At 57.6% G+C, this 56,944-nt stretch carries 55 protein-coding genes, 3 tRNA genes and 1 riboswitch (1 of these 59 cut by a window edge); of the genes, 16 read left to right on the plus strand and 42 right to left on the minus strand.

What is annotated here, in order from left to right; translation table 11 throughout:
- Positions 1-114 precede the first annotated feature (114 nt).
- The 9 genes from H6B15_RS07210 to H6B15_RS07250 all read right to left on the minus strand — a co-directional run bounded on the left by H6B15_RS07210 (position 115) and on the right by H6B15_RS07250 (position 9,044).
- Complete coding sequence (locus tag H6B15_RS07210) at positions 115-1,065, minus strand: hypothetical protein (RefSeq protein WP_204647325.1); 951 nt, start codon at positions 1,063-1,065, stop codon at positions 115-117.
- Between the two features lie 49 nt (positions 1,066-1,114).
- Positions 1,115-3,487, minus strand: coding sequence for an endonuclease MutS2 (locus H6B15_RS07215; protein WP_204647326.1), 2,373 nt, complete (start codon positions 3,485-3,487; stop codon positions 1,115-1,117).
- Between the two features lie 29 nt (positions 3,488-3,516).
- Entirely contained in the window at positions 3,517-4,260 is a 744-nt protein-coding gene (gene recO / locus H6B15_RS07220) for a DNA repair protein RecO (protein ID WP_204647327.1), read from the minus strand.
- A 225-nt stretch (positions 4,261-4,485) separates the two neighbouring features.
- Complete coding sequence (gene era, locus H6B15_RS07225) at positions 4,486-5,409, minus strand: GTPase Era (RefSeq protein ID WP_204647328.1); 924 nt, start codon at positions 5,407-5,409, stop codon at positions 4,486-4,488.
- Entirely contained in the window at positions 5,390-5,899 is a 510-nt protein-coding gene (locus H6B15_RS07230; protein WP_204647329.1) for a diacylglycerol kinase family protein, read from the minus strand. Before H6B15_RS07230 ends, era begins: the two co-directional genes overlap by 20 nt.
- Positions 5,896-6,405, minus strand: a complete 510-nt coding sequence (gene ybeY / locus H6B15_RS07235; protein ID WP_204647330.1) for an rRNA maturation RNase YbeY — start codon at positions 6,403-6,405, stop codon at positions 5,896-5,898. The genes H6B15_RS07230 and ybeY overlap by 4 nt, the downstream gene beginning before the upstream one ends.
- Positions 6,406-6,469: 64 nt before the next feature.
- The gene (locus H6B15_RS07240) at positions 6,470-7,432 is read right to left on the minus strand and encodes a PhoH family protein (RefSeq protein WP_204647331.1); all 963 of its coding nucleotides are present in this window, start codon (positions 7,430-7,432) and stop codon (positions 6,470-6,472) included.
- Between the two features lie 110 nt (positions 7,433-7,542).
- A complete protein-coding gene (locus H6B15_RS07245; protein WP_204647332.1) occupies positions 7,543-8,736 on the minus strand; it encodes a sporulation protein YqfD in 1,194 nt (397 codons plus the stop codon).
- Positions 8,733-9,044: a YabP/YqfC family sporulation protein gene (locus H6B15_RS07250; RefSeq protein ID WP_204647333.1), complete on the minus strand. Its 312-nt coding sequence runs from the start codon at positions 9,042-9,044 to the stop codon at positions 8,733-8,735. Before H6B15_RS07250 ends, H6B15_RS07245 begins: the two co-directional genes overlap by 4 nt.
- Positions 9,045-9,109: 65 nt before the next feature.
- Between H6B15_RS07250 and H6B15_RS07255 the strand changes: the two genes are divergently transcribed.
- From H6B15_RS07255 to H6B15_RS07270, 4 genes are all read left to right on the plus strand, one after another.
- Positions 9,110-10,135 (plus strand): hypothetical protein, encoded by a 1,026-nt coding sequence (locus H6B15_RS07255; RefSeq protein ID WP_204647334.1) that lies wholly within the window; start codon positions 9,110-9,112, stop codon positions 10,133-10,135.
- Positions 10,136-10,161: 26 nt separating this feature from the next.
- Positions 10,162-10,383 (plus strand): hypothetical protein, encoded by a 222-nt coding sequence (locus tag H6B15_RS07260; protein WP_204647335.1) that lies wholly within the window; start codon positions 10,162-10,164, stop codon positions 10,381-10,383.
- A 178-nt stretch (positions 10,384-10,561) separates the two neighbouring features.
- Positions 10,562-11,287, plus strand: a complete 726-nt coding sequence (locus tag H6B15_RS07265) for a hypothetical protein (protein WP_345941957.1) — start codon at positions 10,562-10,564, stop codon at positions 11,285-11,287.
- Positions 11,288-11,389: 102 nt separating this feature from the next.
- Positions 11,390-11,465: transfer RNA gene (locus tag H6B15_RS07270), tRNA-Thr, on the plus strand.
- A gap of 140 nt (positions 11,466-11,605) precedes the next feature.
- Here H6B15_RS07270 and ligA read toward each other — a convergent pair.
- Complete coding sequence (gene ligA, locus H6B15_RS07275; RefSeq protein WP_204647337.1) at positions 11,606-13,609, minus strand: NAD-dependent DNA ligase LigA; 2,004 nt, start codon at positions 13,607-13,609, stop codon at positions 11,606-11,608.
- Between the two features lie 163 nt (positions 13,610-13,772).
- On the opposite strand from ligA, the gene H6B15_RS07280 reads away from it, so the two are divergent.
- Positions 13,773-13,848 (plus strand) — tRNA-Ala (locus H6B15_RS07280).
- 92 nt (positions 13,849-13,940) lie between these two features.
- On the opposite strand, the gene H6B15_RS07285 is transcribed toward H6B15_RS07280, so the two are convergent.
- From H6B15_RS07285 to H6B15_RS07300, 4 genes are all read right to left on the minus strand, one after another.
- Positions 13,941-14,882: a glycosyltransferase family A protein gene (locus tag H6B15_RS07285; protein WP_204647338.1), complete on the minus strand. Its 942-nt coding sequence runs from the start codon at positions 14,880-14,882 to the stop codon at positions 13,941-13,943.
- Positions 14,883-15,247: 365 nt separating this feature from the next.
- Positions 15,248-17,017 carry an ABC transporter ATP-binding protein gene (locus tag H6B15_RS07290; protein WP_204647339.1) on the minus strand — a complete coding sequence of 590 codons (1,770 nt, stop codon included), beginning with the start codon at positions 17,015-17,017 and terminating at the stop codon, positions 15,248-15,250.
- A 19-nt stretch (positions 17,018-17,036) separates the two neighbouring features.
- Positions 17,037-18,731 carry an ABC transporter ATP-binding protein gene (locus tag H6B15_RS07295; RefSeq protein WP_243424322.1) on the minus strand — a complete coding sequence of 565 codons (1,695 nt, stop codon included), beginning with the start codon at positions 18,729-18,731 and terminating at the stop codon, positions 17,037-17,039.
- Between the two features lie 229 nt (positions 18,732-18,960).
- Positions 18,961-19,587: a sugar O-acetyltransferase gene (locus tag H6B15_RS07300; protein ID WP_204647341.1), complete on the minus strand. Its 627-nt coding sequence runs from the start codon at positions 19,585-19,587 to the stop codon at positions 18,961-18,963.
- A gap of 191 nt (positions 19,588-19,778) precedes the next feature.
- Here H6B15_RS07300 and H6B15_RS07305 point away from each other — a divergent pair, with 191 nt between their 5' ends.
- The 4 genes from H6B15_RS07305 to H6B15_RS07320 are packed head-to-tail and all read left to right on the plus strand — an operon-like array spanning position 19,779 to position 23,813.
- Positions 19,779-20,666: a carbohydrate ABC transporter permease gene (locus H6B15_RS07305; RefSeq protein WP_204647342.1), complete on the plus strand. Its 888-nt coding sequence runs from the start codon at positions 19,779-19,781 to the stop codon at positions 20,664-20,666.
- The gene (locus H6B15_RS07310) at positions 20,663-21,517 is read left to right on the plus strand and encodes a carbohydrate ABC transporter permease (protein ID WP_204647343.1); all 855 of its coding nucleotides are present in this window, start codon (positions 20,663-20,665) and stop codon (positions 21,515-21,517) included. Before H6B15_RS07305 ends, H6B15_RS07310 begins: the two co-directional genes overlap by 4 nt.
- Positions 21,514-22,779, plus strand: a complete 1,266-nt coding sequence (locus tag H6B15_RS07315) for a biotin/lipoyl-binding protein (protein ID WP_204647344.1) — start codon at positions 21,514-21,516, stop codon at positions 22,777-22,779. Before H6B15_RS07310 ends, H6B15_RS07315 begins: the two co-directional genes overlap by 4 nt.
- On the plus strand, positions 22,776-23,813 hold the full coding sequence (locus H6B15_RS07320; RefSeq protein WP_204647345.1) for a hypothetical protein: 1,038 nt from the start codon (positions 22,776-22,778) through the stop codon (positions 23,811-23,813). Before H6B15_RS07315 ends, H6B15_RS07320 begins: the two co-directional genes overlap by 4 nt.
- 39 nt (positions 23,814-23,852) lie before the next feature.
- Here H6B15_RS07320 and H6B15_RS07325 read toward each other — a convergent pair whose 3' ends face one another.
- The 4 genes from H6B15_RS07325 to H6B15_RS07340 all read right to left on the minus strand — a co-directional run bounded on the left by H6B15_RS07325 (position 23,853) and on the right by H6B15_RS07340 (position 28,332).
- Positions 23,853-26,075, minus strand: a complete 2,223-nt coding sequence (locus H6B15_RS07325) for an extracellular solute-binding protein (protein WP_204647346.1) — start codon at positions 26,073-26,075, stop codon at positions 23,853-23,855.
- A 98-nt stretch (positions 26,076-26,173) separates the two neighbouring features.
- Positions 26,174-27,397: a sensor histidine kinase gene (locus H6B15_RS07330; protein ID WP_204647347.1), complete on the minus strand. Its 1,224-nt coding sequence runs from the start codon at positions 27,395-27,397 to the stop codon at positions 26,174-26,176.
- A gap of 23 nt (positions 27,398-27,420) precedes the next feature.
- A complete protein-coding gene (locus H6B15_RS07335) occupies positions 27,421-28,089 on the minus strand; it encodes a response regulator transcription factor (protein ID WP_204647348.1) in 669 nt (222 codons plus the stop codon).
- A 167-nt stretch (positions 28,090-28,256) separates the two neighbouring features.
- Positions 28,257-28,332: transfer RNA gene (locus H6B15_RS07340), tRNA-Ala, on the minus strand.
- A gap of 148 nt (positions 28,333-28,480) precedes the next feature.
- Between H6B15_RS07340 and yunB the strand changes: the two genes are divergently transcribed.
- Positions 28,481-29,119: a sporulation protein YunB gene (yunB, locus tag H6B15_RS07345; RefSeq protein ID WP_204647349.1), complete on the plus strand. Its 639-nt coding sequence runs from the start codon at positions 28,481-28,483 to the stop codon at positions 29,117-29,119.
- Here the strand turns inward: yunB and H6B15_RS07350 are convergent.
- From H6B15_RS07350 to queA, 13 genes are all read right to left on the minus strand, one after another.
- Positions 29,116-30,375 carry a chloride channel protein gene (locus tag H6B15_RS07350; protein ID WP_204647350.1) on the minus strand — a complete coding sequence of 420 codons (1,260 nt, stop codon included), beginning with the start codon at positions 30,373-30,375 and terminating at the stop codon, positions 29,116-29,118. The genes yunB and H6B15_RS07350 overlap by 4 nt on opposite strands.
- Before the next feature lie 27 nt (positions 30,376-30,402).
- A complete protein-coding gene (locus H6B15_RS07355) occupies positions 30,403-31,473 on the minus strand; it encodes a type IV pilus twitching motility protein PilT (protein ID WP_204647351.1) in 1,071 nt (356 codons plus the stop codon).
- Between the two features lie 17 nt (positions 31,474-31,490).
- A complete protein-coding gene (locus H6B15_RS07360) occupies positions 31,491-31,925 on the minus strand; it encodes a hypothetical protein (protein WP_204647352.1) in 435 nt (144 codons plus the stop codon).
- Positions 31,922-32,371 carry a hypothetical protein gene (locus tag H6B15_RS07365; protein ID WP_204647353.1) on the minus strand — a complete coding sequence of 150 codons (450 nt, stop codon included), beginning with the start codon at positions 32,369-32,371 and terminating at the stop codon, positions 31,922-31,924. The genes H6B15_RS07360 and H6B15_RS07365 overlap by 4 nt, the downstream gene beginning before the upstream one ends.
- Positions 32,368-32,841 carry a DUF4860 domain-containing protein gene (locus H6B15_RS07370; protein WP_204647354.1) on the minus strand — a complete coding sequence of 158 codons (474 nt, stop codon included), beginning with the start codon at positions 32,839-32,841 and terminating at the stop codon, positions 32,368-32,370. The genes H6B15_RS07365 and H6B15_RS07370 overlap by 4 nt, the downstream gene beginning before the upstream one ends.
- Before the next feature lie 33 nt (positions 32,842-32,874).
- A complete protein-coding gene (locus tag H6B15_RS07375) occupies positions 32,875-33,201 on the minus strand; it encodes a hypothetical protein (RefSeq protein ID WP_204647355.1) in 327 nt (108 codons plus the stop codon).
- A 10-nt stretch (positions 33,202-33,211) separates the two neighbouring features.
- Positions 33,212-34,261, minus strand: coding sequence for a type II secretion system F family protein (locus H6B15_RS07380; protein WP_204647356.1), 1,050 nt, complete (start codon positions 34,259-34,261; stop codon positions 33,212-33,214).
- Positions 34,262-34,276: 15 nt separating this feature from the next.
- Positions 34,277-35,191 carry a transglutaminase-like domain-containing protein gene (locus H6B15_RS07385; protein WP_204647357.1) on the minus strand — a complete coding sequence of 305 codons (915 nt, stop codon included), beginning with the start codon at positions 35,189-35,191 and terminating at the stop codon, positions 34,277-34,279.
- A 167-nt stretch (positions 35,192-35,358) separates the two neighbouring features.
- Complete coding sequence (locus tag H6B15_RS07390) at positions 35,359-35,544, minus strand: DUF3873 family protein (RefSeq protein WP_204647358.1); 186 nt, start codon at positions 35,542-35,544, stop codon at positions 35,359-35,361.
- Positions 35,545-35,713: 169 nt separating this feature from the next.
- Positions 35,714-36,259 carry a phosphodiesterase gene (gene yfcE / locus H6B15_RS07395; protein WP_204647359.1) on the minus strand — a complete coding sequence of 182 codons (546 nt, stop codon included), beginning with the start codon at positions 36,257-36,259 and terminating at the stop codon, positions 35,714-35,716.
- A 17-nt stretch (positions 36,260-36,276) separates the two neighbouring features.
- Positions 36,277-36,762: a GNAT family N-acetyltransferase gene (locus tag H6B15_RS07400; RefSeq protein WP_204647360.1), complete on the minus strand. Its 486-nt coding sequence runs from the start codon at positions 36,760-36,762 to the stop codon at positions 36,277-36,279.
- An 84-nt stretch (positions 36,763-36,846) separates the two neighbouring features.
- Positions 36,847-37,611: a sialate O-acetylesterase gene (locus H6B15_RS07405; RefSeq protein WP_204647361.1), complete on the minus strand. Its 765-nt coding sequence runs from the start codon at positions 37,609-37,611 to the stop codon at positions 36,847-36,849.
- A gap of 12 nt (positions 37,612-37,623) precedes the next feature.
- Complete coding sequence (gene queA / locus H6B15_RS07410) at positions 37,624-38,652, minus strand: tRNA preQ1(34) S-adenosylmethionine ribosyltransferase-isomerase QueA (protein ID WP_204647362.1); 1,029 nt, start codon at positions 38,650-38,652, stop codon at positions 37,624-37,626.
- A gap of 81 nt (positions 38,653-38,733) precedes the next feature.
- A riboswitch (Lysine riboswitch) is annotated at positions 38,734-38,907 on the plus strand.
- Between the two features lie 168 nt (positions 38,908-39,075).
- Here queA and asd point away from each other — a divergent pair.
- From asd to H6B15_RS07435, 5 genes are all read left to right on the plus strand, one after another.
- Entirely contained in the window at positions 39,076-40,152 is a 1,077-nt protein-coding gene (gene asd / locus H6B15_RS07415; RefSeq protein ID WP_204647363.1) for an aspartate-semialdehyde dehydrogenase, read from the plus strand.
- A gap of 42 nt (positions 40,153-40,194) precedes the next feature.
- A complete protein-coding gene (gene dapA, locus H6B15_RS07420) occupies positions 40,195-41,088 on the plus strand; it encodes a 4-hydroxy-tetrahydrodipicolinate synthase (RefSeq protein WP_204647364.1) in 894 nt (297 codons plus the stop codon).
- A gap of 98 nt (positions 41,089-41,186) precedes the next feature.
- Positions 41,187-41,960 (plus strand): 4-hydroxy-tetrahydrodipicolinate reductase, encoded by a 774-nt coding sequence (gene dapB / locus H6B15_RS07425; RefSeq protein WP_204647365.1) that lies wholly within the window; start codon positions 41,187-41,189, stop codon positions 41,958-41,960.
- Positions 41,951-43,183, plus strand: coding sequence for a CapA family protein (locus H6B15_RS07430; RefSeq protein WP_204647366.1), 1,233 nt, complete (start codon positions 41,951-41,953; stop codon positions 43,181-43,183). Before dapB ends, H6B15_RS07430 begins: the two co-directional genes overlap by 10 nt.
- An 83-nt stretch (positions 43,184-43,266) precedes the next feature.
- Positions 43,267-43,683 (plus strand): ACT domain-containing protein, encoded by a 417-nt coding sequence (locus tag H6B15_RS07435; protein ID WP_243424323.1) that lies wholly within the window; start codon positions 43,267-43,269, stop codon positions 43,681-43,683.
- Positions 43,684-43,758: 75 nt separating this feature from the next.
- Here H6B15_RS07435 and H6B15_RS07440 read toward each other — a convergent pair whose 3' ends face one another.
- Genes H6B15_RS07440 through H6B15_RS07450 form a run of 3 tightly spaced genes read right to left on the minus strand, consistent with a single transcriptional unit; the run spans position 43,759 to position 45,463 of the window.
- Complete coding sequence (locus H6B15_RS07440; RefSeq protein WP_204647368.1) at positions 43,759-44,766, minus strand: CPBP family intramembrane glutamic endopeptidase; 1,008 nt, start codon at positions 44,764-44,766, stop codon at positions 43,759-43,761.
- A complete protein-coding gene (locus H6B15_RS07445) occupies positions 44,763-45,263 on the minus strand; it encodes a DUF6773 family protein (RefSeq protein WP_204647369.1) in 501 nt (166 codons plus the stop codon). Before H6B15_RS07445 ends, H6B15_RS07440 begins: the two co-directional genes overlap by 4 nt.
- Positions 45,260-45,463, minus strand: a complete 204-nt coding sequence (locus H6B15_RS07450) for a helix-turn-helix transcriptional regulator (RefSeq protein ID WP_204647370.1) — start codon at positions 45,461-45,463, stop codon at positions 45,260-45,262. The genes H6B15_RS07445 and H6B15_RS07450 overlap by 4 nt, the downstream gene beginning before the upstream one ends.
- Positions 45,464-45,640: 177 nt before the next feature.
- On the opposite strand from H6B15_RS07450, the gene H6B15_RS07455 reads away from it, so the two are divergent.
- On the plus strand, positions 45,641-47,554 hold the full coding sequence (locus tag H6B15_RS07455) for an NAD(+) synthase (RefSeq protein WP_204647408.1): 1,914 nt from the start codon (positions 45,641-45,643) through the stop codon (positions 47,552-47,554).
- Positions 47,555-47,621: 67 nt separating this feature from the next.
- Here the strand turns inward: H6B15_RS07455 and H6B15_RS07460 are convergent, their stop codons facing one another.
- The 8 genes in view from H6B15_RS07460 to H6B15_RS07495 are tightly spaced (at most 53 nt apart) and all read right to left on the minus strand, a layout consistent with a single transcriptional unit that may run on beyond the window.
- Positions 47,622-48,221: a toprim domain-containing protein gene (locus tag H6B15_RS07460; RefSeq protein ID WP_204647371.1), complete on the minus strand. Its 600-nt coding sequence runs from the start codon at positions 48,219-48,221 to the stop codon at positions 47,622-47,624.
- Positions 48,218-49,258: a DNA polymerase III subunit delta gene (gene holA / locus H6B15_RS07465; protein ID WP_204647372.1), complete on the minus strand. Its 1,041-nt coding sequence runs from the start codon at positions 49,256-49,258 to the stop codon at positions 48,218-48,220. Before holA ends, H6B15_RS07460 begins: the two co-directional genes overlap by 4 nt.
- Positions 49,245-51,359, minus strand: coding sequence for a ComEC/Rec2 family competence protein (locus H6B15_RS07470; protein WP_204647373.1), 2,115 nt, complete (start codon positions 51,357-51,359; stop codon positions 49,245-49,247). The genes holA and H6B15_RS07470 overlap by 14 nt, the downstream gene beginning before the upstream one ends.
- A 6-nt stretch (positions 51,360-51,365) precedes the next feature.
- Positions 51,366-51,905 carry a phosphoribosyltransferase family protein gene (locus H6B15_RS07475; protein ID WP_204647374.1) on the minus strand — a complete coding sequence of 180 codons (540 nt, stop codon included), beginning with the start codon at positions 51,903-51,905 and terminating at the stop codon, positions 51,366-51,368.
- A 53-nt stretch (positions 51,906-51,958) separates the two neighbouring features.
- Positions 51,959-52,303 (minus strand): histidine triad nucleotide-binding protein, encoded by a 345-nt coding sequence (locus H6B15_RS07480; protein ID WP_204647375.1) that lies wholly within the window; start codon positions 52,301-52,303, stop codon positions 51,959-51,961.
- Positions 52,304-52,356: 53 nt separating this feature from the next.
- Positions 52,357-55,020, minus strand: a complete 2,664-nt coding sequence (gene alaS, locus H6B15_RS07485) for an alanine--tRNA ligase (protein ID WP_204647376.1) — start codon at positions 55,018-55,020, stop codon at positions 52,357-52,359.
- Complete coding sequence (locus H6B15_RS07490) at positions 54,998-55,336, minus strand: hypothetical protein (protein WP_204647377.1); 339 nt, start codon at positions 55,334-55,336, stop codon at positions 54,998-55,000. The genes alaS and H6B15_RS07490 overlap by 23 nt, the downstream gene beginning before the upstream one ends.
- Before the next feature lie 10 nt (positions 55,337-55,346).
- Positions 55,347-56,944, minus strand: the 3' portion of a protein-coding gene (locus tag H6B15_RS07495; protein ID WP_204647378.1) for a peptidoglycan D,D-transpeptidase FtsI family protein. 52 nt of this gene lie beyond the right edge of the window; only the last 1,598 of its 1,650 coding nucleotides appear in the window; its start codon lies beyond the right edge, outside the window — the gene reads right to left on this strand; the stop codon is at positions 55,347-55,349.

A 56,944-nucleotide genomic window follows, 5' to 3' on the forward strand; every position in this document is an offset into this window, starting at 1 on the left:
GCTCCGCTTACGCTTCGCCAGTCCTGTTAAGGTCCCCACTACACGAGGGTCTTTTTATTCATGTCTACTAATTCTGGGGCAGTTCACGATGTCCGGTGCGGGATGTTTTTGTTTTTATTCCGACTGACAGATAAACGGAAAGGGCAGCTCCGCATCCACCGATGCGCCAATAACGGCCAGTTCTGAAATTCCCCGGTTAATGACACCCAAGTCACCGTCCCAGTCCAGGACCAAAATCGGAACTACCGATCCGGTACGGCTGCGCACAATGCTTTGTCGCAGCTGGCGGGCTGTTTGCGGCTCCATGCCGGGACGCCTGGCATACAGGCAGAAGGATGTCCACTGTGCCATTTCCTGCAGCCAGGAAGACTCCATGGCACGATTTGCCCCGGCCTCATCCAGCAGGACGGCAAACCCAAACAACAATCTGCGCTCACACAAAGTCCGGGCTGTCTGTACGGTTTCCGGTTCCAGCGCCGGCGCCGGAAGCAACAGCCAGATGCTGAGATTGAAGCAATCGGCAAAGGTTTCCGCGGGCAGAGCCGCAATCACCGACGGCGCCGCCACCAGCAAAAAAGCAGCAAACGGATGCTGTTTGATCACCCGTACCGCTCGCAGGACCGCAGCGGCGTCCTGTGCGTACAAAGCCCACACATATCTGCCGTTTTGCTCTGCCTGCTCAACGGCCTCCTCCAGCTTCGAAGAAGCGCAGTTGGCTGTGTTGAGCCAGGCCGACGGCTTGCCCGTTCGCTCGGCTTCCTCCTTGAGTCTGGAAGCACCGTATATGATACCACCGACCCCGAAATTCACACCGAAGGCACACAACCGCTCGCTTTCCACCCGTTCCAACAGACACTGAACCAGCGCATAGTACAAACTGTCCGCCCGCTGCAGCACTTGCTGAGCCTGATCGAAAAATCCTTTATATCGGCTTTTTTGTGCCAGTGCCTGGCACAGATCCACATAGTTGCGCATCTGCCGGAACTGATCGCGCCGAAGATCATCCACGGCACGGCGTGCCAGGGTCAGTGCAAATCCTCGTGAGCGGATATACTCGTCTTGCACAGTTGCAATCCTCCTTCCGCCATTCGATCTTTTTTGAAAAAGGCAGAGCTTATTTCAGTTCCACAACCGTCACGCCGCTGCCGCCTTCACCGTAGCCGCCCAGGCGGAAGCTCTTTACCTGGCGATGGGTGCGCAGATGTTTCTGGATGCCGGCACGCAACGCCCCGGTCCCCAGGCCATGAATGATGTATACCGTGTGCTGGCCTCGCATGACAGCACCGTCCAGAAACCGGTCCACTTCGCCCAGCGCTTCCTCCACCGTATATCCAAGCAGGTTCAGTTCCAGACTTGCCTTGCGGTCATGGTCCAGCTGTACCCGGGTATGGGTACGCGGCGGCTGCTGGCGGGGTTTCTTCTGCATCTTGTCCGGCGCTTTCAGTCCGGACAGGGGCACCTTGGTTTTCAAAATACCGGCACGCACTTCCACCAGACCGTCACGGTCGGGGCGGGCAGTGACCACTGCCGTCTGGTTCAGTTCGGCAATGACCACTTCCTGGCCCACCTTCACTTCCTTCAGCGGCACGTACTCGGCCACCGGTTTGCGGGAAGCCGCATCGGCCAGCATCTTTTCGGTGTCTTTGCGGGCAATTTCCCGGGCACGGACCGCACGCTGCGCCGCGCTGGCCTTTTCATCCTTCTGCAGCCGGCGCAATTCATCCGTCAGGGTATACGCCTCATTCTGCACCTTCTGGACCATGTCCCGGGCCTGCTTGCGGGCGTTTTCCAGTTCTTCCTCGCCCTGCTTGATCAGCTGTTCCCGCTCTTTCTTGGCGCTCTCCAAGGCATTTTCGGCCTGATGCCGGGCGGCTTCCGCCTCATCTTCTGCCTTCTTCAGGCGCAGCTTCATATCGTCCAGCTGGGCCAGCACACTGTCCAGCCGCTTGTCATCGTTGGACATGTGGGTGCGCGCCGCATCGATGACATCTTCCGGGATGCCGAGCTTGGCACTGATCAAAAACGCATTGGATTTGCCCGGTACGCCCACACTGAGCTTATAGGTTGGCATCAGGCTTTCCACATCGAATTCGCAGCTGGCGTTGACCACACCGGGGGTTTCCAGCGCATACACCTTCAGTTCAGCATAATGGGTGGTGGCCATGAGAAGCGTTCCGGCCCGGCGCAGTTTTTCCAGGATGCTGACTGCCAGAGCGGCGCCCTCGGCCGGGTCGGTTCCGGCGCCCAGTTCGTCCAGCAGAGTCAGGGTATCCGGACCGGCCAGGCGCAGAATCTCGGTAATACGCTTCATGTGCCCGGAGAAGGTAGACAGGCTCTGCTCAATGCTCTGCTCATCGCCGATGTCCACCAGATATTCCTGCATGCAGCATACCGAGCTGCTTTCATGGGCGGGAATCAAAAAACCGTGCTGTGCCATGGCATTGAGCAGCCCGGCGGTTTTCAGGCTGACGGTTTTGCCGCCGGTGTTGGGGCCGGTGATGACCAAGGTATCGTACTCATCCCCCAGGGTGATATCCACAGGAACAACCTTTTTCTTGTCAATCAGCGGGTGGCGGGCCTTCTTCAAGGAGAAGCGGCAGGTATCGCTGACCTGGGGCATGAAGGCATTCTGTTCCACCGCCAGGCGGGCCTTGGCCAGCAGCAGATCGATGGACAACATGGCGTCATAACTATAAGAGAACTGCGGTTCCAGGGATCCCACCTGTGCCGAAAAAGCGGACAGAATGCGGGTGATCTCTTCCTGTTCCTGGGCATGCAGCTGCATGATTTTGGCGTTGGCTTCCACCACCGCGGTGGGCTCCACAAAGACGGTGGCACCGGTGGAGGAGACATCGTGAATAACACCGCCCACTTCTCCGCGGTATTCCGAACGGACCGGCACCACGTACCGGCCGTTACGCAGGGTCACCACCGCATCCTGCAGGAATTTGTTGGTGGTGGAATTTTTGATGATGGAATCCAGCTTGGTACGGATGGAGTCTTCGGTGGCACGAATCTTGCGGCGCAGGTCACGCAGGGTGATGCTGGCGGTATCGGCCATCTCCTCCGGCGAAAGGATGCTGTCGGTGATCTGCCGTTCCAGCTGAGGCTGGGGCGCCAGAGCATAGAACAAATCATCCGTGGGCAACGGTTCATGCTCGGTCAGTCCGTACCACTGGCTGAGGCCCTGGAAATTCCGCAGGGTCGCCGCAACCTCCAGCAGCTCCCCCATGGACAGGATGCCACCCTTGACCGCATGGGCCGCAATCCGCTTGGCACCGCTGACGGCACCGAAACGGGGGCTGCCGTTTTTGATCAGAAGACTGTTCACGGCGTCGGTTTTGGCCAGTTCGTAGCGTTCCTCTTCGGGGGTCATGAACGGCTGGATGGCACGCATCTGCTCCTTGGTTTCCTGACAGGCGCAAAGCTCCACCGCACGGTCGATGACCTTATCCAGTTCCAGTGTGGTTTTATATGAGAAATCCATAGTCGAAGGGTTTACTCCTTGTTATTTGGTCATTCCAAAACAGTTTTCAGAAAATCCAGGCTTTTCAGCCCGTGGTCCAGGTTGGCCAGCAGATACCGCTCACACACCTTCCCCAGGCGCTTGGTGCTTGCCTCCGTCAGGGTGAAGCTGAACAGCTTGCCGTCCTCGGCCAGGCAGATATGGCGCAGGGCATACAGTGCCCCCGCATCCAGGTTGGGCGTGCGGTTGACCTTGGCCGCGCATTCGGCACACAGCAGCCCGCCGCCTGCGGTATCCAGGTAAAAGTCCATGCCGTCATATCGCCCGCAAACCTCGCAGGCCAAAATGCGCGGCATGTAGCCCGCAAGGCACATGGCGCGCATCTCGAAAATGGCTTTCAGCTGCCGCAGCGGACGTTTGCTTTCGCTGATCATATATAAGGTGTTCAGGACCAAGCGCAGCAGCTGCTCTGCCTCAGGTGGTTCCGGTGCCAGGACTGTGGCGACTTCGGCCAGATAGACGGCCAGTGCCATTCCTTCCACGCTGCGCCCCAATCCATGAAACACCTTTTTGACCGCTGCCGTATCCACAAAATTGCTGCTGCGGCCAATGGTCAGGGTGAACTCGGAATAGCAGAACAGGCCGCAGGCACTGAACAGCTTGTTTTTCAGCCGCAAACTGCCTTTGGCCGAAGCCGAAAGGACTCCTCTGTCAGGTGTCAGAATGGTCAGGATCTGATCCGCCTCGCCCACCTTGACCTGGCGAAGAACCAGCCCGGTCGTTGCGATCTGCATCAGAGTCCCCTTTCCTGCCCTGGCCGCCGGCCTGCCGGGTCTTGTAGCTCAAGTAGTCGTAAATACTGCCCGTCTGGGCAAACTGCGCCCATTCGTGGACGCAATAATCGGATGAATCTTGCTGCATCAACCCGCCCCCTTTTCCGTTACTGGAATGTATACCATTGTACATTCCCATTCACGGAAAAGTTGTCCAACCGGGTCATCGGCAAGTGGAAAGTTTTGTCACGGCTTCGCGAAACCAAGGTCATCCAGAAGTCGTTCACTGTCCCGCCAGCCCTCACGTACCTTGACCCAGCACTGCAGGTTGATATGGGTTCCCAGCAGTTCCTCGCAATCAGTGCGGGCGGCACTGGCAATCTTTTTGAGCATCTGGCCGCCCTTGCCGATGATCATGCCCTTGTGGCTCTTGCGTTCGCAGCAAATCTCCACCGAAATGTCAATCAGGTCCTTGTCCGGGCGCTCCTTGAAGCTTTCCACCGTCACAGCCACGCCGTGGGGCACTTCGTCCCGCATGAAAAGCAGCAGTTTTTCACGGATCAGCTCTGCCACCAGCTCCTTTTCCGGCATATCGGTGAAGGCATCGTCATCAAAATAATGCGGGCCCGGGGTGGCATACCGGCGCAGGTCCTCCAGCAGTTCCTCGCATCCAGTACCGTCTTTGGCGGAAATGGTACGGACGGCGTCAAAGACGCCCATGGCTTCGATCTGCTGCTTGCGGGCTTCCAGTTCTTCAAAGCCGCGCAGCAAGTCCACCTTGTTGATGACCGCAATGGCCGGGCCGGATTTGCGCAATGCTTCGATCATGGTGGTCTCGGACTCGGTCATTTCTCCGGAAGGTTCAAACAGCATGAGGGTCACATCCACATCCTTCACGCTGGCGGCCGCCGTCTGGGTCATCCGGGCGTCCAGCTTGTTGCGGGGCGTGTGAATGCCCGGCGTGTCCATCAGCACATACTGCACCGGGCCCTTGGTGATCACGCCGGTGATGCGACTGCGGGTGGTCTGCGGCTTTTTGGTCACAATGGCCACCTTTTCCCCCACCAGTGTGTTGGTCAGGCTGGACTTACCCACATTGGGCCGTCCCACCAGAGCGACAAACACACTGCTGGTTTCGGGTTGTTCTTTCTTATTTTGGGTTCTGGGCATTTTGTGCGGCACCTTTCTCTTTTGTATTGCCATAGCGGAACGTAAACAGGTAGGCGGCGACCAGGGAGGCCAGCCACAGAAGGATGGCCAGCGGGCTTGCCGTTACACCGGACCAGATGGCTTTGAGCGCTCGCTCGTTGGCAAACAGGCAGACACCCACACACACAGCTCCGATGGCCGTCACCAGAACAGCACCGGCCGCCATATCCTTGGCCGCACCGGCGCTCCACCAGTGTTCGGTATCCGGCTTGTCCACCGCGCGTTCGATGGCGGAATTCATCAGCTCCATGGACATCACGGCAAATATACACAAGGCCAGCAAGGCATACTCCACCGGTTCCAGTCCGGCCAGGAACGCCGCCGCATACACATAAATTGCCGCGCACAGATGAAACCGGAAATTGCGCTCCTCCTGTACGGCGGCACGGATGCCGTTGAGCGCGTAGATAAAACCGCGCCCAAAGCGCGCCAGGTCAGAGCGTATTTTCATTCGTACAAAATCTCATCGTTGGTATAGGATACGGTACGGGGCAGCCCCAACTGCAAAAGGACCGCTTCCTCTTTTTCCCGCATACGGACAGCTTCCAGACCGCTGGTTTCGTGGTCATACCCCAGCAGGTGGAGCATGGAGTGGACTGTCAGATAAGCCACCTCCCGCTGCAGAGAATGCCCGTACAGCTCGGCCTGCTCCATGGCCTTTTGCATGGAGATCACAATATCTCCCAGAATCTTGCAACCGTTGTCTTCGTCGATGTCGTACTGACCGTTTTCCCCCATGGGAAAGCTCAGCACATCGGTGGCGCTGTCCTTGTTGCGATACTGCTTGTTCAGTTCATGAATCCGGTCATTGTCCACAAAGGTCACACTGATCTCGGCAGGACCGTCAAACTTTTCATAATTCAGCACCGCGTTGCAGCTGCGGCGAATCAGAATCCGCAGCCCAGACGGAACTTTGACGGCGTTTTGCTCGTTGCTGATCAGCACTTTGTTTGCCATAAGAGGTTCCTCCTTATGTAATGTTTATGAAGTCTGTCGATAACGAAATCGGATCTGTATATTCTCAGCGGCGTGAGGCGGCCGCTGCTTTTTCATATGCCTTGACGATCTGTTGCACCAGGCGATGGCGCACCACGTCCTTATCGGTCAGCTGGACCTGGGCAATGCCCTGGATCCCGCGCAGCACTTTCAGTGCATCCACCAGACCGCTCTTGGCTTTGTCCGGAAGGTCAATCTGCGTAATATCGCCGGTCACCACCACCTTGCTGTTGGTGCCCATACGGGTCAGGAACATCTTCATCTGCTCGGGCGTGGTGTTCTGGGCTTCATCCAGAATGATAAAGGCATCATCCAGCGTGCGTCCGCGCATATAAGCCAGCGGAGCCACTTCGATGGCCTGTTTTTCTACCAGACGCTGGAAGGTTTCCGCCCCCAGCAGATCAAAAAGGCCATCATACAGCGGGCGCAGGTACGGGTCAACCTTGTTTTGCAGGTCACCGGGCAAAAATCCCAGCTTTTCTCCCGCTTCCACCGCCGGACGGGTCAGGATAATCCGGCTGATCTCCTTGGCCTTGAACGCCTTCACGGCCATGGCCACCGCCAGATAGGTCTTGCCGGTGCCCGCCGGGCCCACGCCGAAGGTGATGGCATGGGTGCGGATGGCGGCCAGGTATTCTTTCTGGCCCAGCGTCTTGGGATGAATGGGCCTGCCCTTGGCTGTCACCGCCACAAAATCATCGGTCAGCTCCCGCAGGCGCTTTTCCTCCCCCGCCTGTGCCAGGCTGATGCAATACCGCACGGTCTGTTCGTCCAGCGGGGTGTGGTTTTCCATCAGAGTGACCATGCCTTCAATGGCATGCACGGCGGCGTTGACCCCTTCCTGCTCACCGGTAAATTTCAGCAGGGAACCACGGCACACGGCCGTCACCTTGAATTCGTTCTCCAAAAGGCGCAGATTCTGGTCACAATTACCAAAAACCGCTGCGGCCAGTTCGATGCTGTCCAGTTCAACCGATCGTTCTGCCAAATACACTACCTCCAGAATACATCATGCTACTTTGCATTATATCACAATTGAGTTGAAAAGAAACTATGAATATTACACAAATTTTTTAACTGTTTGTTTGCAGCGGCGGTTCAGGATGCGGCTTGAACGTTTTCCAACGGGGCCAATACGCCCGGAACAGTCATATCGGCGCAGAAGAGATACTCTGCGGTACAGATAACTTCACTTTCTCCAATTTCGTAGGTGAGATCCTGGCTTTCCAGCACTGCATCCGGAAATTCCCGTAAAAGCTGCTGTCGGCAGGAGCGTGCCGCCAGGGCTTTGGCCGTCTGCTGGGAATAGAGCTGCGTGCCCGACGTTTTTTCCCAATAGGTGGTCCGGCAGATAGCTCCCGGCAAAGCCACACTGCCAATCCGGAAGGGTATCCATTCGGTGGTGACCATGCCATCCGGGAAGGTATCTGCCTCCTTTTGTGTCCAGGTATACCCCAGCAGCTGCCATTGCTCGCTCTCCCTGCTTTTTCCCGTCAGCAACCGGAAGTCGCCTTGCAGCGGTTGCACGGCCGTGTATTGCCGTTGAATTCTGCCGCGTATGGAGCCGGATGCTCCCTGCACCACCGCCTGCCCCTCGCGATCCGCTTTCTGGCCGTTGGCCAGCAGCTGCCCCTCAGCCACATACTGCCCCGCCGTCACCTCCGGAAATCCGCTTTCCAGCTCGATCTCCAGAACCTGTCCACCCGCCTTTGCATACAGAGCCTGTGGCTGTACGGCATCCCGCACGGTTTGTTCCTGCCGTTGGTTCTGCTCCACAAAAAGGCACCCCGCCGTAAAGTTCAGGCTCAACCATCCTTCGTCTGTCATTTCCAACGCCAGCGTGTCCCGAACATGCTGCAAGGTTTCTTCCTCCAGGCGGCATCCCTCCCAGATTCCCTGTTCCGCCAACGCCGCCCGGAATTTTTCCTGCTGGGGCAGTTCCAATTCCCCGAAGTCTATGTGCCACAAAAAGCCGCCAAAATACCACTGGCACAGGAAAAACGCGGCCGTCCCCACCAGAATTCCCGGCCGTGCAGCCACCCTTTCCAGTATCCGGCCCGGCCCATGCCGTCTCCTGAGGGAAAAATCCACCTGATAGTTTGCCGCCATCTGTTCCAAGCGCCGAAGATCCGATCCAAAGGCACAGGCCGTGTACCCCCGATTTGTACAGGAAATTTTCCAAAGATGCACCCCCGCCTGTGCCGCCGCACTCAAAAAGCTTTTCGCCCCTCTGCCGCTCGCTTCAAAGCGGATACGGTCCGCCCACATTGCCGCGACATTGGTCTTTTTCATGAATGGCCCTCCCACTTCTGCTCAAATTCGATGCGCCGCACCAAGCCGGAACTGATCAGGCGCCGCCCGGAAAAAGATTCTATCCGCAGACTGTCTCCATAAAATGTAATGATCGTATCTCCCAGATCCAGGCAGATTTTCTCCGGCGTAAAATCCAGTACCCGCCGGCAGCCGTCCGTCGCAATGTGTCCGCCGCGCAGTATCAGGTCCGGCAGATGGTAAAATGCTTTTTCCGGCGGATGAAACCATTGTTCCGGCTGGGCAGGATGCTTTTCTCCTCGCTTACGGAACCGGCGGTACCGCTTCATTTTCCGTGCCCCCTTTCCGTTTCTCTATGGCGTCATCCCAAATATATAGCAAAGGAGTTCCGGTTATGTGTTCTGTTTTCTGGCGGCGTCTTTTTCCTTTGGTGGCCTCGTTCTTTTGTATCGTCCTTTTTCTTGTATACCCGCAAGCCGCCGCGCAGGGCTTTCGGCAAGGGATCGAGCTCTGCCTGAGCACTTTGTTGCCGGCCTTGTTCCCTTTTTTTGTGGCCTGCAACCTGGCGTTAGGCTCCATCCCCCGAAAAAGCGGTTTTGTCTCTGCTCTCCTTCTTTCCTGGCTGGGCGGGTATGCCGTCTGCGCCGGAATGGTTCGGGATCTTCGGCGGCAGGGAAATCTGGACGAAGCGCACGCCAATCTGCTGCTGGTCCTCGGTTGCTGTTCCGGGCCCGGCTTTGTGATAGGCAGCGTCGGCGGGCACCTTCTGGGCTCTGTCCGGCTGGGAATGGTTTTGTATCTGGCCCAGCTCATCGCCAATTTGGGAAGCTGCCTGATCCTTCTGCCTTTTCTACATCATGAGAAAACCCGCCAGGTCATGGAACCGTCCGCATCCGCCGTTTCTGCTTCCAACCTCTCCGATGCCATTGTATCCGCGGTGAACAGTTGCCTGTGTGTTTGCGGTTCGGTACTGTTTTTCCGGGTTCTGGAAGCCACACTGATTCTGGGATTTTCCATCCCGGCTGAAGTTTCTCCCTACCTTTCCGCCTTGTGCGAAATCAGTTCCGGATGTGCCGATTTTTCCCGGCTGAGAGGCACCCAGGCTTTGTACGGTATTTGTCTTTGCCTGAGTTTTCTGGGGGCGTCGGTTTTTTCCCAGCTCGCTTCTCTTTTGCAGGGCATGGCCAGCCTGCGACTTTTGATGATTGCCCGGTTGCTGCACTTTCCTCTTTTGGGGTTGCTCGTTCGCCTTATCCTGCCCTTTTTGCCCGGCGATATCGCTGTCTTTTCCAGTCTGGCATCCCGGGTGGTTCCTATGAATCGGGTCTCCCCCGATGCCGCTTTTTTGGTATTTTTGTTCCTTTGCGCCGTTCTTTACAAAATTCGTAAAAGATTTTATAATGACACTGTATCTTCGTAATAATTGCAGGCAGGAGGAGCCATCCTATGTTCAAAAAGCCGATTTATGGCAGTAAAATCGCACCGGCCTGCGCCTACTGTCTGCATGGCAGCCCGGCCGCAGACAATCGCATGGTCCTGTGCAAACAGCGGGGCGTTGTGTCGCCGTATTACTCCTGCCGCAAATTCGTGTATGATCCGCTGATGCGTACACCCCGCCGGCAGGAATTGCCCCACTTCGATCCCAAAGATTTCAGTCTGGATTCGTAAATCAATGAGGTAGAGTATGCCCAACAGAGCCAAAAAACAAAAGTTTCGCAGTGCCTTGCAGGACGCCTGGCAGCACAAACGCGGCGTAATGCTGGTATATATTTTTTTGCGGCTTTCCGTTATTTTGGTTCTGGTAGCGCAGCTTTTCAACCGCAATTTCGAAAATGTTTTTCTGTGTGTGCTGGTTTTGTTCCTGTTTTCCATGCCCACCATGCTGGAACGCCGGCTTTCCATCGAGCTGCCGGACACACTGGAAATCATCATTCTTTTGTTCATCTATGCCGCCGAAATCATGGGTGAAATCGGCGCTTACTATATCAAACACCCCTATTGGGACACGGTTCTGCACACATTGAACGGTTTTCTGTGCGCGGCCATCGGTTTTTCCTTGCTGGATTTGCTCAACCGGCAGAAAAAGGTCACCTTTCAACTCTCCCCGCTTTATCTGGCGGTCGTGGCCTTCTGTTTCTCCATGACGGTAGGGGTTGTGTGGGAGTTTTTTGAGTGTGCCATGGACCAGCTGTTCTTTCTGGATATGCAGAAAGACATCATTGTGCACCAGATTGGCTCTGTCAAGCTGGATCCCACCGGCGGAAACACCCCTGTACACCTGCGTGATATCGTGGATGTTATTGTGGTGCAGGGTGACGGCACACAAACCGCTCTTGGGCTGGGCGGTTATCTTGACATCGGGTTGTTGGATACCATGATGGATCTGTTCGTCAACTTCGTGGGGGCCCTGGTCTTTTCCATCATCGGATTCTTCTATGTACGCAGTCGCGGAAAAAGCCGTTTTGCCAAACGGTTCATTCCCATTGTCCCGGACGCCAAGACCGCCTCAGATTACGACGCAGAAGATGCCAAAGCTTCGGATGCATCCGCTGGGACTGATGAAAAAAAATAATGCCATCTTGGCGCATTTTCGTTGTCAGAACGGGAATGCGTCAACTTTTTTGCTCTGCCCCCTTGACCGAAAACCAAAAACACGGTATACTATTTCCGTTGTGCTGGAATAGCTCAGTTGGTAGAGCAGCTGATTCGTAATCAGCAGGTCGCGTGTTCAAGTCACGTTTCCAGCTCCAACATTTGCGCCCCGCAGCGTTCTTTTTGGGAATGTTGCGGGCGTTTTTTCTTTACAGAAACGGATTTGACTACTTTTTGACTTCCGGTATAGCAAAAGCGGCAGATGTTGGGTTGTTGCCCAATCTGCCGCTTTTTGGTTTTACTGTTCTTTTACAGATTCGTTCTGTGCAATCATCTGCAGAAAATCCGCTTCATCGATAACCGGAATGCCTAAAGTCTGTGCCTTGGTCAGTTTGGATCCGGCTGCTTCTCCCGCCAGCACGTAGGAGGTTTTCTTGGACACCGAAGAACTTGCCTTGCCGCCGTTTTGTACAATCAAAGCTTCCGCTTCCTGGCGCGATAATGTAGGCAGTGTACCGGTCACAACCAACGTCTTACCGGCCAGAGATGTTCCTTTTTTCTGCCCGTGCCAGGTCATGTTGACACCGGCCGCCTGCAAGCGCTGCAACAGATCCACCGTGCCGCTCTTGGCAAAAAATTCCGTCACGCTCTGTGCCATAATGCCGCCAATGCCTTCAATGGCGGCAATCTGGTCATTGTTGGCATGGCTCAAGGCCTCCATGGTTCCAAACTCCTCCGCCAGCAACGCGGCGGCTTTATCGCCGATGTTGCGGATTCCCAGACCAAACACCAGTTTATCCAGGTTGTTCTCCTTGGAATTCTCTATGGCGTTCAAAAGATTGGACGCGCTCTTCTCCTTGAATTTATCCAGGGTCAGCAAATCTTCCTTGCGCAGCGTGTACAAATCCGCCACCGTATGAACCAGGCCGCGGGATGTGAGCTGGATAGCCACCGCTTCGCCCAAACCGTCAATAGCCATAGCATTGCGCGAGGCAAAGTGAATCAGGTTGCGCAGGCTTTGGGCCGGGCATTCCGGATTGACACAGCGCAGGGCCGTTTCCTCCTGCAAATGCACCACCGGTTCCCCGCAGGACGGGCAAACCGTGGGCATTGCATAAGGAACGGTGTTTTCTCCATGCTTGGCAACGCCGATTACTTCCGGAATAATGTCCCCCGCCTTGCGCACTTCGATGGTATCTCCGATGCGTACATCCAACGTGCGGATAATGTCCTCATTATGCAGACTGGCGCGCGACACACTGGTACCGGCCAGGAAGACCGGGTCAAACACCGCCGTCGGCGTAAGCACACCGGTCCGGCCGACCGACACTTCAATATCCCGCACCACAGTCTGTTTCACTTCCGGAGGATACTTGAATGCAATGGCCCAACGCGGGAATTTGTTGGTGCTGCCCAAACTTTCCCGGGCTGCCAGATTATTGACCTTGATCACAGCGCCGTCAATATCAAACTCCAGGTCGCCGCGCATCTGACCGATGGTCTCAATTTCCCGGATGGCATCGTCGATGGAATGATACACGCTGTACCGTGGCGACACCGGGAAGCCAAGGCTCTTGATATAATCCAGCGTTTCGTGATGGGTGGCAAACTCACGTCCCCGCACTTGCTGCAGGTTGAACACAAAGATGGACAAACCGCGGGACGCCGTAATGCGGGCGTCTTTCTGCCGCAAGGATCCGGCCGCCGCATTACGCGGATTTTTGAAAGGCGTCTTTTCCTCCAGTTCCTGCTGTTCACACAGGGCAAAAAACGCCTTATGAGGCATATATACCTCGCCGCGCACCTCCAAGAACTCCGGTGCATCCGGCAAAATCTTGGGGATATCCCGGATGGTGGCCAGGTTTTCGGTCACATCCTCCCCCACCAGACCGTCACCCCGGGTAGATCCCCGCACGAACCGTCCGTTCTGGTATTCCAGGCTGACCGACAGACCGTCAATCTTGGCTTCCACCACATATTCCGGTGCAATGCCGGCATCCCGCACACGCTGGTCAAAGTCCCGCAGCTCCTCAAAGGAAAAAGCATCCTGCAGGCTTTCCATTTTGACTGCATGGGCCACCTTGCTGAATTTGCTGCTCACCCCTTCATTGACATGCTGTGTGGGCGAATCCGGGGTAACCAGTTCCGGAAATTGCGCTTCCAGAGCTTTCAGTTCCCTGGTAAGGGCATCATACTCGAAGTCTTCCAGTTCGGGGTTGTTGTCCATATAGTACAGTCGGTTGTTGCGTTCGATTACAGAGCGCAGCTCCTTGACCCGTTCACGTGCTTGTTCCAGTTGCATAAGTTTTCTCCATTGTTCAGTCATCAGAAAGTTCCTATACAGTATACCACAAGCCCCCTGCCTTGTCATGACGAACGGCAGAAAAAATTGCAAAAAAAGTGTTGACAAACGGGGAAGATCTTGCTATAATTACCTACGTTGCCTGACGGCAACGCAAAAGCTTGGGGGTATAGCTCAGCTGGGAGAGCGCTTGAATGGCATTCAAGAGGTCAGCGGTTCGATCCCGCTTATCTCCACCAAAAGACCTGAAACTTTGGTTTCAGGTCTTTTTTGTTTATCTGTTAAAGAAAAACGGAAAGCCAAAATGCTTCCCGCTGGATCATAAATATTTTTATTGCTTTTCGTTGAGACTCTGCATTTCACTTTTTGAAGAAACAATTCGAACCGCCGCAGCCATGCCTCCATCTCCATACGTTGGATGTTTTATAAACTCATCCGACACTTTACTCAGTTCCTGGGTATCTCTCATCGAACGAATGATTTCGCCTTCCCAGCCAAACAGTCTTGTCATTGAGGTGGATTCGACACCTATAACCGCGTCTTCCACATGGTTTCGGTAAGATTCCAGGTGCTTTTCAATAATGAAACGCATAAGATCCAAACGCTTCTCCATACTCGTTATATTCGACGAAGCAGGCGCAGTTCGGTAGTCAATCAGAGGTTCCTGGACCACCCCGATCTGCATATTCGGTTCGGTTTCCAACATACTCAGGAAAAACTCCCAATCTTCAAATCCTGAGCGCATATTTTCATCATAGCCACCGCACTTTTCCCAGTATTTGCGACGCATAATATGAGTTGCAGCGCAGCAATTTTTAGAAAGGAACGCATTTAATCCTCCCCCGCACGGACGGACAACCGCATTCAAAACCCCAAAAGTTTGCATCCATGACGATGCCGCAACCATGCAGGAGTCATTGCGAAGCAGTTGACAAACCTTTTCAATATAAGACGGTTCCAGCCTATCATCTCCGTCCAGCACCAGAACCAAAGGTGTTTTTGTCTCAGCAATTCCGGTATTTCTGGCCGCTGATACTCCTCCATTTGATTTCAACATCAGCGTAATGGGGAGATGTTCAGAAAAAATCGTCTCTACTTTCTTTAAAACCTCCAGTGACTCTTCATCTGTGGATCCATCGTCCACAATAATCACCCTTGCGGGCGGTGTAGTCTGTTCGCACAAAGAGCGGACAGCTTCCATAATCATCGTTCCTTGATTAAAACTTGTAACAACCGCCTCAACATCCTTGGCGATATTCCGGGAAGCCTCCATCCTGATACTCCTTCCGCTTGCTTACGTTTTTAGCCATTATATCCGTACTGTTTTCCTCTGTAAATAGACAAATGATAGGTTGTCCATGCACTCTCTATCAGATTTCGAAATAACTCTTATTCTCTCTCCTGTATTTTTTTGATGTACATTTTTAGGAACAGGTGGAACAGGAGTGGCGCCGCTGACGCTGCGCCACTCCCACTAAGACCGAATATTCCTACTCAGGAGCTTTCTTGTGCTGTCTACATAATCTGGGACAGTCACAGAATGGAAACAGGTTTTTGATTGCATCATACTGTAAAAGGCACACAGCGGTCTACCGGGTCCGTTGTGTGCCTTTTTGTATGCGGATATACCGCAGCTTTTTACTCGAACTGGGAGGCATACAGTTTATAGTAAACTCCTTTTTTCCGCATCAGTTCGGCATGTGTGCCCTGCTCCATCACATCGCCGTGTTCCATGACCAGAATCTTGTCGGCGTTCTGGATTGTGGACAAACGATGCGCAATGACAAAGGACGTCTTGCCGCGCATCAGTTCCTGCATGGCCTTTTGTACCTTCTGTTCGGTGTTCGTATCCACATTGCTGGTGGCTTCATCCAGGATCAGCATCTGGGTATTGTACAGCATGGCCCGGGCAATGGTCAAAAGCTGCTTCTGCCCTTTGCTGATATTGCCGCCATCCTCGCTGATCACGGTATCATAACCGTCCGGCAGCCGCATGATATACTCGTGAATGCGGGCAGCCTTGGCTGCCGCGATCACTTCTTCCCGTGTGGCCCCTTCCTTGCCGTAGGCAATATTCTCAAAGATTGTGCCTTGAAACACCCAGGTATCCTGCAAAACCATAGCATACGCCCGGCGCAGGGAGCGACGGGTCAGTTGATGCACTTCCTTCCCGTCCACCCGGATTTCTCCCGAATCCACATCATAAAACCGCATCAGCAGATTGATGATGGTGGTTTTGCCGGCACCCGTATGGCCTACAATGGCAATGGTCTGGCCCGGTTCCGCTTTTAGGCTGAGATTATGAAGCACCGTCCGTCCCGGCAGATAGCCAAAGCTGACATGCCGGGCTTCCACTTCTCCCTGCACATCGGTCAATTCCTCAGCTTCGGGAAGGTCTGCGGGTTCTTCCGGCTGGTCCAGCAAAGCAAACACCCGTTCGGCCGCGGCCAGTGCCGAATAGATTTCGTTGATGATATTGGCAATCTCATTGATGGGGCCGCTGAACTTGCGGGAATACAGCACAAACGCGGAAATCTGTTCCATGCCTGCCATACCGAACATATACAAAACAGCGCCCAGCAGGCCGATCAGAGAAAGGCCCAGGTTGTTGATCAGGTTGACGGTGGGGCCGGTGGTCATGCCCAGGGTATCGGCGGCGCAGTAGGCATCGGCGGCCTCCTGGTTGATATCGCTGAATTCCCGGCAGACATCGTTCTCATAGGCATAAGCCAGAATGGTTTTCTGCCCGGAGAACATCTCCTCCACATATCCGTTCATCTTGCCGTAGGCCGCGCTGCGTTTGGAGTAAAGAGGTCTTGTACGTTTGCCCATGTAGCGGGTGAACCCCACAGCCAGGGGCACCGTAACAAAAAGGCAAAGGGTCATGGGCGGCGAAATGAGACACATCATGATAAAGGACCCCACCACCGTCACGATGCTGGTCATAATCTGGACCAGGTCGGAGGAAAGGCTGGTGGTCACCACGTCGATGTCATAGGAAACACGGCTGATGATGTCCCCGGCCTGGTTGCGGTCAAAGTAGCTGACCGGCAAAACCATCAGCTTATGGAACACATCCCGGCGCATCTTATTGGCCACCCGGCGGCCGGTGAGCATCATGCCCTGGTTCACAAGGAAAGACATAATATTGCTGAACAGATACGCTGCCAACATGCATTTGGCATAGTGGGCCACAGTGACAAAATCCACCTGACCAGGCCCGACGGCTGCCCCGATGGCTTTGCCTGCAAAGGATGGGCCCAGAAGATTGCCGATATTGCTGGCAAAGGTACAAAGCAGAAGAGCAAGAACCAAAAACCGGTAATCCACCATATAACGAAGGGTCCGCACCAGTGTTCCCCGGGCGTCCCGGGGCTTTTCCGCTTTTACGCGAGGTCCTCTCGCCATGATAAGATTCCCCCCTTCCTCAGGCCAGTGCGCCCATCTGGGCCTGGTAAATTTCCCGGTATGCCGGACAGGTTTCCAGCAGTTCCCTGTGTGTTCCGTAGCCGATGCACCGCCCGTTATCCAGCACCAGGATATGGGTCATGTTCTGGATGGAGCTGACACGCTGGGCAATCATGATGGTAGTGGAATTGCGATAATGTTCAAAGATGGCCTTGCGCAGGGCTGCATCGGTCTTGTAATCCAGCGCCGAAGACGAATCGTCGAGCACAAGGATTTCCGGTCGGCCGGCCAATGCCCGGGAGATCAGCAACCGCTGCTTTTGTCCGCCGGACAGGTTTGCGCCCTTGATATCCGCACGGTAGTCCAGGCCTTCCTCCAGAGAATCCACGTACTCGGCGGCGACGGCATCCTCCACCGCCCGCATCAGGGTGGCGTCATCCAGATCGCGGCCAAAGCGGATGTTTTCCCGCAGGGTGTTATAGAACACCATGTCATTCTGGAACACGACACCAAATTTGCGGCGCAGCTCATCCATCTCGTAGCTGCGCACGTCCCGCCCGCCCACAAAGACACCGCCATTTTCCACATCGTAAAACCGCATCAGCAGGTTGATGATGGTGGTCTTGCCGCAGCCGGTGGGCCCGATAATGCCGAGGCTTTCGCCCTTTTTCAGCGCAAAATTGATATCATACAGGCACTGTTCCCGCTCCTCTTCCGCCAAAGAGCCTTCCGTTCCCGCATGGTAGCTGAAGGTCACATGTTCAAAGCGGATAAATTCATCCCCGGCAGGCTTTTTGGCCTGTTCAGGGGAAAGAATCTTCTGGTCAACGGGGGCCGCCAGAACCTGCCCGATTCGATTGGCCGAAGCGGACGCCTTACTGATCATCATGAAAATGCGGTTGACCCCCATGACCCCCTGCATCACCATATTAAAATAGGTCAGAAAAGCCAGAATCACGCCGGGTTTGATCTGGCCGTTGTTGACCCGGCCGGCCCCGATCCAGACCACAAGGGTCAGACCGATGTTCAAACACATCTGCATCAACGGGCCGGGTATGGCCATAATGATGCTGGCCTTGATGTCGGCGTGGGTCATGGCATTGTTGGCTTCTCCAAACCGGTTTTTCTCGTATTCGGTTTTGGACAAAGCCTTGACCACCCGGATACCGGTAATGTCTTCCCGCATGATCCGGACTACATCGTCCAAGCGTTCCTGCACCTTGCGGTAAAGAGGAATGCCGTACCGGGAAACAGTAAGTATCACCACAATCAACACCGGCACAATGACGCACAGAATTCCGGACAAAACCGGATCCATCACCATGGTGACGCCGATCCCGCCCAGCAGCAGGATGGGCATGCGGATGCACATCGTCTGCAAAGATTGCACGCAGGACTGTACATTGTAGCTGTCGCTGGTCATGCGGCTGATCAGGCTGGGCAGACCCAGCCTGTCAAACTGCGCTCCCGAAAGGTTGGCCGTACGGGTAAACAGATCCTGGCGAATATCGTAAGAAACATTGTGGGCATTGTCCACCGCGATCCGGTTGGCTATGATATTGAGCTGCCGGGTAACGAGAGCCGTAACGATCATCAATCCGCCCCAAAGCACCGCCTGGCTGAGCTGACCCAATGGTACAACCTCGTCAATCAGATATTCCAGAATATAGGGAATCATGAGTTCGGTTACCGCCCCCAATAGCTTGATTCCCATAGATTGGCCAATGCGGAACGAATATCGTTTCATATACCGCAAAATCAGTTCCACACACATTCCTCCGTCCTATACCGCCGGGACACCGTTGTTTGCCGCAACTTTTTTCTTGATAAGATGATCATACTGCACCCAATTGGAATGTCAAGAACAAGCGCTGAAAATTGGTACACAAAAGGGCAGCACAAGACTTTTTTTCGAAAGTCCCGTGCTGTCCTTTTTCTTTTGTTTATAAAAATTCCGTGGGAATGGGATGTTGCTTGAAATAATATTTTTTATCCTGCTCATTGATTTCTCGCAGAATCCGGCAAGGATTTCCCACAGCCACAACGTCGGAAGGCAGGTCCTTGGTAACCACACTGCCGGCGCCGATCACCACATTATCCCCCACCGTGATGCCGGGAACCAGGATGACACCCGCGCCGATCCAGCAGTTCTTGCCGATATGAACCGGCATATTGTATTGCAGTCCCCGCTCCCGGAGCTCGGGCAAAATAGGATGTCCGGCTGTGGCGATGGTTACATTGGGACCGATCATGGTGTAATCCCCCACATAAATGTGGGTGTCGTCCACCAGGGTCAGGTTGAAATTGGCGTAAACATTTTTCCCGAAATGCACGTGGTGGCCACCCCAATTGGCATGCAGGGGCGGTTCGATGTAGCAGCCGGGGCCGATTTCGGCAAACATCTGCCGCAGCATCTGCTGCCGTTTTTCCTGTTCGTTGGGCCTGGTCAGATTGTATTCATACAGCCGTTCCATACAGTCCAACTGTTCTTGCATGATCTCCTCATTGCCGGGATCATACAGTTGTCCGCTGTGCATTTTTTCTTTTTCCCTGGCTGTGGTATCTGCCATATGCCGTCACTTCCTATCCATATGATTCTGGTACCAGTTTATCACGCAGTAAAGAGAAAATCCAGCCTATAGAAAGGTTTCTGGGCAGAATAGTTCCGGTGCTTCCGAAAGGCTTTCCCATTGTATAGAAAGTTTACAGGACTTTTTCAGCTTTTGCATGGTAAGCTCTTCCGCATAAGGAGGTCTTAGCCATGAAGAAGACTTTTACTCATTCAACTCACAGACATCCGTGTCTTCCCTGGGCTTTTCTGTTGCCCAGCCTGGTCGGGACTTGTCTGTTTTATCTGGTACCCCTGCTGGAAATTGCAATGTGGAGCTTTTCCGATGCAAGGCACAGTGGTTTTGTAATGCTGGACAACTACAAAAGTGTTCTGCAAAATTCCGCTTTTCGCCTGGCGTTCAAAAATACCTTGTGCTTTCTGGGGGTTTGTCTGCCTTTACTGCTGGGATTGGGGTTACTGCTGGCCTGGCTTCTATGGCTTTTGCTGCCGCATAGCCGGTATGTGCAGCCGTTGCTCCTTCTTCCCCCTGCCTTACCGGTGGCCGGAATTGCCTTGACATGGAAAATCCTGTTCGAAGATTCCGGATTGCTGAACGGTTGGTTTGGACAATTCGGCCTGTCGACTGTTTCCTTTCTGAAAAGTGATGCCGTGTTCGGGGTATTGGTTGCCACCTTCATCTGGAAGAATCTCGGCTACACACTGCTCATCTGGATGGCCGGTTTGGGCGACATTCCCAACGTCCTTTACGAGGCCGCCGCCATAGACGGGGCCGGAGTGTGGCGGGCTTTTTGGCGCATCACATTGCCGGCCTTGCTGCCTTCCTTCGGTTTGGCCGCACTGTTTGGAATCATCGGATGCTTCCGAGTCTTTCGGGAAGCCTGGCTGCTGGCGGGCAATTATCCGCCGGACAGTATCTATCTTCTCCCCCACCTTTTGAACAACTGGTTTCTGGCCCTGGATATGCAGCGGCTGAGTGCGGCTGTGATGCTGGTGCTGTCTGTTTTTGGCAGCGTCACGGCTGCTGTGCGTGCGGCTGTGGCTCTGTATCGGCGTCATACGGACGCCTGCAAACCATGAGACCCCGCAAGGCCCGGCTGCTGTGGTTGTTTCTGTTGCCGGCTCTTTTCTGCGTGCTCTGGCCGGTCTGGTTTACATTGACAGCTGCCTTGCGTTCCTCCGATGAATTGGTATTTTTGTTCGGGCCGGCGTTGGGCTTGGGGCTTGCGGGCAGCCAAAATTCCACCTGGACTTTGTTGCCCTGCTGGCCTACCTTGCAACCGGTGCTCCGGCTGCTGCTGGACAGTCCCGAATTCTTTGTGATGTTCGGCAACAGCCTGGTTCAGACGGTTCCCCAGGTCCTGGGGGCCTTACTGGTTGCAACCCCCGCCGCATGGGCTTTGGCCCGGTATTCCTTTTCCGGGCGGGGTTTGGTGTGGGGGCTGTATCTTCTTTTGATGATTCTCCCCTTCCAGGTCTCCATGGTTCCCACCTTTCTTGTGCTGCGGCATTTGGGATTGCTGGATACCCATTGGGCTGTTATCCTGCCGGGAATGTTTGCGTCTTTTCCGGTCTTTTTCCTGCACAGAGGCTTCCGGCGTATTCCCGCCGCCTGCCTGGAAGCGGCGCACCTGGACGGCGCCAACGAGTGGATCTGCTTTACCCGTATCGGTCTGCCGCTGGTTTCCCGAACCATCTTTGCCGTCATGACCTTGCAGTTCTGGGAATGCTGGAACAGCATGGAACAACCGCTGGCTTTTCTGCGCAAAGAATCTTTGTGGCCGCTGAGCCTTTACCTTCCCCAGGTCACCGCCGAGAACTTTGCACTTTGCTGTGCTGCCAGCCTGGTGATTCTGTTGCCGCCTTTGCTTGTGTTTTGGCTGGGGAGCGGCGCGTTGCTCTCCGATATGGAACGAGGTGTTTTGAAATGAAGTCATGGGATTTTCACAAGATGTGCCTGCCGACGCCCGGGCAAGAGGCTGTTTCGCCGCTGCTGGTTACAGCCCGTTTTGCCGCTTTGCTGTTGCTGTTTGCTTTGCTGAGCCGGGCCGCCCGCAGCACTGCCATGCCCACGGTGACCATTGGTATGCCGGGAGGTGGTGAGATTGAACAGACAGCAACCTGTTCCGGCGCCATCATGCCGCAAAAGGAAACCCGGATTTTACTGCCGGAAGAAATAACCGTGACCGAAGTCAGGGTGCAGGTAGGACAATCCGTACAGGCGGGAGATGTTCTGCTCTGCCTTTCCGTGGAGGAACCGCAAAGCAGGTTGGAGGATCTGGACGCGCAGATTACACAGCTGCGCGCTCAGAAAAATCAGCTGACCGCACAACCGGACTACGCTCCCACCGATCCCATCACCGATGCCCAACTGGCTTTGCAGCGCGCGCAGGAAGACCAGCAGCGCTATCTGGAAAATCCGGATACTTCCGAAGATGCTCAACTGGCGGCAGACCGCGCGGTGCAGGATGCCGAGATGGCTTTGCAGCGTGCCCTGGATACATATGCGGAGCAGCAGCGTCAGGCCGATGCATCCAATGCCGTATCATCCGCGGATGCCGCCGTATTGCAGCAACAGATAGATGACCTTCTGGAGGAGCAAGAAGAATGCAAAGCATTGTTGGAGACAGATGGGCAGATCCTTGCCGATACTGCGGGCATCATCACTGCCGTGTATGCTGTTGCGGGAAGCAGCTGCAACGGCGTTGCCGCCACCCTGGGAGAAACAGGAAGCGGATGGCTGCTGAGTCTGGAAATGGAAGCGGAGACTTTCCATGACTTACCCGGTCAGCCTTCCCAAATTGAAGTTTCCCAGGGGAAAGTGAGCGGCAACGGCACTTTGCAGAGTTCCCGGGAATCAGACGGCAAGACCATCCTGTCGGTTCTTCTGGATGACAGCAGCTGGACTTCCGGCAATGCCGAAGCGGTGCTGCGATTTCCGTCACTGCACTACACCACCTGTCTGCCGGTTGCTGCCCTGCACCAGGACAGCAGCGGCTGGTATGTATATCTGGTAGAAAGTACCTCCACCATTCTGGGTGTGGAGAACAAGCTGACTCCCTTACCCGTCACCTTGCTGGACAAAAACGAAACCACTGCTGCCGTGGAAGGGATTTCCCTGCAGGCAAAGGTAGCCGTCCGTGCAGACAAGCCCCTGTATGCCGGGGATACGGTAAAGGTGGCGGCGTCATGAGCGGGCACAAGAGGTTCCGGAGATGTATTGTCCTCCTGGCAGTTCTGGCGGGATTCTTTCTCTGGTGGCAAAGCCTGATACTCTCCCCCATTCTGCAAAGTGCAGCCGGGCGAAATGAGCTGTATTATGCAGAGCCGATCACCGCCGTCCAGGCGGAGAACACCCGGGAGTATGCCGGATCCGATCGGAACGATACCGGCCTGTGGCCAACCTTCTGGCACCAGGACACTATCACCTGTGACGGTGTTTTCAGTGCCGACAATGTGATTTGTATCCGATACCTGGGAGAGGCCACCGCTCTATGGCCGTTTTCTCTGTACAGCGGAACATATCCCGCCGGGCTCAGACAAGCCTTCATCAGCACCGGGTTGGCACAGGACCTCTGGGGAAGCGAAGATGTCATCGGCTGTACGCTGCGTTCCGGGCAATCGGATGACGCCGCCAAAGTTTGCGGGGTATTTCAAAGTACGATTCCCATGCTGTGCATCTGGGCAGAGTCCGACACCGCCTTTGACCATGTTATGGTGTGCGCGTCCGACCGAACCACAGCACCCGATGATTTTTATGCCGCTGCCCAGGAATTCGCCTTGCAAAGCGGCCTTGGCGCGCCACTGGCCATCGGCTGGCACAGTGCGTTGGTTCTGCCCATCCGGTTATTCTGTTGGCTCCCGGTTTTACTGACAGGGCTTTGCTGGTTGCTTATTTTCGGCAAGAAATCTCCTCCCGCCGGGCACAAAATTCACCGCGAAATAGCGGGATGGCTCATTGCCCTTACGGTTGCCTTTCTGCTTCCCTGTTTTCTGGCCCCCCTGCCTTCCTGGCTGATCCCCGGACAGTGGAGTAACCTTGCATTCTGGCAGTCCCTTTGGGAAACACTGCAAGGACGGTGGCGGGAACAGCTTGTGTTCCCCGGTTCGGTGTTTCTGGGTTGGCAGAAAGAACTGCTTTGGAAAGACGGTCTCTGTTCCATCATGGCCAGCGTCTGCCTGTCGGTCGTCCTGTACCAAAGCTCCATGAAAAGTCATTCAAAATAGCAGAAGTCCCGCCGGGAACATTTCCCGGCGGGATCATTTTTACGCCTGTTCTTGCAGGTAGAGGTTCGCTTGTGCCTTTACTTCTTCCACAGCCTGGTCGGGAGTGATTTGCCCTCCATAAACCTGTACAGCCTGCTCATAAACGATGGTCTGCAGGGTCCCGGCTGCGGCGGGATTTACCAATCCTGTATACTTCTCTGCCAGTTCATCCCAAGGGTATTCCAGCGGGTTCATAGCAAAGGTATCCCGTTCTTCCTGGGTATAACCATCTTGTATCGTCTGCTGCAATGCCTGTAACTCCATGTCGCGATGCACTGCCATACCGCCGTACACATTGCTTTGCTGGATTTGCTCGTCTTCCAGCATCATACGGACAAAATCCTGGGCCTGGGGAAGATTTTCGGTTCCGGCACGAATTCCCAGCAAGAATTGCCCCTCTGCCGTCCCGTCGAGAAGCGGCGAAAGCGTCACATCTTCCCGCTGCGTCAGCAAGGAAACAGCCTGGCTGATGCCCGTCATGCGGAATATGGCCGCTGTGGTAACGCCGTCTTGGAGGGCAAATCGGCTGGTTGGGAGCTCACTGGTTACCATCAGATTGCTGGTCCCACTGGCCATGGGCATACTTTCCTGTGCGATGCCTGCGCTTTGTACCATGCGGTTTGTCTGTTCCAGAAATTCGGTGAGAGCGGCTTCATCCAGGCTTTCCCCGTTCGGGAAAATGCGGTTGGCTACTGCCGGATAAACCGCCTGAAAAATTTCTTTCCAGGAACCAGCCGTACAGGCTCCGCTTTCAAACAACTGTGCCAGCTCTTCCAGGCTGGCGGGGGCTCCCTCTGTTTGTACAGTGGCAAAGACAGGCGCCTCAAAGAAGGCGGGCACCGTATACAAACCATCTTCCCCCGCATAGCCGTTCAAAATATTGGAATAGAATTCACTTTCCGTTACCAGGCCATCCAAGTTCTGCAGCATGCTTTGCTGGATATAGGACTGAACGGGCAAACCGTCCAGAATCAGACAGTCCGGCCCTTCACCGCTGAGAAGTTCGGTATTCAGCTGCCGCAGGATATCCTGCTCCGAAACAGAATCTTCCGCTGTGTCACGGCCGGTGACAATGTTCAGTTCTACATCCGGGTGCAGCGACTGGTACCGCTGTGCCGCAATCTGCAGCATGGGTGTACTCTCCATAGCCCATACCGTGAGGGTGGTTTCTGCCGCCGTTGCTTCACCTTCCTGTATGGAAAGTCTGTACAGTTTCATTTTGCCATCTTCGTTGCCGGCGATCAGATAAGCACCGTCCGCTTCTACATACAATCCCATAGCCTCGAAGTTGGATGACATGCAGTTCAGTAAAATATCGTCTGTGACTGTCTGTGTAAAGTCACCATTCAGCGGGCGGCGATACAAACCGGTACTGCCCACAAAATAGTGGTATATCCCATCTTCGGTCATGGCGGCAGCAGCAGGCAGGGTGTCCGGCCGTTCGATGGGAACTTCCTGCACAAGCTGGCCTGTTTCGGAATCATATTCTTTCAAAGTTGTGGCCACATAGTCATAAATAATCAGGTCCCCTTGATAAAAGACCGGGCGATAATCCGTTCCGTAGTCCACCGAGAAGGTCTGGGTCACCTGGCCGGTCTCACCATCCACCAAGAACCATACGCCTCCGGGGTCTGGGCCCTCCTTCTCCTCTGTCTGATTGGCTGCAAAACAGACCAGGCCGTCTCCTCTGTCTGCAAATCCGTAAATGGCCACATACTTGCCCGGCGCCACATCTTCGGGAAGCACTACTTCTCTTGCCTGTCCGTCGGGAAGGATCTGCACAATGGAATTTCCGTTTTGGATGACAGCCCACCAACTGCCTGTGGTATCGTAGTAGTATTTTCGGTTATAGACCTGGTTTTCCTGAATCCAGGCAGCGATGGCTGTGTTATCCTGCTCCTGCCACTCGCCGTTTTCCCGCCGGTAGGCATGGGGTATTGCCTGAGCGTCGGTGGTGACCAGAAGGGGTTCGCCATCTGCACCGGCGGTCAGCTGCCGTACTGCATGATCTTCCAGCCCGGCGGGGGTAGCGTCGGTTTCCTGCACCTGCGCCACTTCCATCATCGCGCTGCCGGACACTGCATCTTCTCCTTCGGTTTGGTAAAACCCTGTCCCGCAGCCGCTCAGCAACAAAACCGCGCAAAGGCCCGCGACCCAACGGCGTATTCCGTGTTCTGTCATGAAAAGTCCTCCTTTTCTTTGTTGTAGGAACAAGGTCAGCATACCGAATCCCGTCTTAAAAAATCCTGTAAAGTCAGGGAAGAAACGCACTGCCCGGGACCGGAATTGCCAATTTTCCGGTCCCAGGCAGTGTTTCAGTCTTAATCCTGTATCAAGGGAAAGCGAAAGGCAAAGCGGGCACCATGGGGGATACCGCTTTGCTGCAGTAGAGTACCGCCCTGCATTTTTGCCAATTCCCGGGCGATGGGAAGTCCCACCCCCAGGTGCGTGCCCTGGACCGTCTCGGGCTGTTTGCTGTCCGAAGGCAAGCCTGGGCCGTCATCCTGCACATACAGTTCCACCCAGCCGTCTTTGCTCTCCAGCCCCAGTGTCACCGTCGTTCCCACGGGTGTATGGGCATTGGCGTTGGACACAAGAATGCCCAGCATCTGCCCCAGACGCATGGGGTCGGCCTGCAAAAATACGTCTTCTTCCGGTGGGGGCTGCAAAATCAGATGGCGTCCTTCTGCGCTCAGCAACGGGTAAAACCGCGTGTAACAATCCAGCAGAAGTTCGCAGGCATCCACCCGTTGGAGATTCAGCTGCAGGTTTTTGGTCTGCATCCGGGAAAAAAGAATCAGGTCTTCAATCAACACATCCATCCGCAAGGTTTCGGTCTGAATGGTATGCAGTATGGTGGGAGCGCCGCCTTTTTCCTGCGCCAACAATTCCGTGTTGGAGCGAATCACCGTAACGGGAGTGCGCAGTTCATGGCCCGCCAAAGACAGAAAGTCCAGCTGTGCCTTTTGCGCCGCATAGGCAGGTGTAAAGGCTCGGGTCAGCCAAAGGCGATAGAACATAATCAGGAACAGGCAAGCAAGAAGCAACGCCACTGTTGGTCCCAGGCAAGCCCGCAGGATCGCGTTACGCATGGCATCATCGGGTTGCAGAATCAAAAGTTCCGCCGTTTGGCCGGACGCCAGACGCTGCACGGTGTAGGATGCCCGCGCACCCGCAAAAGCAGGCTCTTCCTGCAGATGTTCCTCTCCTGCCGGCAATGCCTCGCGGCAGCTTTGTACCAGGGCCGCCGCCTGGGGCTGCCAGGCTTCTTTTTGTTCGCTGATCGAATATGGCAGTTCAATCTCTTCGTTGCGGTTATACAGATAAAGGAAAACGCCATACTGCCGTTCCAGCAAAGACAACTGCTCCAGGTCCACCCGCGTACTTTCCAGGACCGCTTTTTCCAACAGCGCACGGGCGTTGGTAAACCGGTCACCATAATTTTGCTGCAGCACCTGGGTGATCTGCCGGCAGACAATCACCCACAACACACAGAATACCCCCAGCAGCAGCCACGTGCCGCTGCGCCGGAGTTTGTCCTGCAACTGCTTGAGCGTGCTTTGTCCGGTCATGGTGCTGCCAGACGGTACCCGGTGCCGTGAATCGTGAGGACCTGCACGTCAGCCCCCACGCGGCGCAGCGCCCGCCGCAAAAAGTAAATGTAATTGTCGATGACCGCTTCTTCCGCCTCGGCTCCCAGCCCCCATACAGCGGCAAAAATTTCCCGCCGGGTTACCACCTGGTCAGCTTTTTGGAACATCAGTTCCGCCAAAGCGCAAAGCTTTCCGGTCACGGGCATACTGCCGGAAGGTCCGCTCAGCTGCATGCTTGCTTCGTCAAAGGTAACGTTGCCCACCGTGTATTGGGGGGAAGCGTGTTCGGACCGCCGGATCAGCGCCCGCACCCGTGCCAGCAGTTCTCCGTTATGAAAAGGCTTGGTCAGATAGTCATCTCCGCCGGCGTCCAGTCCGGCAATGCGCTGCTCCACCTCTCCCAAGGCTGTCAAAAACAAAATTGGAGTATGCACACCCTGATTGCGCAGCAGCTTGGCCAAAGAAACGCCATCCATAGCAGGTAACATCCGATCCAAAAGGATCAGATCCACCTTTTGTGCCTGCAACGCATCATAGGCCTGTTCTGCATCCGGACACACGCAAGTGTCGTATCCGCCGCCTTGCAGCACGGTCTGTAAAGTCCGGGCCAGAGGCGCCTCGTCTTCTACAATCAGAATTTTCATGAATGGACCTCCCGGGGCAATTTTCGCATTCCACCCCACCAAACGAGTAACCTTGCATTTTATTATAGCAGTACACCGGGGACAAGTCCACGACCCACACTTTGCTCGGCACGGCTGAGATTCCCGGACATAACAAAAAAGACCTGAAACCAAAGTTTCAGGTCTTTTGGTGGAGATAAGCGGGATCGAACCGCTGACCTCTTGAATGCCATTCAAGCGCTCTCCCAGCTGAGCTATACCCCCAAGCTTTTGCGTTGCCGTCAGACAACGTAGATAATTATAGCAAGGGTTGTTTCGTTTGTCAACACTTTTCTTCAAAAAAATGGCACTTTTTTCTTTTGTGGCATACTATGGCGGGAAAAGTATGTTTTCGGGAAAGGAGAGATGTTCCTTGCGCCGGAAAACGAAAAAGGCACCGCATCCGGTCCGGCGGCGCCTGATTGCTCTTTTGCTCTGTCTTGGCCTGCTGGTATACGGCTATTTCTACCTTGTGCAAACGGCCTTCAAACCCACATTGGAACAACTGGCCGAATATGAGTGCCGGGCCATTGTGGTGCAGGCAGTCAACCGCGCCGTAGGACAAGAGATACAGGCAGAGCCAAAGCTGTACGAAGGGCTTTATACCCTGCAATATGACAACAGCGGAAAGATACAGACGGTTCAGACCGACACCGCTGCACTGAACCGGGTACGCACCACTTTGATTCAGGCGGTGGAAGAGGAACTGTCGGTTCTTCAGCAAACCAGTCTGGAAATCCCTTTCGGCAGTCTGACCGGTATTACCGCCCTGGGTGGTCTGGGGCCATCCTGGGAGCTGACCCTTTTGCCCGATGCCTACGTGGAAGGAACCATCCAGGAAAAGGTTCAGTCCGTCTCGGTCAACCGCACCCAATATACCATCACCCTGGATCTGAACGTAACCATCAGCATGGTTCTGGACGGCAACACCGCCACAGCCCAGGTGCAGGACCAGATTCCGGTGGCCAGCATTTTGCTGGACGGAGAAATTCCCACCTATTATAGCGCTTAAAAATGGCCTTTTCGCCCTTCGTGGTATTCTGCCTCCATCTTTTCGGTGACGAACCGCTGATGGCTGTACAGTCCCGTATATCCGGTCAGGGCATGGCAAATTCCGCACACAACCCCAAAATACAGAAGTCCCTGGGCGTTGAACACTTCCACCGCCAGTGCCAACGAAGAAAACAGGCAGTTTGTGGCACCGCAGAAGACCGCCACCATACCAAGGGCGGCACCGAATCCGGCAGGCAGGCCAAACAGTGGTGCCGCCACGCAGCCGAAAGTGGCCCCGATGAAAAAGCTGGGTACCACTTCCCCTCCCTTATACCCTGCCGCCAAAGTCACGGCAGTAAACAAGATTTTCAGGGCAAAATCCTGGGGCAATGCCTGCCCCTGCTCAATGGCCTGCTGAATCACATCGGTCCCTGCCCCGTTATAGCGCATGGAACCGCAGACAAGGGTTGCCGCCAGCACCGCAAAGCCACCTGCCAGCACCCGCAACCATGGATTGGGAAACCGGCGCTGCATGAATCGCCCCACGAAGCGCAGGGCGCCGCAGAATACCATGGTCACAACCGCGCAGGCCAGGCCAAGGCCGGCGGTCTGCACCAAGGGCAGCGGAGCCGTATCCGGCGCTTGGATTGCAAACCGAACCGGTGTGACCCGCAGAACCGTGCACAAACCGTATGCCACCAGGGACGCTGCATAGGCAGGAATGAACGCCGCGTAAAAGACCAGTCCCACATTGATCACCATCATGGCAAACATAGTGGCCGCCAGCGGCGTGCCGAACAAAGCGGTAAAAAAGGCGGCCATGCCGCAGATGGTGGCCACGCGGCAGTCATGATCCGAAAGACGCAGCAGTCTTCCGGCATGCCAGCCGATATCGCCGCCCATCTGCAAGGCAGCGCCTTCCCGTCCGGCACTGCCGCCGGCCATATGGGTCAAAACGGTGGCAACAAAGATGGCCGGCAACAACAAAAAGCGCAGGGGCTTGCCGTCCTGCACGGCATCGATCACATTGTCGGTTCCCTGGCCTTCGGTTCCGGTCACTTTATACAGCGCTACAATGACCAGGCCCACCACAGGCAGCGTAAACAGCAGCCAGGGATGTTGGGTGCGCAGTGCGGTGACCGCGGTAACCGCATGATAAAATGCCGCGCCGATTCCGCCGCACAGAATGCCCACCACCGCTGCCAGTACCAGCCATTTGGCCAGCAGCAGCGTGCTGGTCCGGACGCGCAGCCAGCTTTCGCGGATACGTTGCATGAATTGTTTCCTCCCCATATACCCGGATTACAGGCTTTCCAGCGCGTTGAGCTTACGCACCATGGTTTCGTAGCGCAGACAATAGGTCAGTGCCGTATCCCGGGTGATCCGCTTCTGGGCATACAGACGGCACAGGCTGTCGTCCATGGTGCACATACCTTCCGCCGCCCCCGCCTGGATAGCCGCATCGATCTGGTGGGTCTTGGCTTCACGGATCAGGTTCTTGATGGCTGCATTGTTGTTCATCACCTCAAACACCGCCGTCTGTCCGCCGTCGGTGGTGGGGATCAGCTGCTGGCTGATGACCGTTTGCAGCACCATGGACAGCTGAATGCGGACCTGGCTCTGCTGGCTGGCCGGAAAAACATCGATGATCCGGTCGATGGTGTTGGCCGCCCCGGTGGTGTGCAGGGTGGAAAACAGCAGCTGTCCGGTTTCGGCGGCGGTCATGGCCACCTCAATGGTTTCCAGGTCCCGCATCTCGCCCAGCAGAATCACATCCGGGCTTTCCCGCAACGCACTGCGCAAGGCGCTCACATAGCTGGGGGAATCGCTGCCGATCTCCCGCTGGGTGACAATGCTGCGGTCGTGGCGGTGGATGTACTCGATGGGGTCCTCCATGGTGATGATATGGGACTCCCGGTTGTGGTTGATGGAGTCAATCAGGCAGGCCAGCGTGGTGGACTTGCCGCTGCCGGCCGGCCCGGTGACCAGTACCATACCCTTGAGCTTGCCCGCCGCCTGCATGACCTGGGAAGGAATCCCCAGCGCGTTGGGGTCGGGCAAACCGAACCGGATGACCCGCAGCACCATGGCCAATGTGCCGCGCTGATGCAACACATTGGCGCGAAAACGTCCCATGTGCGGGATGGCGAAGGAGAAGTCGTCATCCGCATCCGGTTTTTCCATCCGCTCGGGGGAACGGCCGCAGATACTATAGATGCCTTCCACAAAATCCCGGGTGGATTCCGGCATCAGGCGTTCCCCCACCCGCTGCTGGCGCCCGTTGACCTTGTAGGTCAGCGGCAGGCCTGCAATGATAAAGATATCCGAAGCGCCCAGTTCCAGCGCCTGCTTCAAAACATCGGTGATATTCATGATCGGTGTTCTTCCTTTCACATACCGTTCCAAAGATCCAGTGTCTGATCCGGTTCCCACGAAGAGTCGAACTTCCAGGAAAGAATCCGATAGGCGGCAGAGTCCTCCCGGTCAGGTTCTTTGGGTTGTACCACAATCCGGAGCGTGCCGTCCTCCAGGGGCAGCTCTGCCCGGATGCTGCCATCCTCCTCCTGCACAGCGGCCTGCGGTAAGGCGGTTCCCTGTTTCAGGGCTGCGTCCAGCTGTGCCAGATATTCCTGCCCCCGCTGTTCCGCCGTGCCCCGGCTTTGCAGGCCGGACAGACTTCTTTGCGCCATGGCCAGGTCTGCACGGGCCGTGACCAGGGACAATACGGCCAACACAGCCAGGCAGATCAGTACCGCGGTGATGAGCAGTGTCATGGCGCCGGTTCGCACCGGGCGGTGGGTGAATTGTTCCCTCTCTTCCTTCATGGCTGCACCGTCCTTTCTACAGCATCAGGACAGTACAAGGCGGTCTTCACCTGCGCCAGATCGGTTTGCCCATCTTCCGAAGCCGTACCAACCTCAATCTGCGCATAGATCACGGTGCCCTGTCCGGTCGTTTCCGCTTGCAGGTCAGCGGTTACCGTATACGTGCCATCCTCCGCCACGTTGCCCTGGGTATCGCAGGAAAACTGCACCTGGACCTGTCCGTCCTGCTTTGCCTGGGCAATGGCCCCGGCAAAAGGGTCTTCCCCGGCAGAGAATTCGGCGGATACCGTCTGCAAGATCAGGGCGCTGTCGGTTTTTTGACGGGCCTGCTGCCCCATCGCCTGGGCTGCACCGAACACTCGGAGGAGCACAACCAGTGCCGCCAGCAAAAAGAAGAGCAGCACCAGGCCTTCAATGTAGAAGGAAAGGTTTCTGTGTCGGTTCATTCTTCCGCCTCCCCTGCGTGCAGATAGACCCGCACCATGCCCTGGTTGGTGGTGACCGTGACAAGATGTCCGTCTTCGGTCAGGGTGAAGGTGTCGGTCTGGGCCACGATCTGGGCCGAAGCCGGATCAAAGTCGGCATCCTGCCGGGTGTATTCCTCCACCAGGTTGCCGTCATAGACATAGATGCGGGTTTCGTAGCCGGTGGCCTCCCCCACATCGGCCAGGACCAGGGCCTGCCCCTGGGGACCATCCTCAATGGATACGCCCGCCGCAGCGTCGGAAGCACGCAGACGCGCCGCCACATAGCTCAAACTGGCCCGCTGCGCATTGTTGCGGCTTTGGCTTTCGGTCAGGGCACGGTATACCTGGGCCCCGAACACCGCCAGCATCAGCACACATCCCAGCATCAACACAAACAACGCCAGGGAAAAAGGCGCCGAATTCAGCCGTTTTTTCTCTGTTGTATACATGCCGGTCCTATCCCCCTTTCCCCGGCAGGCGTTTTATTTTTCCAGCACCGTCACATCCGGCAGCTGGTTGGATGCAAATACGTCATAGGTCACAATAAATCGGTTGTGATTGATCTGCACCCCGTATTCCTCTTCCAGAACGTCCAGGCTTTCGGGGTACTTGCCTTCCACCGCGTAGCACTGAACAGCAGCATCCAGCACTGCCTGCCGCAAGGCCGTGGCCGCCTGGTCGCTCATATCCCGTGTTACCAGCCCATACAGCCGCATGGCCCCGAAGGCCAGCACCACAACGCACAAAGCCACACAAACCGCTGTCACAACCCACTGGCGCAAGCTTTTTTTCGGATGGTCGTGAAACATGGTGTCCCCCTTATCCGATGGAACCAAGGATGCCGATGAGCGGCAGCATGGTGGAGATCAAGGCAATACCCACGGTCACGGTGAGAAACGCCGACATGAACGGTTCCACCCGATCCACCGCCCGGTCAATGCGCATGCGGGCATCCTGGGAAAACAAATCAGTCAAGCGTTCCAGCACCGGTTCCAGGCTGCCGCTGCGGGCCCCGGAAACCAACATCCGGCCGTACAGCGGTTCAAACAGTTTTTGTTCATACACCGCCGTGGCCAGGCCCACGCCTTTTTCCTTCATCTGCCGGCGGCAGGCATCCACCTTTTGGGCCACCGTCTCGTTATCCACCATCTTGCCGGCGGCTTCCATGGCCGAATCCACATCCACGCCGCTGGCCACATAGATCATCAGCACTTCGGTGAAATTGGCCAGGGACAGTTGCTGCGCAATGCCCGAAAGTACCGGCAGATGTTCCGCCATCCTCTTGAGGGTGTCCAGACCCTTGGACGTGCGGGATGCCACCGTGGCGGCAATCAGAACCAGCGCCACCAGCACGGTGACGGCCAGCGCCAGCCAGCCGATGCCGTACGCCACCCGGATGTACCCGTAGGAAGAGGAGGTCAGGTCTCCGGCCAGGCTGGTATAAACCCCCGCAAACACCGGCAGAACCTTGGCCAGCAGCACGCCCAGGATGGCGGCCATGAGCACCAGGAGGACCAGCGGATACAGCACGGCGCTCTTGAGCTTGGTTTCCAGACGGCTGCGGCTGGCGTAGTAGCCGGCCAGGCTTCGCAGGGTCTGCTCAATGCGCCCGGCGCTCTCCCCCACCCGGATCATATCTGACACATAGGCAGGGAAATATCCGCTCTGTGCAACCGCCTCGGAGAGGGTTCCTCCCTGCAGCAGCAGGAACTTCTGCACCGATTTGGCTGCATCGTGAAAGCTGCCCTGGGTGCTGTCCTCTCCCAAAAGGCCGGCCGCTTCCTCGGCGCCGATACCTGCGCCCAACATCATGGCCATATTCTCGCAGAATACGCTGATGGCCAGGCTTTCCAATTGTTTGTTTGCCATCTTGTACCTCCCTGTTCAGTAGGTCAAACGGTCGGTGTAGCCGGTGCCGTCACCGGTATAGGCCGCCGACGCACCCGCAGCAAAAGTCAGGTCAATGCGCTCCCAGCTGTTGGCCGGGGCTTCAATCTTGACGGTGATCCAGCCGGTCTCTTCCAGCCAAATCATGTTCCAGGCATGGTACAGGTCCCCCGGCTGCACATACCCGGTGATCAGCTTGGTGGGAATGCCCTGGCTGCGCAGCATGGCGGCTGCCAGACTGGCGTAATCATAACAGATTCCCTTGCCGGTCTGCAGGGTTTCGTCCGGGTCGGGCAGATATCCCGCCTGGACCGTTTCCGCCTTCTGGGTATCATACCTGATGTTGTTCTGAATGTAGGCGTAGATGTTGGCCACCACACCGGATGCCGTGCTTGCCTGGGCGGCCAGCTCCGCCGCCTTGGCCACACATTGGGAATCGGCGGTATAGCTGACCATCTGGCTGGGCCGCAGGAAGGGGGCAAACTCACTTTCCAGCTGAACATCGGCGCTGGTGGAATACAGTTCCGCGTACTTGTCCTCGGTGGTGTTCTGCATTACCCGGAAGGTATACGCACCGCTGCCGCTTTGCAGCACATAGCATTGGGGTGTGCCATCATTGGGCAGGTCGTAGTTGTACTTTACATCCCCGCAGATCACCTGAAATTTCAGGCGGCTGTCACCGGTGGCGCTGGCCGCCACATACCCCTGAGATACGTGGGAGGTGTCAATCTGCACTCCACCGACACCCTGGGCCGCCTGTGCGTCAAAAATACTGGTCTGCATGGGCGGGGCGGTGTACCCTCCACCGGTGGTACCGGGAATCTCCTGGGTGGCCGCCTGAGAAGAACAAGCCGCCAGAAGCAGGGCCAGCCCCAGGCACAGCACCCGCATCCAGATTGTCCGTTTTGTCAAGCAGCCACCTCCTTTCTGCAACCGATACGCATATTTCTTGTATTATACGACCAAAACCGGCTTCTGTTCAAGCAGTACCGGAAACATTCGGCAAAAAACGAAGCCGGCAACGCTCCGAAAACGGAAGGTTGCCGGCTTTGGCATCTGAAAAGGTCTTGCGGGGGTTGTCAGCCACGGTGACGACGCATCAGCCAATCCTCGCACAAATCGTATGCTTCCTGCAGCGAGTTGGACACGCAGCTGAACAGCTCTCCGCTCTCCGCACGATAGGAATACTCGATCTTCTGCTGGCCATTTTTGTTGGAAAAGGTTTTGTAACGTTCCTCTCCGGGTACCAAATAGGCAACCTCCACAAGATAACCCCCTATACATTTTGTGCTGTATCGGCGGTTTTTGGCCGCTGTGGACTATTTTACCACAACGGCTGCAGTTTTCCCATGGATTTTGGGCCCCGAGGGCTCCGACGCGCCAGTTCGGCAAAATCCCGGGCGTTTCTTTGCATCTTTGTTGCGTTGTGCGGGCTTACAGGGTTTCGGTGTGCAAAATATTCCCGGCCAGATCCTTCCAGACTGCGCGGTCCGCTTCCAGCATCATGTAGCCGTGGTGGGAGTTTTCCTTGGGGATGGAAACCGACCCGGGGTTGAAATAGCGGTTGTCCTGTCCGAAGGTCTGCCATGCCGGCACATGGGTGTGACCATGCAGAAGAACATCCCCCGCGTGCAGGGCCGGAAGGTTCTGCAGGTGATAGTGATGGCCATGAGTGGCAAAGATCAACCGGTTTCCGGCATACAGCAGGCAATAGTCCGCCAGAACCGGAAATTCCAGCACCATCTGGTCCACCTCGGTGTCGCAGTTGCCCCGCACGCAGAGAAGGTCCTGCGCCCGGGCGTTGAGCATGGCTGCCACCGCTTTGGGATCGTACTCCTCCGGAAGGGCGTTGCGGGGACCGTGGTACAGAATATCCCCCAGAAGCAGCAGGCGGTCGGGCTGTTCGGCATCCATGGCGCGGAGCATTTCCCGGCAGTAGCGGGCCGAACCGTGGATGTCGGAGGCAATCATCAGTTTCATGGATATGGTCTCCCCTTTCAGAAAGTCAGACGCATCTGGTGCCAGCGCACGCCGCCGTGCACCGACCCGCAGAAGCCCTCGTCCGCAAAGCCGAACTTGGCATAATAGGGAATGCGGTAGTCCTTGCAGGTCAGCACCAGTCCCTTGCGGCCCTGCCGCTGTGCGTGCTCGGTCATGGCCTTGATCAGCTGACCACCGTACCCGCGGCAGCGGTCCTGTTCCCGCACATCCAGGCCGAAAATCATCTGCCAGGCTCCCTTTTCGTTGTGGAGTCCGGCCTGGTCGTACATGCGGTCTTCCAGGTCCGGCAGGTCGGTCACCATACCGTTGATGAACCCGACCAGGGTCCCGTCCTCTTCGGTCAGCAACAGAAAATGCTGTCCGAATACGGCCAGGCGCTGTTGCAGGGCATCCCGGCCGGCGGCTTCTGCCGGCGGAAAACAGGCGGCTTCCAGGGCGGCAACGGCATCCAGGTCCCCGGCCTGTGCGGTTCGTATCATCATTCTGCTTTCTCTCCCCTTGTTTACAAAAGTGTCCCACAATCAGGGGCGGGGTCACCGCTTCGGTTGTGGGACAAAGGTTTTCTTTCAGTGAACCAGCGCAGCCATGGCTTCGCCGGCCTGACGGCCTACCTGCTCGTAGGCGGCCTGGTGATAGTGGAACTGATCCTTCATCAGCGCCAGGCAAGGCGCAAAACTGCCGATGAGGGAAACGTCCGCCATGGTCCGGCACAGTTCTTCCTGGGCCTGGCGGATCACCCCGTATTGTGTGTCTGCCACCCGGCCGTCCGTCCCATCCGGAGAAGTTGCATAGGCGGTATAGTTGAAGTGGCCAATCTGGATCAGGCCGCATTGTTCGGCGCCGACCTGACGCAGCATGGCCCAGATGCGGGCAAAGTTTTCCCTGTACTCCGGGCCGGAAACATTGTGGTCACCGTCGGTTTCTCCCTGGCACCAGATCACCAGCACATGGGCCGGGGTCCTCTTTTTCTTTTTCAGATACTCCAGCGCGTCCGCCAGACGCCGGGCGGCATCGGCGGCCAGAGTGTCCAGCCACTGGGCGGTGGAAGTACCGCCCTGGGAGGCGGACACCGCCACCACCTGACGGCCGGAAGCTCCGGCGTAGGCATTGACAAAAGCAGAGACCAGGCTGCCGGTTTTCATATCGTGGTCATGGATGCCGCCTTCCCGGTTTTCCTGCCGGCCAAATGGTTCCCGGATGGGAACCAGCCGGTCCGGTGCGGTCACGGCGCGGTATTCCAGCCCCGCCGTTTCCGGGCAGAGCTGAGCCTGGTCGGCTTCGCCCCGGCCCGCCATGTTGGACTGCCCGGCAAACAGGATCAGATCCGTCATGAAAATGCCCCCTCACTCAATGAGCATCGCGTCCCCGAAGGAGAAGAAACGATACTTCTGTTCCACAGCCACCTTGTAGGCTGCCATGGTCTTTTCGTAACCGTAGAAGGCCGCAATGAGCATGATCAGGGTGCTTTCAGGCAGATGGAAGTTGGTGACCAGAGCATCGATGGCATGCAGCTCCACGCCGGGATACAGGAAGATATCGGTGCTGCCGCTGCAGGGCACAATCCTGCCATAGCGGGCCCAGACGGCTTCCAGGGTGCGGCAGCTGGTGGTGCCCACCGCCACCACCCGGTGCCCGTTGGCGCGGGCTTCGTTGATGGCGGCCGCAGCAGCTTCGTCCACACAATACCACTCGGTGTGCATGTGGTGGTCCTCAATGGATTCCTCGTTCACCGGGCGGAAGGTGCCCAGGCCCACGTGCAGGGTCACTTCCACGATCTTGACGCCCTTGTCCTGGATGGTTTTGAGCAGTTCCGGGGTAAAGTGCAGCCCCGCAGTAGGGGCAGCAGCGCTGCCCAGCTCCTTGGCGTAGACGGTCTGGTACTGGCTCTGGTCCTCCAGTTGCTTGGTAATATAAGGCGGCAGGGGCATTTTGCCGAACTCGTCCAATTTTTCGTACAGCGTCTGGGTATCATAGGTAAAGGTCACCAGCTTGTTGCCGTCGGGCAGGGTCTCATCCACCACGGCGGTCAGGCTGCCGTCGCCGAAGCGCAGCTTGGTACCTGCCTGCATGCGGCGCCCCGGACGGGCCAGACATTCCCAGGTATCCCCTTTGGCCTGGCGCAGCAGCAACACTTCGCACACCGCACCGGTGGGGACCTTGTCGCCGATCAGGCGGGCAGGCAGCACCTTGGAATTGTTGAGGACCAGCACATCCCCGGCGTTCAGATGGTCGGGCAAATCACGGAAGATTTCATGCTTGATGGAATCGTCGGCACGGTTGAGGACCATCAGGCGGGCACTGTCCCGCGGGTCGGCGGGTTCCTGGGCGATCAGCTCTTTGGGAAGATCATACCAAAAGTCTTTTTTCAGCATAGTTTTGCATCCTTTTTACGTTGACAATCAGGGGCGGCAATGCTATTATGAACACATGGCGGCGGGCATACATTCCACCGCCGGGAACACAGAGGCGCGGGCAACATCAGTATCCGCAGGTTTTCGGCCAGCCAGGCAGCGGCCGCGGAGAAAGGGTTTCTCGCCGAAGGCGATGCACGGCACGCATCGACCTGGGTCCGCCGCCGAACAGGGACGGAACTGTCATGCCGAAAGGTATGTTGCGCTGTGTTGTATGCAATGTATCATTATATTGCATTTTGTGCCGGTTTTCAAGCCGGTTTTTTTATTGCCTTCGGGTGATGGGAAGCCGCAGACAAACCAAGGCGGAGAGCACCTCTGCCGGATGTGCCGCATAAGATGGATTGTATGCGGGGCACAGCACGAAAGGAAGGTTTTTCGAAGATGAAACAGTACAAAGTTGGCGTTGTGGGCGCGACCGGCATGGTCGGGCAGCGGTTTGTTACCCTGCTGGCCCAGCACCCCTGGTTCCACATCACCGCCCTGGCGGCTTCCGCCCGCTCGGCCGGCAAGACCTATGAAGAGGCCGTGGGCAGCCGCTGGGCCATGCAGACCCCCATGCCGGACAGCGTGAAGGGTATGGTGGTGATGGACGCCGCCGACGTGCAGGCCGTAGCCTCCAAGGTCGATTTTGTGTTCTGCGCCGTGAACATGAAGAAGGAAGAGATCAAGGCGCTGGAAGAGGCGTACGCCAAGGCCGAATGCCCCGTTGTCTCCAACAACAGCGCCCATCGCTTCACCCCGGATGTGCCCATGGTGGTGCCCGAAATCAACGCCGAACACATCGAGATCATCCCCGCCCAGCGCAAGCGCCTGGGCACCAAGCGCGGCTTTATCGCCGTCAAGAGCAACTGCAGCCTGCAGAGCTACGTGCCTGCTTTGCATCCTCTGCGCGGCTACGGCATCACCAAGTGCCTGGTCTGCACCTACCAGGCGATCTCCGGTGCCGGCAAGACCTTCGAAACCTTCCCGGATATCCTGGACAATGTCATCCCCTACATCGGCGGCGAGGAAGAAAAGAGCGAGCAGGAACCCCTGAAGCTGTGGGGCCATATTGAGGGCGACCGCATTGTGTCCGCCGACGGTCCTTCCTTCACGGCCCAGTGCCTGCGCGTGCCCGTTTCCGACGGTCATGTGGGCGCGGTGTTCGTGAGCTTTGAGCACAAGCCCACCAAGGAGGAAATCCTTTCCGCCTGGGCCGGGTTCCACGGCGCCGCCCAGGATCTGAACCTGCCCAGCGCGCCCAAACAGTTCCTGCATTACTTTGAACAGAACGACCGTCCCCAGCCCAAGCTGGACCGCATGCTGGAAAACGGCATGGCGGTGAGCATCGGCCGTCTGCGGGAGGACACCCAGTACGATTATAAGTTTGTTTGCCTTTCCCACAACACCCTGCGCGGTGCGGCGGGCGGCGCCGTGCTGCTGGCCGAACTGCTGGCCGCCAAGGGCTACCTGGACTGATTTTTGTTCCCTGCCTTTTGTGATCAAGAAGGAGAATCCCCTATGAAGAAGCCCATTTTTACCGGCGCCGGCGTGGCCATCATCACCCCCATGAACCAGGACGGCACGGTCAACTTTGACGAACTGGGCCGGATTATCGACCACCAGATCGACAACGGCACCGACGCCATTATCATCTGCGGCACCACCGGCGAATCCGCCACCCTGACCCATGAGGAACATGTGGCCTGCATCCGCTACGCCGTGGAGCACACCGCCCACCGCATTCCGGTGGTGGCGGGCACCGGTTCCAACCATACCGACTACGCCATCAACCTGTCCCATGAAGCTGAAAAAGCCGGTGTGGACGGTCTGCTGCTGGTGACCCCTTACTACAACAAAGCCAGCCAGGCCGGGCTGGTGGCTCATTTCACCGCCATTGCCAACTCGGTGTCCCTGCCCTGCATTCTGTACAACGTGCCTTCCCGCACCGGATGCAACATCCAGCCTGCCACCCTGGCAAAGCTGGCCAAGATTCCCAACATCAACGCGGTGAAGGAAGCCAGCGGCAACATCTCCCAGGTGGCGGAAGTGGCTGCCCTGTGCGGAGAGGATCTGAACATCTATTCCGGCAACGATGACCAGATTGTGCCCATCCTGTCGTTGGGCGGCAAGGGTGTCATCAGCGTGCTTTCCAACGTAGCCCCCCGCCAGGCCCACGATATCTGCCAGGCTTGGTTTGACGGAAAGCCCGCCGAAAGTCTGCGCCTGCAGCTGGAAGCCCTGGAATTGTGCCATGCCCTGTTTGCTGATGTGAACCCCATCCCGGTCAAGTGGGCCATGAACCGCCTGGGCTGGGCCGCCGGCCCTTTGCGTCTGCCGCTGTGCCCGCCCGATGAGGCCGTACAGCAGCGCCTGGAAACCGCCATGAAAAATTACGGTCTTCTGAAAGACTGAATCTGAGCCACAGGGCCCGTCGTGTTCCGCCGTACAGGCGGGCCGCCGCGGGCCCTGTGTGTCTTTTTGCAACAAAGAAAAAGGAAGTGGATTTACCAATGACCGATCTGATCATTCAGGGCATCGGTGGCCGCATGGGCCACGCGCTGCTGGAAAAAATTGCCGCCCGTGATGACTGCCGTGTGGTGGCCGGTGTGGACCAGAAGGCCGGGGATGTGAACGGCATCCCCGTATATGCTTCGGTGAACGACCTGCCCGCCGGAACCAAGGGGGTTCTGATTGATTTCACCTCCCCCGCCGGGGCGGTGGCCGCCGCCGAGTACGGCGCCGCCAACGGTATTCCCTGCGTCATCTGCTCCACCGGCCTGAGCAAGGAGGAGGAAGCCCGCCTGGAAACCGCCAGCGAGAAGGTGGCCATCTTCCGCAGTGCCAACATGTCGGTGGGCATCAACGTGCTCATTGAGCTGTGCAAGCGGGCCGTGACCCTCTTTGACGGCGAGTTCGACATTGAGATTGTGGAGAAGCACCACCACAACAAGCTGGACGCTCCCAGCGGTACCGCCCTGATGATCGCCGACGCCATCAACGCCCAGGCCGGCGGCAAGTATGAGTATGTGTACGACCGCCACGACGTGCGGCAGAAGCGCGGCGCCCAGGAGCTGGGCATCAGCTCGGTGCGCGGCGGCGGCATTGTGGGTGACCACGACGTGCTGTTCTGCGGTGCTGAGGAGGTTGTGACCCTGAGCCATGTGGCCCAGAGTCGCGGCGTATTTGCGGACGGAGCCATCCAGGCAGCGCTGTTCCTGAACGGCCGCGTCCCCGGCTACTACACCATGAGCGACATGCTGCAAGGGAAACTGTCATGCGTATAAAAAAGGTTGCCATCGCCGTTGGTTTGCTGGCCGCCCTGACGGTTTCTCTGGCCGGTTGCGGCGGCGGGGCCTCGGATACCCTGGGCACACAGGGTGCCCAGGCACCGGCGGAGGAAGTCTTGCCTACCCCGGAGCCGACGCCCACGCCAGAACCCACTCCCACCGTACAGACCGTCCGGTTTTCGGCCAGCGGAGACAACCTGATCCATGAAGGGCTGTACAACCAGGCGCGCCGCCGGGCCCAGGAGGAAGGCAAAGAGGGGTATGATTTCACCTTTGCCTATGAGAATCTGCGGGATTTTTACGCCGGATACGATGTGAACTGGCTTAACCAGGAAACTCTGGTCAACGACGCCTTTGAACCTTCCGGGTACCCCATGTTCTCCACCCCCACCGGCATCTCCGATGCGCTGTACGACATCGGCTTCCGGGTGTTCAGCATGTCCAACAACCACAGCTACGACAAGGGTTCCCAGGGCATCGAATCTTCCCTGGCGCACTGGGCTTCCCTGCCGGAGGACGTGGTGACCGCCGGGTTCTATCCCCTGACCGAGGAAGCGGCCGCCGAATCCGACGGGCTGAGCTACCAGACGGTCAATGGAATCACCATCGGCTATCTTTCCTACACCGAGTACACCAACGGTATCCCCACCCCGGCCGACGCCGAACATGGAGTGGTGTATCTGGATGACACCGAAACCGTCTCCGCCCAGATGGCGCAGATGCGCCCCAACTGCGATGTGCTGGTGGTCAGCTGCCACTGGGGTGTGGAGGGCAGCCACGAGGTGACCGACGGCCAACGGCAGACTGCCCAGTGGCTGGCCGACCAGGGAGCGGACCTGATCATCGGCACCCATCCCCATGTGACCCAGACCGCCCAATGGCTGACGGCCCAGGACGGGCGCCAGGTGTTCGTGGCTTATTCCCTGGGAAATTTCATCAGCGCTCAGTCGGAACCGGACAACATGATCGGTGCAATCCTGAGTGTGGAGTTTGAAAAGACCATCCAACCGGACGGAAGCAGCAGCGTGACGGTACAAAATCCCCGGCTGATTCCCACCGTGACCCAGTACGAAAACGGATATGCGGATATCCGGGTTTACCTGTACCGGGACTACACCGACGAGCTGGGAGCGGCCCACGGCAATTTCACCCTGGACCGGTCCTACATACAGCAGGTGCTGGAAAGCAGCATCGACCCTGAATTTTTGGTTTTGGAGTAAACGGGTTTTCCCTGACCCGCATTGCAGAAAGGATCTGAGGAACCATGTATGGCGTAAGCAAGATCAGCAGTGAGCAAAACATCATGCTCACCACCTTTCCCGGGGCACAGTACAGTGCCCAAAGCCTGGCCGAACACCTGGATGTGTTTGCCAAGGCCGGCATTGTCGTGGACATGATCTGCCAGAGCGCCCCCCGGGGCAGCGAGGTGGATTTCAGCTTTACCACCAGTTACGACAATTTCACCGCCGTGATGGTGGCTCTGCCCGATGCGGTCAAGAGCAAACCGCCCCTGATTTCCGGCGGATACAGCAAGATCAACCTCTTTGGCGAAGAGATGGTCACCAGCTGTGGCGTGGCTGCCCGCGCTTTGCAGGCCCTGGCCCAGGTCAGCGTGGAAGTGGTGCTGATCACCACCAGCGACCTGGACATCTCGTTGCTGGTTCGCCAGCAGGATGAGGATGTGGCCCTGGATGCGCTGCGCAAGGCCTTTGCCCTGTAAGCAATCTTTTTCAATGTAAAAAGCCCTGCCGGGTGTTGTGGTTTGCCACAACTGACCCGGCAGGGCTTTTGTGATTCAGGATTGGATTTCCGGCTCTTGGCTGCGGGTGAACACCTTGGAAGCAAACACCGGCATGTACAGGACCACATACAGAACCAGGGCGATGAGCACATCCGACCAGGCAATCACCTGGTTGCTGATCTGCGCGGAACCGTTATACACCACAATGAGGTTGTTATTGAAGTAGTGCAGCAGCACCGGCACCCATATGTTGTCGGTTTTGAGGTAGGCCCAGGCGAAGAACACCCCCAGGGTGACACAGACGATGAGCTGGCTCACCAGACTTTGCAGGGAAGTTTCGGGGCTGTAATAGAAAAGGTTCAGCGGCAGATGCCAGAGCCCCCAGGCCACGCCCAGCACCAGTACCCCCAGCCGCGGGCCGAACTTTTGCTGCAGCCGGGGCTGCAGGTAATAGCGCCAGCCGTATTCTTCCCCAAAGAAAGCGGTGAAGCTGAGGAAGAAGTTGGGGATCAGCACCACCAGCAGAATCCACGGTGCGGGGGTTGCCCAGTACGCCAGGTATTCCCCCATCTGGCCGGAAGGCAGCACGGACAAAAACACCGACACGGTACGCAATAGAATGAACAACAGCACATACAAAAGTGCCTTAAAGCCGCCATGCCAGCAAAGCCCGCTGGATTGGCGGGTCTGCTTTTTTTCGGTCATCAGGAAGATCCAGGCCGGAATACAGCCGATGACAATGACAGCATTGCAGACTGTTGTCCAGTCCATGGCAGGGGCCGCCACCGCGCCGATACAGCAGCCCACCATCACCAGGGTCAACACGAGAAACAGCCCGTAAAACCGACGGGTAAGCCCCGGTTTCCCCCGCCGGGTTACCAGCAATGCCACCATGGCTCCCGCCGCGGGATAAAACATCTGGGCGTTGGGAAAGGCATCCGTCCCCCAGCCATTGCGCTGGCAGATTCCCAACGGTATGCCCATAAGATAGGGTATGCCGAATGCAATCAGGAAAAAGAACAGCAATTCTTTTCCGGTATACGCTTTGGGTTGGTTGTTCATGATTTTGTCTCCTCCTCTTCGGTATTGTCCGGGTCCTCCGTTTCATGGTCCAGAGCACCGCGGCGTTTGTAATACAACCAAGAACTGGCTTGCAGAGCGCCGAATATCAGGGCAAAGGTGAACACCCCGCCGAGAGCCGACCCGGGCCAATAACTCCATTGCCACCAGTCCTGGCGGCTGTTGCGCACCAGGTAGAATACCGTTACGCCTGCTCCTCCCAACGCGGACCACATGACATTGGTCTTTGCCGTGGGATGCGCATCAAAGGTCGTCCAGATGCCGTTGCGCAGATACTCGATCAGGCTATAGGCGCACATGAGCATGAAGATGATCCATTCCGCCATGTACTGTTCCGGCGGCACATCTGCCGCCGCCTGCACCGCAATGGCAATGAGAAGGGCTGTCCAGGTTCCCCAGAATCCCCGGTTGTTGATGGTCAGCATCTTCTGGGTCTGCATTTCATCCAGCTTGTTCTGTATATGAAACGGATTTTTCATTCTTCTTCCTCCCAGAACAGTTCGTCCAGCGTTTTGCCCAGCACCCGGCATATGGCCCGGCACAGCCGGATGGTGGGATTATACTCCCCTTTTTCGATGGCGTTGATGGTCTGCCGTGTGGCTCCCACCGCCTGCGCCAGCTGTGCCTGGGTCATGTCTTTTTCCGCCCGGGCCGCTTTCAATTTCAGATTTTTGGCCATGGGCTCCCACATCCTTCCTGCCACTGGCCGTTTTTCTTTCTGAGGCCAGTATAACATCCGTCTTACATTTTGTCAATTATATTTTACTTTTTGTCGGGTGTAATCTGGGTTTGCGTTGCACAGCCATGCCCTGTGTGGTATCATACAGACAAAGACTCTTCAAAGGAATGAATGCAGATGCAATATGGATTTCTCCGTTGCGCGGCGGTCAGCCCGGCCTTGCGGGTTGCCGACTGCGAATATAATGCCCGGGCTGTGATTGCAGCCATGCAGCAGGCCGAAGCGGACGGCGTGCGACTTCTTTGCCTGCCGGAACTGTGCCTGACCGGCTATACCTGCAGCGATCTGTTTTTACAGCAAACCTTGTATGAAGGCGCCGAAACTGCCCTGAAACAGATTCTGGAAGCCAGCTGCGGGCTGAATCTGGTGGTTCTGGTGGGATTGCCGGTGCAGCTGGGCGGCAAGCTGTACAACTGTGCCGCTGTGGTCTGCGGCGGGCGTCTGCTGGGACTTGTCCCCAAAACGCACCTGCCCAACTATGCCGAATTCTATGAGAAGCGTCACTTTGTGCCGGGGCCCCGGGCGGCGCGCACCGTCTGTCTTGCTGGGCAGGAAGTGCCTTTTGGTACCGATTTGCTGTTTACCTGCCGTCAGATGCCGGACTTTGTGCTGGGCATTGAGGTATGCGAAGACCTGTGGGCACCGGTACCGCCCAGCTGCCGCCATGCCCTGGCCGGGGCCACGGTGATCGCCAACCTTTCGGCCAGCGATGAGACGGTGGGCAAAGCGGCCTACCGCCAGGAACTGGTCTGCGGGCAGAGTGCCCGGCTGCTCTGCGGGTATCTGTACGCCGACGCGGGCCATGGGGAAAGCACCACAGACATGACCTTTGCCGCCCACAACCTGATTGCGGAAAACGGCACCTTGCTGGCCCAGACCGAACCGTTCGGCACCGGCAAGGCCATGACCGAGATTGATGTGGGACGCATGCGCCAGGAGCGGCTGCGCAACACCACCTTTGAGCCGGAGGATGCAGGATATACCACCGTCCCCTTTGATCTGACCGTAACCGAAACACCTTTGAGCCGCACCTTCTCCCCCACCCCCTTTGTGCCGGACACCACTGACGCCCGCAGCGAGCGCTGCGAACTGATTCTGCGCATCCAGGCGGAAGGCTTGGCCAAGCGTATGGAACACACCCATGCCGCCTGCGGGGTCATCGGCATTTCGGGCGGGCTGGATTCCTGCCTGGCCCTGTTGGCTGCCGTGCGGGCCTGCAAGGTGCTGGGCCGCAGCCCCCAGGACATTGTGGCCATCACCATGCCCTGTTTCGGCACCACCAAGCGCACCCGCTCCAACGCCGAAATCCTGTGCGATGCCCTGGGTGTGCAGTTCCGGGAGATCAACATCACCAACACGGTGCAAAGCCATTTTGCGGACATCGGCCAGGATGACAAGACCTACGACGTAACCTATGAAAACTGCCAGGCCCGGGTACGTACTTTGGAACTGATGGATTACGCCAACAAGAACGGCGGGTTTGTCATCGGCACCGGCGACCTGAGCGAGCTGGCCCTGGGCTGGGCCACCTACAACGGCGACCACATGAGCATGTACGGCGTGAACGCCGGCATTCCCAAGACCCTGGTACGGCACATTGTGCGATATGTGGCCGACACCTGCACCAGCGAGGAACTGCGGGATGTGCTGCTGGATATTCTGGACACTCCGGTCAGCCCCGAACTGCTGCCCGCCGCCGAGGATGGCACCATCGCCCAGCAGACCGAAAAGCTGGTAGGCCCCTATGAGCTGCACGACTTCTACCTGTACTACGTGCTGCGCTGTGGCTTCGGACCCGCCAAGATTTATCACATTGCCCAGGCGGCCTTTGGCGGAAAATACACCGCCGACGTACTGCTGTACTGGCTGAGGAACTTCTACCGTCGGTTCTTTGCACAGCAGTTCAAGCGCAGCTGCCTGCCCGACGGCCCCAAGGTGGGTTCGGTGACGCTGTCCCCCCGCGGCGACTGGCGCATGCCCAGCGACGCCTGCAACACCCTGTGGATGCGGGAACTGGAAACCCTGCAATAATGTTTCCCACAAACAAAATTGCCCCCCGATGCGGTCGGTTTGCACCGACCCACCCGGGGGCGTATTTTTATGGCATCCGGCGCAAATCCGCGTCGAGGCTTTCGTAGGTATACAGGGTATTGAGCACCGAAAGCAGCTCTTTTTTGCTCAGGCGGGGCGGCAATCCCAGGCGGGAAAGCAGGGCACGGCGGCGGTCGGCACTGTTGGCCGTGCCGGAAATGCCCCACTCATACAAATCCGTGTAGGTGATGGGCCGGGGATTTTCCGGCACGCCTTGGGGGGAATCGGGCACCGAGGCCAGAGCCGTCTGCAATCCCTGCAGGATCAGTTCATCCCGAACGCCTTCCACCCCCAAAAGCCCCTCCTTGCCGGGCTCCGCCTTGCGGCTCTCCTTGCCCGCGATGGCGGGCACATAGGCCTGCCGCACATAGGCCGCCCCCACCAGATTGGTGACAAAATGCCGGATCTTGAATCCGGCGGCGTCCGAATCGGTGAGGATGACAAGGCCCCGGGCGCGAGCCGTCTGCTTGAACAGATTCTGCCGGGCTTTGTCCTTGAAGATGGCAAACCCGTCGGTGGTCAGGATCATGGTATCCACCAGATTGGCCAGCCGGGCGGCGTCATAGCGGCCCTCCACAATCACGGCGGGACGAATGGTCAGTTTCATGCGCGCCTCCCGGAACTGCTGTACAGCCCCAGCTCGCACAGGGCCTTTTGCAGCAAAAGGTCCGGCGGCAGGCGGCTTCCCTTCAGATCGGTATCCAGCTTTTGCAGCACCCGCAGGCTCTGTTCCAGCCGGGTGCGGTCGTAGCGCATGGCGGTCTGCTCCGCGTTGCCCAACCGGTAGTTCCATTTGCCGGTATAGCTGAAGTCCTTGGCCATATCGCTGAGCTGACGGCGGCTCTTGCGGGTGAGGAAGGCCCGGTACACATCCAGATAGTTGCCGATGAGCGCGCCGGTGATCAACACCGGGTCGTTTTGCAGTTCCAACAGGGTCTGCAGTTTTTCCAGAGCCTGGCGGGTTCGCCCCGCCGCCACCAGTTTGACCATATCGAAGGTGTCGGCGTCCAGAGTGACGGTGCCCAGCTGCTGGATCATCTCGGTGGTGATGGTGCCGTAATTGGCCAGGGCCGCCAGCTTGTCGATCTCGCTGTGCAAAAGGAACTGGTCTTCCCCGCAGCGATCCAGGAGCATGCCTTCGGCACCGGGGGCAAACCGGGCTCCCGTTTCTTCCGCCCAGGAACGGGCCATTTCCTGCAGGGCCGCACGGTTGGGCTTGGCGATCTGCACACAGTAGCCGATCTTTTCGCAGGCGGAAATCAGCTTTTGCTCCCGCTTGCCGGGACGCAGCTTGCCGTATTTTTCTTCCATGACGCTGGTCAGTACGAACACGGCATTTTCGGTATCGGCCAGGGTATCGCAGAACTCCTGCAAATCCTTGTCCGAGTAAGCGGACGGCCGGACCAGGGGCATCAGGACCAGACGCCGCCCGCCGAAAAAGGAGATGGTCCCGGCAGCAAGCACAATCTCCTCCACGCTGGGCGTGGGACCGTCCAGCACCGTAGTTTCGGGGTCATCTTCCGAAAGTGCCTTTTCCACCTTGGCGGCGGCACTGCGCACCAGGGCTTCGTCTCCGGCGTAGAAATAAAAAACCGAGCACCCGGCTTTCAGCTGTTTTTTCAGCTCGTTTTCACTGTACAGCAACTGCCTTGCCCTCCTCCAATACAATACTTTTTCCCGGGCGGATCGCCGCAGCGGGTTCTTCTCCCCCGAAGACAACCGTTTCGGCTTTTTCCAGCCAGCGGGGAGATACGGTATTTACCATAATGATATCGGCCGACACACAATCCGGCAGGCTTCCCGCCGCGCAGAGCAGGTCCACGTAAACCGGCGCAGGCAAGTCTGGCTGGCCGGCAGCCGCCGCCAGGCGGAAGGCATCCACCTGCACCACACAGAGGGTACCGTCCGACGATCCGTAACAATCTGCGGTTATCCCGTCGGCCAGGCAAACCGTACAGCTCTGCCCCTGCAGCCGGGAGAGCTCCACCACCATGGATGCTTCGGAAAAATCCAGCGTCTGTTTTTCCTGCCGAAGGTCGATCACAGCCGTCCAGGCGGGGGCACCGTTCTCTGCCAGACATTCCCACACCGCGTTCAGATTGGCGGCCCCGCCTCGGAACAGAACCACCGCCTGTCCATCCCGGATCAGCACGGTGCAGGCATTGCCGGCGGTGCCCACCATCAGAACGCGAAGAACGCCCGCCTGCATGGTCACCCCCAAAACGATGGCCAGCCCCAGGCAGGTCACAGCAGCCGGTATGTACCACAGCATCCGCCGTTTTGCCCAGAACACGAGCCCCAGACCGGCCAGTACACACCAGATAAGCAGGGCGTACCGCCGGGGCAGATACAGTCTTGCGCCCGGCAGGTCGGTACACCAACGGACCAATGCGTACTGCCAGGACAGCCAGACGGAAAGTGCCAGGCTCAGCAGATGATGCAGCGGCCCCAGCCAGGGCAAGGCGGCAGCCACCAATACCAGAAGTCCCAGAATGAGCGCCGGGCGCAGCATCCAGACGGTAAGAAGGTTTGCCGGGATGGCGGCACCGCTGGCCGAAAGGCCGTGGACCATCAGCACCGGCAGGGTGGCCAGAGAAGCCACGGCAGCCGTCTCCACCGCCTCCAATATGCGCAGAGCCCTTTCCATAACGCGGTAACGCCACGTCCGGGCATCGTCCTCCCCTTCCGGCAACAATCTTTGCCGCTGCCACTCTCCCAGCCGGCCGCTGAGCTGTACCCCCAGCACACCGCAGAAGGAAAGCTGAAAGCCGATGTCACAAGGGGCCCAGGCATTGGGCAGACTGATGAGCACCGCCGCCAGGCCCAGGGAATTCAGAAGGTCCGGTGGCTGCAGCAGTGCATAGCCCAGCAGCGCAATCAGGTAGATGATTCCGGCGCGCAGCACCGACACGGGGAATCCGGTCAGCGCCATATAAAACACGGTCATCAACGCCTGCACCGCCAGATAGGGTCTGAAGAAGCGCCATTTTCTGCCGCCTGCGGCGAGGATGCCGCACAAAAGCGAAAGATGCAGTCCCGAAATGGCCAGCAGGTGGGAAACACCGGCGGCGCGGAAGGCATCCTCCACCGTCTGGGTCAGGCGGCTTTTGTCGCCCAGGAGCATGGCGGCCTCGATGCCGCCCAGTTCCGCAGGCATCCAGACGCACAAGGCGCGGGAAAGGCGTTGACGCAAGCGGTACAATCCAAAGATCCAGGAACCGGACGGTTCCAGCGGAGCATATCCGCCGGTGTACTCTGCTTCCAGATAAACGCCGTCGGCGTAATGACTTTGCCGGTACCGGTCCGAAGAGATGGCCTGCAGGGTGAAGGTGGCCTCAAACCGGTCCCCCGGTTCCGCTGCGGGAAAGGCACTGCAGTTGACCTTGATGTTGCAATCCCGTCCGTTCATCTGCACCAGATGCAGAGTGCCCCGCAGGCTGCCGTCCTGGTAGGAGGCTTCGGCATCCGTCATCACCACCGCCCGGGCGGTTACCGTCTGCCCGGCCAGGCGAAGCTGGGGCTCGACCACCAACATGCCGAACCCGAAGGCCCAGAGCAGACCACTCATCACCCCGGCGAGAACCGGGGCGGCAGCCGGCCGGAACGAATGTTTGCGCAACGCACAAAACAACAGGATCAAAACCACAAAAGCCGCCGTCGGCAGCACAGCCAACGGCGGCAGACACACTGCGGCCAGCTCTGCCATTGCAAAGGCAAAACCAAAGCCAGCCAGCTTGCGTGTCATGATGGATCAGTGAAAGAACAAAGGCAGCGGAGCCAGGAAGGTAATATCGGTCCGCTTGGCAGCGTCACCTTCCGCCAGCGCAGCGCAGCAGCCCACAACGGTGCCGGTGCTCTTGGCCGCCAGCGTTTCCAGTGCATGCAGACTGCCGCCGGTGGAGATCACGTCATCCACGATCAGGATGCGCTTGCCGTTCATATAATCAATGTCCTTGCGGTCAATGACCAGCACCTGCTTGCCGGCAGTGGTGATGGATTCGTCCTCGATCACCACAGGGTCCTGCATATACAGCTTGGCACCCTTGCGGGCAGGAATCCACTGTTTGCCGCTCTGACGCGCCATCTCGTAAGCCAGAGGAATGCCCTTGGCTTCCGCGGTGAGGATCACATCAAATTCGGGGCACTTTTTCAGCAGTTCGGCAGCACAGGCCACGGTCAGTTCCACATCGCTGAACATGATGAAGGCAGCAATGTCCATGTGATCGTTGACCTTGCAGATCGGCAGTTCACGGGTCAGGCCCGCCACATGCAGAGTATAGGTTTCAGCCATTTTTTCTTCCTCGTTTCCAGTGAATCAAACAAACATCCGTGGAACTTCCACGATCAGCCCGGAGGCCAGGCAAGGCTGCGGCCCGCCAGCACATGGAAATGCAGGTGCTTGACGCTCTGACCACCGTCTTCGCCCACGTTGGACACAATGCGGTAGCCCTTTTCCTCCACGCCGAGGTCACGGCACAGCTTGGCCGCCACCGCGAACACATGCCCCAGCAGCGCGGCATCGTCCTCCGTCAAAGCGGCGGCGGACTGGATGTGCTGCTTGGGAATGATGAGGAAATGCACCGGAGCCTGGGGATCAATGTCGTAGAAAGCCAGCAGGGTGTCATCCTCATACAGCTTGTTGGAAGGAATCTCCCCCGCTGCAATCTTGCAGAACAGGCAATCGGCCATGGTATCTCCTCCTTTTTACATAAAATCAAAGGTACACTGTCAGTATAGCATATTTATGCGTTCTTTTCCAGTTCCTTCTTGACGATATCCTGCACGGCGTTGAGGGCGTCGTCGATCTTGGAGGTATCACGGATACCGGCCATGGCGAAATCGGGCTTGCCGCCGCCGTTGCCGCCGGCAATGGCCGCAATCTGCTTGACCAGAACGCCGGCCTTCAGGCCCTTGGCCTGGGCCTGCTTGCCCACGCCCACAGCCAGGGTGGTCTTTTCGCCCTGGGTGCCGATCAAAGCACCCACGGCGTCGGGAGCCTTGTCACGCAGCTTGTCCATCATGCTGCGCAGGGTGTCGGGGCTGGTGCCGTTGAGGAACATGGTGACGATGCGCACGCCCTCCACCACAGCGGCGGATTCGAACATACCTTCAATCTGGGTGGAAGCCAGCTGGGCCTTGGCGATGTCCAGCTGCTTGCCGGTCTCCTTGAGCTCGGCGCTCATGGCCTCGGCACGGGCGGGCACGTCCTTGATGTTGTTGGCCTTCAGGGCGGCAGCGGTGCGGGTCAGTTCGGCGGTGCGCTCATCCAGCAGAGCCAGCACGCCGTAGGCGGTGGTGGCTTCAATACGGCGGATGCCGGCGGCCACGCTGCTCTCGGACAGAATCTTGAAGCAGCCGATCTCGGCGGTGTTGTGCACATGGGTGCCGCCGCAGAACTCCACGCTCCAGTTGCCGGCGTCCACCACGCGGACGATATCACCGTACTTTTCGCCGAACAGGGCCATGGCGCCCATCTTCTTGGCTTCCTCGATGGGCAGATTGTTCACGTTGACGGGGATGGCCGCATAGATCTTTTCATTCACGCGGCGCTCCACCTCGGCCAGTTCTTCCGGGGTGACGGCGCTGAAATGGGTGAAGTCAAAGCGGGTGATGTGGTCGTCCTGGTAGCTGCCGGCCTGGTGCACATGGTCGCCCAGCACTTCGCGCAGGGCTTTCTGCATCAGGTGGGTGGCGGTGTGGTTGCGGCAGATGGCTGCACGGCGGGCGGTGTCCACGCTGGCGTTCACTTCGTCGCCCACATGGATGGTGCCGTCCAGCAGGGTGCAGGTGTGCACGAAGTAGCCCTTCGGGGTCTTCTTCACGCCCACCACCTTGAGGTTGGCGTCCTTGCAGGACAGATAGCCGGTATCAGCCACCTGGCCGCCCATCTCGGCGTAGAAGGGGGTGTGGTCCAGCACCACCAGCACGCCTTCACGGGGATCGGAATCATCGGAGGCCACGGCGTCGCAGATTTCTTCGCCGTCGGACAGAGCCACCACGGTGGCGGATTCGTTCAGGGTGTCGTAACCGTCAAAGACGGTGGCTTCGGCGCTCAGTTCGCCGAACAGGTCGGCGGCCCAGCCGGAGATATCCTTGGACAGGCGCTCGGCGCGGGCACGCTCCCGCTGCTTGTTCATCTCCACATGGAAGGCGTCCTCGTCCACCTGGATGCCGGATTCGGCGGCGATCTCCTTGGTCAGGTCCAGGGGGAAGCCGAAGGTATCGTTGAGCTTGAAGGCGTCCGCACCGGTCAGCACGGTCTCGTTCTTGCTCTTCAGATCATCGATCATGCCGTTGAGGATGTTCAGGCCGGCGTCGATGGTGCGGGAGAACCGCTCTTCCTCGGTGCCGATGACCTTCTTGATATACTCCTCATGCTCACGCAGTTCGGGGTAACCGGCCTCGCTGGAGACGATGACGGTCTCCACCAGATCGGTGAGGAAGGGGCCCTGGATGCCCAGCATACGGCCATGGCGGGCGGCACGGCGCAGCAGACGGCGGAAGACGTAGCCGCGGCCTTCGTTGGAAGGCAGGATACCGTCGGAAGCCATGAAGGTGGTGGAACGGATATGGTCGGTGATGACGCGGATGGAGATGTCATCCTTCTCGTTTTCGCCGTACTTCTTGCCGGACAGGCGCTCCACATGGTGCAGCACCGCAGCGACGGTATCCACCTCGAACAGGTTGCCCACGTCCTGCATCACGCAGGCCAGACGCTCCAGGCCCATGCCGGTATCGATGTTGGGTTTGGGCAGGCGCTCATAGTGGCCCTTGCCGTCGGAGTCGAACTGGCTGAACACCAGGTTCCAGATCTCCATGTAGCGGTCACAGTCGCAGCCGACCTTGCAGGTAGGCTTGCCGCAGCCGTGCTCGGGTCCGCGGTCATAGTAGATTTCGGAGCAGGGGCCGCAGGGACCGGAGCCATGCTCCCAGAAGTTGTCTTCCTTGCCGAAACGGACCATGTGGTCTTCGGGCACGCCCACCTTCTTGGTCCAGATATCGTAGGCTTCGTCGTCGTCCAGGTAGACCGAGACATACAGCTTTTCGGCGGGGATTTCCAGCTCACCGGTCAGGAACTCCCAGGCCCAGGGAATGACCTCTTCCTTGAAGTAGTCCTGGAAGCTGAAGTTGCCCAGCATCTCGAAGAAGGTGCCGTGGCGGGCGGTGATGCCCACGCGCTCGATGTCCGGGGTGCGGATGCACTTCTGGCAGGTGGTCACACGGTGACGCGGGGGTTCTTCCTGGCCCAGGAACCATTTCTTCATGGGGGCCATGCCGCTGTTGATCAGCAGCAGGCTGGGGTCATCTTTGGGAACCAGCGGAAAGCTGCCCAGGCGCAGGTGGCCTTTGGTTTCAAAATAATGCAGGTACTTTTCGCGCAGTTCATTCAATCCGGTCCATTGCATTGTTCTCAATCTCCCATTTTGCTATTGATGTGTACGGCCATGCAGGCTTTGCCACAAAAGAAAACAGCCCCCGCCCCACCAAGGGACGAAGGCTGACAAGCTTCCGTGGTACCACCCAAGTTGCAGGGAACTTCCCTGCCGCTTTGCTTTGCGTTAACGCCGCAACTACGCCCGGTTTTTCCGGGGGCTCCGGGGTGGCGCTGCCACGGTGACGGCAGAAACCTTTCAGCTGCTGGTTTCCTCTCTTGTTGCCGGATGCCGTGACATTGGCCCGTTCACAGCCGTTGTCATATCCTTTGTTAGTATACGACGCCATTGGCCTGTTGTCAACCGGTAACGGACAGATTTTCGGCCGTTTCTGCGGTATTTTGTCCCTCCAGCACCGCAATGGCATCCACCACCCGGGCAAAGATGGCCGCGCTGGATGTGACGGGTTCCAGGGTGGTATCCTGCAACACGGTCACCGTGTACCGGGGCTCCTCTGCGGGCCAGAAGCCGGAAAACCAGTAGTTGAGCAGTTCCTCCCCTTCCTCGTCAAACTGTCCGGTCTGGGCCGTGCCGGTTTTGCCGCCCGCCTGCCCCGCCTCCGGTGCCGCCTGGCGGCCGATGCCTTCCTCCACCACACTGGTAAGCATGCTGCGCAAAACAGCGGCCGTGGCTTCATCACAGACCGGCTGGTCGTCGGCGGTTTCCATGGGCTGTACCACGCCCATGGTTTCGGCATCCACCACCCCCCGCACAAAGCTTGGCGCCTTCCACACGCCGCCGTCGGCAATGGTGTTCATCATGGCAGTGATCTGCAAGGGCGTCACAGTCAACGCCCCCTGCCCGAAGGAGAGCATGGCCAGCTGCCCGCCGTCGGTGTCCGCCACCGCCGAGGCCTGGGGCAGATTGCCCTCGGCGCTCTTGAGCCCCGGGGCCACCGCTGTGGCCTGACCGAAGCCCAGTGCCTGGGCCGTGCGCAGAATGCGTTCCCCGCCCAGCAGACGCCCCAGCTCGATGAAATAGCAGTTGCAGCTCTGTTCCAGCGCCCCGCGAAGATTCACCGTCCCATGGGCCCGGCCTTCGGCACACCGGAACACCTGGTCCCCCACCTCCACGCTGCCGGTACAATCATAGGTGAACCAGCTATAGCCCGCCTGGTAGGCCGCCACCGCCAGCACCACCTTGAACACCGACCCGGCGCTGAACGCCGACAAGGGGCGATTGATCAGGGAGGTGTCGTCCGCCTCGATGCTCTTGACCAGGTCGTCCGGGTCAAACTCCGGCATGCTCACACTGGCCAGAATCTCCCCCGTCTGCACATCCATAACCAGGATGCAGCCCCGCTCCATACTCTGGGCCGCGATCCCCTCACAGGCGCGCTGGAGATTGGCGTCCAGGGTGAGCTGCACCCCCTGGCTGGTGCCGTCGGTGGCCTGCAGTTCCGGCTGGGTACCGGTCATCAGGGACCCCTGGGCCGTGGTGGTACAGGTGACGGTGCGGGTATCCCCCGCCTGGGCCAGCACATCCTCGTAAGCCAGTTCCAGGCTGGATACCCCCACGCCCTCCCCGTTCAGGTAGCCGATGAGATGCCGGGCGATGGGATTGGGCAGGTATCGCTGGGCCCCCGTATAGGTATAAACTCCGTTGGCGCTGAGATCGGTGGAGACCTCCACCAGAAACGGTGTCATGCTGTTGCGTTTTTCGTACAGCTGCGTCTGTTCCTCAAAACTCACATAGGGAAACAGGGTGGCATAGCTGGAATCCCCCGGGATGCACAGGGCGTACCAGCGGGGTTCGGTACCGGTGAGCTGTCGTCCGTCCCGATCATAGAAATTGCCGCGGCTGCGGGGCAGCTCGGTCTCGGAAAGGCTCTGGCCGCCGGCACTGGCCGCATAGGCGGTATCGGTGCAAATCCAGTAAACGCGGCACAAAACGGCGG

The sequence above is a fragment of the Gemmiger formicilis genome (assembly GCF_016900095.1).
GTDB classification, from domain to species: Bacteria; Bacillota; Clostridia; order Oscillospirales; family Ruminococcaceae; genus Gemmiger; species Gemmiger formicilis_A.

Coding starts and splice junctions, on each gene's coding strand:
- H6B15_RS07455 (WP_204647408.1), top strand. CDS start 45,641: ATGCAATATGGATTTCTCCGTTGCGCGGCGGTCAGCCCGGCCTTGCGG.
- H6B15_RS07405 (WP_204647361.1), bottom strand. CDS start 37,611: ATGACGGATCTGATCCTGTTTGCCGGGCAGTCCAACATGGCGGGCCGG.
- H6B15_RS07435 (WP_243424323.1), top strand. CDS start 43,267: ATGCTCACCACCTTTCCCGGGGCACAGTACAGTGCCCAAAGCCTGGCC.
- dapA (WP_204647364.1), top strand. CDS start 40,195: ATGAAGAAGCCCATTTTTACCGGCGCCGGCGTGGCCATCATCACCCCC.
- H6B15_RS07490 (WP_204647377.1), bottom strand. CDS start 55,336: ATGGCGTCGTATACTAACAAAGGATATGACAACGGCTGTGAACGGGCC.
- H6B15_RS07370 (WP_204647354.1), bottom strand. CDS start 32,841: ATGTATACAACAGAGAAAAAACGGCTGAATTCGGCGCCTTTTTCCCTG.
- ligA (WP_204647337.1), bottom strand. CDS start 13,609: ATGCAACTGGAACAAGCACGTGAACGGGTCAAGGAGCTGCGCTCTGTA.
- H6B15_RS07470 (WP_204647373.1), bottom strand. CDS start 51,359: ATGACACGCAAGCTGGCTGGCTTTGGTTTTGCCTTTGCAATGGCAGAG.
- H6B15_RS07360 (WP_204647352.1), bottom strand. CDS start 31,925: ATGAAGGAAGAGAGGGAACAATTCACCCACCGCCCGGTGCGAACCGGC.
- H6B15_RS07215 (WP_204647326.1), bottom strand. CDS start 3,487: ATGGATTTCTCATATAAAACCACACTGGAACTGGATAAGGTCATCGAC.
- H6B15_RS07380 (WP_204647356.1), bottom strand. CDS start 34,261: ATGGCAAACAAACAATTGGAAAGCCTGGCCATCAGCGTATTCTGCGAG.
- H6B15_RS07290 (WP_204647339.1), bottom strand. CDS start 17,017: ATGGCGAGAGGACCTCGCGTAAAAGCGGAAAAGCCCCGGGACGCCCGG.
- H6B15_RS07375 (WP_204647355.1), bottom strand. CDS start 33,201: ATGTTTCACGACCATCCGAAAAAAAGCTTGCGCCAGTGGGTTGTGACA.
- H6B15_RS07310 (WP_204647343.1), top strand. CDS start 20,663: ATGAGACCCCGCAAGGCCCGGCTGCTGTGGTTGTTTCTGTTGCCGGCT.
- H6B15_RS07295 (WP_243424322.1), bottom strand. CDS start 18,731: ATGGGAATCAAGCTATTGGGGGCGGTAACCGAACTCATGATTCCCTAT.
- H6B15_RS07305 (WP_204647342.1), top strand. CDS start 19,779: ATGAAGAAGACTTTTACTCATTCAACTCACAGACATCCGTGTCTTCCC.
- H6B15_RS07430 (WP_204647366.1), top strand. CDS start 41,951: ATGCGTATAAAAAAGGTTGCCATCGCCGTTGGTTTGCTGGCCGCCCTG.
- H6B15_RS07320 (WP_204647345.1), top strand. CDS start 22,776: ATGAGCGGGCACAAGAGGTTCCGGAGATGTATTGTCCTCCTGGCAGTT.
- H6B15_RS07445 (WP_204647369.1), bottom strand. CDS start 45,263: ATGAAAAATCCGTTTCATATACAGAACAAGCTGGATGAAATGCAGACC.
- recO (WP_204647327.1), bottom strand. CDS start 4,260: ATGCAGATCGCAACGACCGGGCTGGTTCTTCGCCAGGTCAAGGTGGGC.
- H6B15_RS07350 (WP_204647350.1), bottom strand. CDS start 30,375: ATGCAACGTATCCGCGAAAGCTGGCTGCGCGTCCGGACCAGCACGCTG.
- H6B15_RS07285 (WP_204647338.1), bottom strand. CDS start 14,882: ATGGAGGCTTCCCGGAATATCGCCAAGGATGTTGAGGCGGTTGTTACA.
- yfcE (WP_204647359.1), bottom strand. CDS start 36,259: ATGAAACTGATGATTGCCTCCGACATCCACGGTTCGGCCCGCTACTGC.
- era (WP_204647328.1), bottom strand. CDS start 5,409: ATGCCCAGAACCCAAAATAAGAAAGAACAACCCGAAACCAGCAGTGTG.
- H6B15_RS07355 (WP_204647351.1), bottom strand. CDS start 31,473: ATGAATATCACCGATGTTTTGAAGCAGGCGCTGGAACTGGGCGCTTCG.
- asd (WP_204647363.1), top strand. CDS start 39,076: ATGAAACAGTACAAAGTTGGCGTTGTGGGCGCGACCGGCATGGTCGGG.
- H6B15_RS07300 (WP_204647341.1), bottom strand. CDS start 19,587: ATGGCAGATACCACAGCCAGGGAAAAAGAAAAAATGCACAGCGGACAA.
- H6B15_RS07255 (WP_204647334.1), top strand. CDS start 9,110: ATGTGTTCTGTTTTCTGGCGGCGTCTTTTTCCTTTGGTGGCCTCGTTC.
- H6B15_RS07460 (WP_204647371.1), bottom strand. CDS start 48,221: ATGAAACTGACCATTCGTCCCGCCGTGATTGTGGAGGGCCGCTATGAC.
- H6B15_RS07335 (WP_204647348.1), bottom strand. CDS start 28,089: ATGAAAATTCTGATTGTAGAAGACGAGGCGCCTCTGGCCCGGACTTTA.
- dapB (WP_204647365.1), top strand. CDS start 41,187: ATGACCGATCTGATCATTCAGGGCATCGGTGGCCGCATGGGCCACGCG.
- H6B15_RS07480 (WP_204647375.1), bottom strand. CDS start 52,303: ATGGCCGATTGCCTGTTCTGCAAGATTGCAGCGGGGGAGATTCCTTCC.
- H6B15_RS07260 (WP_204647335.1), top strand. CDS start 10,162: ATGTTCAAAAAGCCGATTTATGGCAGTAAAATCGCACCGGCCTGCGCC.
- H6B15_RS07475 (WP_204647374.1), bottom strand. CDS start 51,905: ATGGCTGAAACCTATACTCTGCATGTGGCGGGCCTGACCCGTGAACTG.
- H6B15_RS07245 (WP_204647332.1), bottom strand. CDS start 8,736: ATGAAAAAGACCAATGTCGCGGCAATGTGGGCGGACCGTATCCGCTTT.
- H6B15_RS07400 (WP_204647360.1), bottom strand. CDS start 36,762: ATGATGATACGAACCGCACAGGCCGGGGACCTGGATGCCGTTGCCGCC.
- H6B15_RS07325 (WP_204647346.1), bottom strand. CDS start 26,075: ATGCTGACCTTGTTCCTACAACAAAGAAAAGGAGGACTTTTCATGACA.
- H6B15_RS07230 (WP_204647329.1), bottom strand. CDS start 5,899: ATGAAAATACGCTCTGACCTGGCGCGCTTTGGGCGCGGTTTTATCTAC.
- H6B15_RS07315 (WP_204647344.1), top strand. CDS start 21,514: ATGAAGTCATGGGATTTTCACAAGATGTGCCTGCCGACGCCCGGGCAA.
- alaS (WP_204647376.1), bottom strand. CDS start 55,020: ATGCAATGGACCGGATTGAATGAACTGCGCGAAAAGTACCTGCATTAT.
- H6B15_RS07440 (WP_204647368.1), bottom strand. CDS start 44,766: ATGAACAACCAACCCAAAGCGTATACCGGAAAAGAATTGCTGTTCTTT.
- ybeY (WP_204647330.1), bottom strand. CDS start 6,405: ATGGCAAACAAAGTGCTGATCAGCAACGAGCAAAACGCCGTCAAAGTT.
- H6B15_RS07365 (WP_204647353.1), bottom strand. CDS start 32,371: ATGAACCGACACAGAAACCTTTCCTTCTACATTGAAGGCCTGGTGCTG.
- queA (WP_204647362.1), bottom strand. CDS start 38,652: ATGCTGAAAAAAGACTTTTGGTATGATCTTCCCAAAGAGCTGATCGCC.
- H6B15_RS07450 (WP_204647370.1), bottom strand. CDS start 45,463: ATGGCCAAAAATCTGAAATTGAAAGCGGCCCGGGCGGAAAAAGACATG.
- H6B15_RS07250 (WP_204647333.1), bottom strand. CDS start 9,044: ATGAAGCGGTACCGCCGGTTCCGTAAGCGAGGAGAAAAGCATCCTGCC.